The 54,386-nt window shown below is 66.7% G+C and carries 56 protein-coding genes, 2 tRNA genes and 1 riboswitch (2 of these 59 only partly in view); of the genes, 43 read left to right on the plus strand and 15 right to left on the minus strand.

Features of this window, described 5'->3' with window-relative positions; all coding sequences use genetic code 11:
- The 3 genes from AC1PPK_RS07060 to AC1PPK_RS07070 all read left to right on the plus strand — a co-directional run.
- Positions 1–3, plus strand: the 3' end of a protein-coding gene (locus AC1PPK_RS07060; protein WP_481117131.1) for a winged helix-turn-helix domain-containing protein. 354 nt of this gene lie to the left of the window's left edge; 3 of the gene's 357 nt are visible here — the last part of the coding sequence; its start codon lies off the left edge, out of view; it ends in the stop codon at positions 1–3.
- Positions 4–135: 132 nt separating this feature from the next.
- Positions 136–339 (plus strand): hypothetical protein, encoded by a 204-nt coding sequence (locus AC1PPK_RS07065; RefSeq protein WP_481117132.1) that lies wholly within the window; start codon positions 136–138, stop codon positions 337–339.
- Positions 336–1,139: a sulfite exporter TauE/SafE family protein gene (locus AC1PPK_RS07070; RefSeq protein WP_481117133.1), complete on the plus strand. Its 804-nt coding sequence runs from the start codon at positions 336–338 to the stop codon at positions 1,137–1,139. Before AC1PPK_RS07065 ends, AC1PPK_RS07070 begins: the two co-directional genes overlap by 4 nt.
- Positions 1,140–1,707: 568 nt before the next feature.
- Here AC1PPK_RS07070 and AC1PPK_RS07075 read toward each other — a convergent pair.
- Positions 1,708–2,448: a response regulator transcription factor gene (locus AC1PPK_RS07075; RefSeq protein ID WP_481117134.1), complete on the minus strand. Its 741-nt coding sequence runs from the start codon at positions 2,446–2,448 to the stop codon at positions 1,708–1,710.
- 11 nt (positions 2,449–2,459) lie between these two features.
- Complete coding sequence (locus AC1PPK_RS07080; protein ID WP_481117135.1) at positions 2,460–3,362, minus strand: DMT family transporter; 903 nt, start codon at positions 3,360–3,362, stop codon at positions 2,460–2,462.
- 303 nt (positions 3,363–3,665) lie between these two features.
- On the opposite strand from AC1PPK_RS07080, the gene AC1PPK_RS07085 reads away from it, so the two are divergent.
- The 12 genes from AC1PPK_RS07085 to AC1PPK_RS07140 all read left to right on the plus strand — a co-directional run bounded on the left by AC1PPK_RS07085 (position 3,666) and on the right by AC1PPK_RS07140 (position 16,117).
- Complete coding sequence (locus AC1PPK_RS07085) at positions 3,666–5,099, plus strand: nucleobase:cation symporter-2 family protein (protein ID WP_481117136.1); 1,434 nt, start codon at positions 3,666–3,668, stop codon at positions 5,097–5,099.
- A 36-nt stretch (positions 5,100–5,135) separates the two neighbouring features.
- Positions 5,136–6,008: a hypothetical protein gene (locus AC1PPK_RS07090; RefSeq protein ID WP_481117137.1), complete on the plus strand. Its 873-nt coding sequence runs from the start codon at positions 5,136–5,138 to the stop codon at positions 6,006–6,008.
- On the plus strand, positions 6,008–7,291 hold the full coding sequence (gene eno, locus AC1PPK_RS07095; protein ID WP_481117138.1) for a phosphopyruvate hydratase: 1,284 nt from the start codon (positions 6,008–6,010) through the stop codon (positions 7,289–7,291). The genes AC1PPK_RS07090 and eno overlap by 1 nt, the downstream gene beginning before the upstream one ends.
- A 10-nt stretch (positions 7,292–7,301) precedes the next feature.
- A complete protein-coding gene (locus tag AC1PPK_RS07100) occupies positions 7,302–7,817 on the plus strand; it encodes an AmiS/UreI family transporter (RefSeq protein ID WP_481117139.1) in 516 nt (171 codons plus the stop codon).
- A gap of 183 nt (positions 7,818–8,000) precedes the next feature.
- On the plus strand, positions 8,001–9,776 hold the full coding sequence (gcl, locus tag AC1PPK_RS07105) for a glyoxylate carboligase (protein WP_481117140.1): 1,776 nt from the start codon (positions 8,001–8,003) through the stop codon (positions 9,774–9,776).
- A gap of 79 nt (positions 9,777–9,855) precedes the next feature.
- Positions 9,856–10,629, plus strand: coding sequence for a hydroxypyruvate isomerase (hyi, locus tag AC1PPK_RS07110; RefSeq protein ID WP_481117141.1), 774 nt, complete (start codon positions 9,856–9,858; stop codon positions 10,627–10,629).
- A gap of 41 nt (positions 10,630–10,670) precedes the next feature.
- Complete coding sequence (locus tag AC1PPK_RS07115; RefSeq protein ID WP_481117142.1) at positions 10,671–11,567, plus strand: 2-hydroxy-3-oxopropionate reductase; 897 nt, start codon at positions 10,671–10,673, stop codon at positions 11,565–11,567.
- Positions 11,568–11,578: 11 nt separating this feature from the next.
- Entirely contained in the window at positions 11,579–12,001 is a 423-nt protein-coding gene (locus tag AC1PPK_RS07120) for a DUF3830 family protein (RefSeq protein WP_481117143.1), read from the plus strand.
- Positions 12,002–12,019: 18 nt separating this feature from the next.
- Positions 12,020–13,282, plus strand: a complete 1,263-nt coding sequence (locus AC1PPK_RS07125; protein WP_481117144.1) for a glycerate kinase type-2 family protein — start codon at positions 12,020–12,022, stop codon at positions 13,280–13,282.
- A gap of 63 nt (positions 13,283–13,345) precedes the next feature.
- Positions 13,346–13,753, plus strand: coding sequence for a GlcG/HbpS family heme-binding protein (locus AC1PPK_RS07130; RefSeq protein ID WP_481117145.1), 408 nt, complete (start codon positions 13,346–13,348; stop codon positions 13,751–13,753).
- Positions 13,753–15,174, plus strand: coding sequence for a pyruvate kinase (gene pyk, locus AC1PPK_RS07135; protein ID WP_481118192.1), 1,422 nt, complete (start codon positions 13,753–13,755; stop codon positions 15,172–15,174). The genes AC1PPK_RS07130 and pyk overlap by 1 nt, the downstream gene beginning before the upstream one ends.
- A 37-nt stretch (positions 15,175–15,211) precedes the next feature.
- Positions 15,212–16,117 (plus strand): LysR family transcriptional regulator, encoded by a 906-nt coding sequence (locus tag AC1PPK_RS07140; protein ID WP_481117146.1) that lies wholly within the window; start codon positions 15,212–15,214, stop codon positions 16,115–16,117.
- 24 nt (positions 16,118–16,141) lie between these two features.
- Here the strand turns inward: AC1PPK_RS07140 and AC1PPK_RS07145 are convergent, their stop codons facing one another.
- Positions 16,142–16,492 carry a cyclophilin-like fold protein gene (locus AC1PPK_RS07145; protein WP_481117147.1) on the minus strand — a complete coding sequence of 117 codons (351 nt, stop codon included), beginning with the start codon at positions 16,490–16,492 and terminating at the stop codon, positions 16,142–16,144.
- 249 nt (positions 16,493–16,741) lie between these two features.
- Here AC1PPK_RS07145 and AC1PPK_RS07150 point away from each other — a divergent pair, with 249 nt between their 5' ends.
- From AC1PPK_RS07150 to AC1PPK_RS07180, 7 genes are all read left to right on the plus strand, one after another.
- Positions 16,742–17,323, plus strand: a complete 582-nt coding sequence (locus AC1PPK_RS07150; RefSeq protein WP_481117148.1) for a peroxidase-related enzyme — start codon at positions 16,742–16,744, stop codon at positions 17,321–17,323.
- Positions 17,324–17,531: 208 nt separating this feature from the next.
- Positions 17,532–17,843, plus strand: coding sequence for an HvfA family oxazolone/thioamide-modified RiPP metallophore (locus AC1PPK_RS07155; protein ID WP_481117149.1), 312 nt, complete (start codon positions 17,532–17,534; stop codon positions 17,841–17,843).
- A 60-nt stretch (positions 17,844–17,903) separates the two neighbouring features.
- Positions 17,904–18,749 (plus strand): HvfB family MNIO-type RiPP peptide maturase, encoded by an 846-nt coding sequence (locus AC1PPK_RS07160; RefSeq protein ID WP_481117150.1) that lies wholly within the window; start codon positions 17,904–17,906, stop codon positions 18,747–18,749.
- Positions 18,746–19,507: an HvfC family RiPP maturation protein gene (locus AC1PPK_RS07165; RefSeq protein ID WP_481117151.1), complete on the plus strand. Its 762-nt coding sequence runs from the start codon at positions 18,746–18,748 to the stop codon at positions 19,505–19,507. The genes AC1PPK_RS07160 and AC1PPK_RS07165 overlap by 4 nt, the downstream gene beginning before the upstream one ends.
- Positions 19,504–20,058, plus strand: coding sequence for an HvfX family Cu-binding RiPP maturation protein (locus AC1PPK_RS07170; RefSeq protein WP_481117152.1), 555 nt, complete (start codon positions 19,504–19,506; stop codon positions 20,056–20,058). Before AC1PPK_RS07165 ends, AC1PPK_RS07170 begins: the two co-directional genes overlap by 4 nt.
- Complete coding sequence (locus tag AC1PPK_RS07175) at positions 20,055–20,642, plus strand: sigma-70 family RNA polymerase sigma factor (protein WP_481117153.1); 588 nt, start codon at positions 20,055–20,057, stop codon at positions 20,640–20,642. The genes AC1PPK_RS07170 and AC1PPK_RS07175 overlap by 4 nt, the downstream gene beginning before the upstream one ends.
- Positions 20,639–20,818, plus strand: a complete 180-nt coding sequence (locus AC1PPK_RS07180; RefSeq protein WP_481117154.1) for an anti-sigma factor family protein — start codon at positions 20,639–20,641, stop codon at positions 20,816–20,818. Before AC1PPK_RS07175 ends, AC1PPK_RS07180 begins: the two co-directional genes overlap by 4 nt.
- A 78-nt stretch (positions 20,819–20,896) precedes the next feature.
- Here AC1PPK_RS07180 and AC1PPK_RS07185 read toward each other — a convergent pair whose 3' ends face one another.
- The 3 genes from AC1PPK_RS07185 to AC1PPK_RS07195 all read right to left on the minus strand — a co-directional run bounded on the left by AC1PPK_RS07185 (position 20,897) and on the right by AC1PPK_RS07195 (position 23,683).
- The gene (locus tag AC1PPK_RS07185; RefSeq protein WP_481117155.1) at positions 20,897–23,206 is read right to left on the minus strand and encodes an acetate/propionate family kinase; all 2,310 of its coding nucleotides are present in this window, start codon (positions 23,204–23,206) and stop codon (positions 20,897–20,899) included.
- A gap of 253 nt (positions 23,207–23,459) precedes the next feature.
- Positions 23,460–23,534 (minus strand) — tRNA-Thr (locus tag AC1PPK_RS07190).
- A 73-nt stretch (positions 23,535–23,607) separates the two neighbouring features.
- Positions 23,608–23,683: transfer RNA gene (locus AC1PPK_RS07195), tRNA-Gly, on the minus strand.
- Between the two features lie 285 nt (positions 23,684–23,968).
- Here AC1PPK_RS07195 and AC1PPK_RS07200 point away from each other — a divergent pair.
- Complete coding sequence (locus AC1PPK_RS07200; RefSeq protein WP_481117156.1) at positions 23,969–25,996, plus strand: methyl-accepting chemotaxis protein; 2,028 nt, start codon at positions 23,969–23,971, stop codon at positions 25,994–25,996.
- Positions 25,997–26,013: 17 nt separating this feature from the next.
- On the opposite strand, the gene AC1PPK_RS07205 is transcribed toward AC1PPK_RS07200, so the two are convergent.
- Positions 26,014–27,234 carry an MFS transporter gene (locus tag AC1PPK_RS07205; RefSeq protein WP_481117157.1) on the minus strand — a complete coding sequence of 407 codons (1,221 nt, stop codon included), beginning with the start codon at positions 27,232–27,234 and terminating at the stop codon, positions 26,014–26,016.
- A gap of 101 nt (positions 27,235–27,335) precedes the next feature.
- Between AC1PPK_RS07205 and AC1PPK_RS07210 the strand changes: the two genes are divergently transcribed.
- Both AC1PPK_RS07210 and AC1PPK_RS07215 read left to right on the plus strand, forming a co-directional pair.
- Positions 27,336–28,262: a LysR family transcriptional regulator gene (locus tag AC1PPK_RS07210; protein WP_481117158.1), complete on the plus strand. Its 927-nt coding sequence runs from the start codon at positions 27,336–27,338 to the stop codon at positions 28,260–28,262.
- A gap of 165 nt (positions 28,263–28,427) precedes the next feature.
- The gene (locus AC1PPK_RS07215) at positions 28,428–28,925 is read left to right on the plus strand and encodes an SRPBCC family protein (protein WP_481117159.1); all 498 of its coding nucleotides are present in this window, start codon (positions 28,428–28,430) and stop codon (positions 28,923–28,925) included.
- A gap of 12 nt (positions 28,926–28,937) precedes the next feature.
- On the opposite strand, the gene AC1PPK_RS07220 is transcribed toward AC1PPK_RS07215, so the two are convergent.
- Complete coding sequence (locus AC1PPK_RS07220) at positions 28,938–29,660, minus strand: MgtC/SapB family protein (protein WP_481117160.1); 723 nt, start codon at positions 29,658–29,660, stop codon at positions 28,938–28,940.
- A gap of 81 nt (positions 29,661–29,741) precedes the next feature.
- Positions 29,742–30,317: a TMEM165/GDT1 family protein gene (locus tag AC1PPK_RS07225; RefSeq protein WP_481117161.1), complete on the minus strand. Its 576-nt coding sequence runs from the start codon at positions 30,315–30,317 to the stop codon at positions 29,742–29,744.
- A gap of 3 nt (positions 30,318–30,320) precedes the next feature.
- A riboswitch (yybP-ykoY riboswitch) is annotated at positions 30,321–30,492 on the minus strand.
- A 183-nt stretch (positions 30,493–30,675) separates the two neighbouring features.
- On the opposite strand from AC1PPK_RS07225, the gene AC1PPK_RS07230 reads away from it, so the two are divergent.
- The 8 genes from AC1PPK_RS07230 (at position 30,676) to AC1PPK_RS07265 (ending at position 39,706) form a co-directional block, all read left to right on the plus strand.
- Positions 30,676–31,083 carry a PilZ domain-containing protein gene (locus tag AC1PPK_RS07230; RefSeq protein ID WP_481117162.1) on the plus strand — a complete coding sequence of 136 codons (408 nt, stop codon included), beginning with the start codon at positions 30,676–30,678 and terminating at the stop codon, positions 31,081–31,083.
- Between the two features lie 137 nt (positions 31,084–31,220).
- On the plus strand, positions 31,221–32,852 hold the full coding sequence (locus AC1PPK_RS07235) for an ABC-F family ATPase (RefSeq protein ID WP_481117163.1): 1,632 nt from the start codon (positions 31,221–31,223) through the stop codon (positions 32,850–32,852).
- Between the two features lie 33 nt (positions 32,853–32,885).
- Positions 32,886–33,536: a hypothetical protein gene (locus AC1PPK_RS07240; RefSeq protein WP_481117164.1), complete on the plus strand. Its 651-nt coding sequence runs from the start codon at positions 32,886–32,888 to the stop codon at positions 33,534–33,536.
- A 29-nt stretch (positions 33,537–33,565) separates the two neighbouring features.
- The gene (locus AC1PPK_RS07245) at positions 33,566–36,556 is read left to right on the plus strand and encodes a hybrid sensor histidine kinase/response regulator (RefSeq protein ID WP_481117165.1); all 2,991 of its coding nucleotides are present in this window, start codon (positions 33,566–33,568) and stop codon (positions 36,554–36,556) included.
- Entirely contained in the window at positions 36,553–37,833 is a 1,281-nt protein-coding gene (locus AC1PPK_RS07250) for a hypothetical protein (protein WP_481117166.1), read from the plus strand. Before AC1PPK_RS07245 ends, AC1PPK_RS07250 begins: the two co-directional genes overlap by 4 nt.
- An 8-nt stretch (positions 37,834–37,841) precedes the next feature.
- Positions 37,842–38,270, plus strand: coding sequence for a type 2 periplasmic-binding domain-containing protein (locus tag AC1PPK_RS07255; RefSeq protein WP_481117167.1), 429 nt, complete (start codon positions 37,842–37,844; stop codon positions 38,268–38,270).
- 130 nt (positions 38,271–38,400) lie between these two features.
- Positions 38,401–38,979 (plus strand): flavin reductase family protein, encoded by a 579-nt coding sequence (locus AC1PPK_RS07260; protein WP_481117168.1) that lies wholly within the window; start codon positions 38,401–38,403, stop codon positions 38,977–38,979.
- A gap of 148 nt (positions 38,980–39,127) precedes the next feature.
- On the plus strand, positions 39,128–39,706 hold the full coding sequence (locus AC1PPK_RS07265) for a phasin family protein (RefSeq protein ID WP_481117169.1): 579 nt from the start codon (positions 39,128–39,130) through the stop codon (positions 39,704–39,706).
- Between the two features lie 67 nt (positions 39,707–39,773).
- Here AC1PPK_RS07265 and AC1PPK_RS07270 read toward each other — a convergent pair whose 3' ends face one another.
- Complete coding sequence (locus tag AC1PPK_RS07270; RefSeq protein ID WP_481117170.1) at positions 39,774–42,194, minus strand: Lon protease family protein; 2,421 nt, start codon at positions 42,192–42,194, stop codon at positions 39,774–39,776.
- Between the two features lie 129 nt (positions 42,195–42,323).
- On the opposite strand from AC1PPK_RS07270, the gene AC1PPK_RS07275 reads away from it, so the two are divergent.
- From AC1PPK_RS07275 to AC1PPK_RS07295, 5 genes are all read left to right on the plus strand, one after another.
- Positions 42,324–43,409, plus strand: coding sequence for an ADP-ribosylglycohydrolase family protein (locus tag AC1PPK_RS07275; protein ID WP_481117171.1), 1,086 nt, complete (start codon positions 42,324–42,326; stop codon positions 43,407–43,409).
- A gap of 152 nt (positions 43,410–43,561) precedes the next feature.
- Positions 43,562–44,071 (plus strand): hypothetical protein, encoded by a 510-nt coding sequence (locus AC1PPK_RS07280; RefSeq protein ID WP_481117172.1) that lies wholly within the window; start codon positions 43,562–43,564, stop codon positions 44,069–44,071.
- A 68-nt stretch (positions 44,072–44,139) separates the two neighbouring features.
- Positions 44,140–44,529 (plus strand): magnetosome magnetite crystal formation protein family, encoded by a 390-nt coding sequence (locus AC1PPK_RS07285; protein WP_481117173.1) that lies wholly within the window; start codon positions 44,140–44,142, stop codon positions 44,527–44,529.
- Entirely contained in the window at positions 44,529–45,521 is a 993-nt protein-coding gene (locus AC1PPK_RS07290; RefSeq protein ID WP_481117174.1) for a 4Fe-4S binding protein, read from the plus strand. Before AC1PPK_RS07285 ends, AC1PPK_RS07290 begins: the two co-directional genes overlap by 1 nt.
- Positions 45,518–46,012, plus strand: coding sequence for a hypothetical protein (locus AC1PPK_RS07295; protein WP_481117175.1), 495 nt, complete (start codon positions 45,518–45,520; stop codon positions 46,010–46,012). The genes AC1PPK_RS07290 and AC1PPK_RS07295 overlap by 4 nt, the downstream gene beginning before the upstream one ends.
- Before the next feature lie 6 nt (positions 46,013–46,018).
- On the opposite strand, the gene AC1PPK_RS07300 is transcribed toward AC1PPK_RS07295, so the two are convergent.
- Positions 46,019–47,515, minus strand: coding sequence for a protein adenylyltransferase SelO (locus AC1PPK_RS07300; protein WP_481117176.1), 1,497 nt, complete (start codon positions 47,513–47,515; stop codon positions 46,019–46,021).
- A 136-nt stretch (positions 47,516–47,651) separates the two neighbouring features.
- Between AC1PPK_RS07300 and AC1PPK_RS07305 the strand changes: the two genes are divergently transcribed.
- Entirely contained in the window at positions 47,652–49,052 is a 1,401-nt protein-coding gene (locus AC1PPK_RS07305) for an ATP-binding protein (RefSeq protein WP_481117177.1), read from the plus strand.
- Positions 49,045–49,680, plus strand: a complete 636-nt coding sequence (locus AC1PPK_RS07310; protein ID WP_481117178.1) for a response regulator — start codon at positions 49,045–49,047, stop codon at positions 49,678–49,680. The genes AC1PPK_RS07305 and AC1PPK_RS07310 overlap by 8 nt, the downstream gene beginning before the upstream one ends.
- Position 49,681: 1 nt before the next feature.
- On the opposite strand, the gene AC1PPK_RS07315 is transcribed toward AC1PPK_RS07310, so the two are convergent.
- Positions 49,682–50,137 (minus strand): cupin domain-containing protein, encoded by a 456-nt coding sequence (locus AC1PPK_RS07315; RefSeq protein WP_481117179.1) that lies wholly within the window; start codon positions 50,135–50,137, stop codon positions 49,682–49,684.
- Between the two features lie 243 nt (positions 50,138–50,380).
- Between AC1PPK_RS07315 and AC1PPK_RS07320 the strand changes: the two genes are divergently transcribed.
- From AC1PPK_RS07320 to AC1PPK_RS07330, 3 genes are read left to right on the plus strand one after another with little or no spacing between them, the layout of a single operon-like run.
- Positions 50,381–51,298, plus strand: coding sequence for a tetratricopeptide repeat protein (locus AC1PPK_RS07320; protein ID WP_481117180.1), 918 nt, complete (start codon positions 50,381–50,383; stop codon positions 51,296–51,298).
- A 4-nt stretch (positions 51,299–51,302) separates the two neighbouring features.
- Positions 51,303–51,815, plus strand: a complete 513-nt coding sequence (locus AC1PPK_RS07325; protein WP_481117181.1) for a MotA/TolQ/ExbB proton channel family protein — start codon at positions 51,303–51,305, stop codon at positions 51,813–51,815.
- A complete protein-coding gene (locus AC1PPK_RS07330; RefSeq protein WP_481117182.1) occupies positions 51,812–52,126 on the plus strand; it encodes a DUF2149 domain-containing protein in 315 nt (104 codons plus the stop codon). Before AC1PPK_RS07325 ends, AC1PPK_RS07330 begins: the two co-directional genes overlap by 4 nt.
- A 51-nt stretch (positions 52,127–52,177) precedes the next feature.
- On the opposite strand, the gene AC1PPK_RS07335 is transcribed toward AC1PPK_RS07330, so the two are convergent.
- From AC1PPK_RS07335 to AC1PPK_RS07345, 3 genes are all read right to left on the minus strand, one after another.
- Positions 52,178–52,546 (minus strand): DUF779 domain-containing protein, encoded by a 369-nt coding sequence (locus AC1PPK_RS07335; protein WP_481117183.1) that lies wholly within the window; start codon positions 52,544–52,546, stop codon positions 52,178–52,180.
- 81 nt (positions 52,547–52,627) lie between these two features.
- The gene (gene exaC, locus AC1PPK_RS07340) at positions 52,628–54,148 is read right to left on the minus strand and encodes an acetaldehyde dehydrogenase ExaC (protein WP_481117184.1); all 1,521 of its coding nucleotides are present in this window, start codon (positions 54,146–54,148) and stop codon (positions 52,628–52,630) included.
- Between the two features lie 232 nt (positions 54,149–54,380).
- Positions 54,381–54,386, minus strand: partial view of a methyl-accepting chemotaxis protein gene (locus AC1PPK_RS07345; protein ID WP_481117185.1) — the 3' end only. Its footprint extends 1,821 nt past the window's final position; only the last 6 of its 1,827 coding nucleotides appear in the window; its start codon lies beyond the right edge, outside the window; it ends in the stop codon at positions 54,381–54,383.

A 54,386-nucleotide genomic window follows, 5' to 3' on the forward strand; every position in this document is an offset into this window, starting at 1 on the left:
TGATTTCCCCTGTTTGATTCTTCGCTTGGCATGTCGCTTGCATCACGTAGTTCGTTATGTCGTTTTTGACCTAACGCTGTCAGAATATCGACAAGCTCATGTGATGTCTGCCTGTGGGGCGATGCAATGCGAACTATGTTTTCGAGCGGCCGGTGGGCCGCATTACTGATCGGGCCTGCTGTTCAATCTGCCGATGTGCTTGCGGCCGTGGTGGCGATTTTCAGGACGCCCGTGGAGAAGATGGTGCTGCCCTTCAAGAGGGGGATACGTGCCGTGATGGTGAAGGATGGCCTTGCCCTGCCTGGTGATATCGCCACCCATCGCCGGGAGCAAGCATGAGCACCAGAAAACGTGCAGGGCAGGGCTTTGTCGCGGGCTCCTTGATTGGCACCCTGGGCGGCCTGATCGGTCTGGGTGGCGCGGAATTCCGTTTGCCGGTGCTGGTCGGGCTGTTCCGGCTCTCCACGCTCGAGGCCGTCATTCTCAACAAGGCCATGAGCCTGGTTGTGGTGGCCGCAGCGCTGTTCTTCCGCTTGAGAACGATATCGTTCGACCAGTTGTTCCAGCATGCGGATGTCGCCCTCAATCTGCTGGCCGGTAGTCTCGTTGGCGCCTGGTGGGCTGCCGGTCATGCCCTGACGATGCACCGCAAACAACTCAATCTGATCATCATGGTCCTGCTCGTCGGGCTCGCCATCCTGATGTTGTCCGAGTCATGGCTGGGACTCCACGACAGCGGCACGCCATTGTTCGAGGCGGGGCCGGTGCGCATCGCCGCGGGGCTGGTGGCCGGGTTCGGTATCGGTACGGTGGCGGCCCTGCTGGGGGTGGCCGGCGGTGAGCTGCTGATCCCGACCATCGTGTTGCTCTACGGAATCGACATCAAATTGGCTGGCAGCCTGTCCTTGACGGTCAGCCTCCCGACCATGATCGTCGGGTTTGCCCGTTACAGCGGCTCGGAAGCCTTTGCCGTGCTGAAATCGGAACGCCCCCTGTTTCGCTGGATGGTGGCCGGTTCGATCATCGGTGCCGGCGTGGGGGGATTGCTGCTGGGCCTGGTGCCACCTGAAATCCTTGTGACTGGATTGGGCGTCATCCTGCTGATCTCTGCGCTCAAGACGTTCAAGCATGCCCACTAAAGGGCTTTCCTTTATCTGACCTTGAATTGGCCGGGCTCTCGTCTCAGCGGGTGAGCTTCTTCTTTGCGTCGCCAAGGAAGAAGGCAAGAAAGGTGACCCGTGCCTCACCGGTCATCCGCTGGGCGGGGGAACCCGTTACCCCCGAAGGACAACTTGTTCAGGTCCGAGGTGAACTCGCTCCCTCCGCCCCAGGGGCCGGAGGCGCCGGCCCGGAGGCAGTTCGCCGCGTCTTTCCAGAAACTTAGGGGCAGCCTGCCACAGCCGTTCTGGGTGGCACCGGCCGCCGAGCACCCGCCTTTCCTTTCCCCCTCTGACGCGCCGAGTGGAGGGTGGGACGGGCGGACAAGGGCTGCGCATGTTTGAGCCCGCAGGGCGAGTTTGCGCAGACCCCGCCCGGCACGCCCGGAGTTCGGGCACCCCCGCAGGGGGCGCGGCAGCGGGGCACGTTTCTTTGCGTCCTTTCTTGTCGTGTGACAAGAAAGGATGTCGCCCGCCGGGGCGAGACCCGGCCAACGTAAAGCAAAACAACGGAAAGCCGCCCAGCCAGGGCAAGCATGCAATCGCGCAGCTACACCCGCAGGTCGAACGAACTCACCCCAACCGCATGGGGCCGCGGCGCACCGGCCGAAGGCGCCGCATCCGCCAAGCGCCCGCCGGCCCGCACGGCGCCAACCGCGCCCGCCGCAACATCCCCCTCCACCAACTGCGCATAACACCTCACCATCTGCGCAAACGAATCCGTCCCGAGCTTGCGCCCCAGGCGCGAACGGTGGACTTCGACGGTACGCGGCGAGACCTCCAGCGCGCGGGCGACTTCCTTGTTGGTGAGGCCAGCGACGATCATCGCCAGGACTTCCCGCTCCCGCTCCGACAGCTGCGCGTAGCGCTGGCGGGCCTGGCGTTCGGCGGCGCGGCGGGCGTGCTGCAGCACGTGCTGGCCGATGGCGTGGCGCAGGGCCTGGCGCAGGTCGGCGCGCTGCAGCGGCTTTTCCAGGAAGTCGGCGGCGCCGGCGCGGAAGGCCTGCCGGCATTGTGCTGCGTCTGCGTCGGCGGCCAGCACGATCACCGGCAGGTCGATGCCGTCGGCAGCCAGGCTGGCGATGAAGTCGGCGCAGTCGCCGTCGGTGTGGCGGATGTCCACCAGGATCACGCCGCAGGCGTCGCCGTTGAGGGCGGTGCGCAATTCGTCCGGGGTGTCCCAGGTGTGCAGCGGGAGATCCAGACTGTGGGCGCAGGAAGCGAGGGCGCGGCGGGTGGCCGGGGCGTCGTCGATGCAGTGGATGCAGGGGTGGGGGCGGGGCGTGGTCATGGCAAACCTGTTCAGGAGCGGGGTGGGCCGCCGCGGCGGAGGACCGGGACGAGATTGACGATCAGCAGCGCGGCGCCGATCAGGAGCATGCCGCCGAGCTCGGCATTGCTGGGGCGTTCGCCCAGTTCCAGCCAGCCGGCGAGCACGCCGATGGCCGGGATGCCGAGGGCCGACAGGCCGGCGATGGCGGCGGGCAGGTGCTCCAGCACGTAGAGCCACAGCAGCCAGGCCAGGCCGGTGGCGAGCAGCGCGTTGAAGGCGAGGGCGCCGAAGAAGTAGGGCGTCGGCTCGATGGGGCGCGACGGATGCAGCGCGGCGATGACGCACAGGGCCAGTGCGCCGAACAGCATTTGCCAGGCGGTCAGCGTCAGCACGTCCACCTCGTGCTGCTGGCGCAGGCGCTTGGCGACGATGGTGGCCAGCGCCCAGGCAAGGCTGCCGGCGAGCGCCAGCAGGTTGCTGGCCAGGCTGCCGTGGGAGGCCCAGGGTTCGAGGATCAGCAGCAGGCCGCCCGCCGCCACCGCGGTGCCGGCCTGCTGAATCGGACTGATGCGCTCGCCGAGGCGCCAGGCCGCCAGCGGCACCAGCCAGAAGGGCATGGTGTAGACCAGCACCGCGGTCTTGCCGGCGCCGCCGGCCACCAGCGCCCACTGGATCAGTGCCGTGAAGGCGGCGGTCTGCAGCAGGCCGAGCAGCAGGGTCTGCCTGGCGGCCACCAGCTTCAGTGGGCGGCGGCGCAGGAGCAACAGCGCGAACAGGGACAGGGCGCCGAACAGGGTGCGGATCGCCGAGAAGTCGAAGGGATCGGCGTAACGGATCACCTGCTTCATCACCACCCAGTTGTAGCCCCAGATCAGGGACATCAGCAGCAGCGCGACGGCGGCGGGACGGGGGAAGGAGGAGGACGGCTTCATCGGCTTATCGGTTTTCGAATAATGGTGGGCATCGCTTGGTCCGCAGAATACCCATTAGGTGCCGCCAGTGATCCCGGCAGCCGCGCCGCCATGCCCAGGAAAACGTGGTGCACTGCAGGATGGAGGGGAGGGTGGGCCAGGATTGAAGGGGGATGAAGAATGCTGCATTGCGACAATATCGAAGTGCTTATTCCGCTTATCAAGACTGGGCTCTGCCGCGCTACGGGCTGCCGCCTAAACTGGGCCTGAGTCCGGTCGATTCCTCGTCCGGAGCATTCGCCACCAGCGCCCGCAGAGGCGCTCATGCTGATAACGAAGGAGACCTCCATGTCGGAGTATTCGCAGGAAAGAAGTGCCCAACCGGTCGATGCGGTCGACGAGCGCCTGCCCGCCGGCCGCCTCTTGGCCCTGGGCTTGCAGCACGTGCTGGTGATGTACGCTGGCGCCATCGCGGTGCCGCTGATCGTCGGCGGCGCCCTCCGTTTTCCGAAGGACCAGATCGCGCTGCTGATCAATTCCGATCTGCTGTGCTGTGGCCTTGTCACCATCATCCAGGCCTTTGGCATCGGCAAGTTCGGCATCCGCCTGCCGGTGATGATGGGCGTCACCTTCGCCGCCGTCGGCCCGATGGTGGCAATGGCCGGCAACCCCGAGCTGGGCATCAACGCCATTCTCGGGGCCGGTATCGCGGCGGGTATCTTCGGCATCTTCTTCGCGCCACTGGTATCCCGTTGCCTGCCGCTGTTTCCGCCTGTCGTCACCGGCACCATCATCTCGGTGATCGGCATCTCGCTGATGCGCGTGGCGGTCAACTGGGCGGCCGGCGGCAATCCCATGATCAAGGACGCGGCGACCGGCAAGATGATCGACAACCCGGCCTATGGGGCGCCGGAACACATCGCCATCGCCACCATCGTGCTGGTTTCCGTGTTGCTGATCACCAAGTACGGCCGCGGCTTCCTGTCCAACGTGTCGGTGCTGCTGGGCATGGTGGTCGGCTTCCTGATCTCGATGGCCCTCGGCAAGGTCAGCTTCGCCGGCATCGACGAAGCGCCGGTGATCGCCCTCGTCACGCCGCTGCAGTTCGGCATGCCGACCTTCGACCTGGTCTCGGTGGCGACCATGTGCCTGGTGATGGTGGTGGTGATGGTCGAATCCCTCGGCATGTTCCTGGCCCTCGGCGATCTCACCGGGCGCCGCCTGAGCCGTGACGACCTGACCCGTGGCTTGCGCACCGACGGCCTCGGCACGCTGATCGGCGGTCTGCTGAACACCTTCCCGCACACCTCCTTCTCCCAGAACGTCGGCCTGGTGGGCGTCACCGGCGTGAAGAGCCGCTGGGTGTGCATCGTCGGCGGGGTGATCCTGATGGCCTTCGGCCTGTTTCCCAAGATGGCGGTGGTGATCGCCTCCGTGCCCCAGTTCGTGCTCGGCGGCGCCGGCGTGGTGATGTTCGGCATGGTCGCCGCGACGGGCATCAAGATCCTGGTCGGCGCCGACCTGCGCAGCAACCGCAACAACCTCTACGTGGTGGCGGTCAGCATCGGCCTGGGCATGATCCCGCTGGTTGCCCCGACCTTCTTCCACAGCATGCCGAAGGCCCTCGGCCCGCTGCTGCACAGCGGCATCCTGCTCGCCGCGCTGTCTGCGGTGCTGCTCAACGTGTTCCTCAATGGCACCGGCCGCCGCAACGCCAGCGGCGAAGCCTGCGAGCACGTCGCCCACGAAGCCCACTGATTCCCAGCCCGGCCCACACCTCACCGAAAGACAATCATGCAGAAGATTTTTTGCCGGCCGCTGGCCGGCGTGGCCTCCCTTTGCCTGTCGATTGCCGCGCCCCTCGCTTCCGCCGCCACCTGGTCCGACACCTTCCTCGGCTACCGCTACGGCACTCAGTTCCGCGAGCCGAACAACACCCAGGACGTGCGCAAGAACGTGCTGCAATTCACCCACAGCAGCGGCTACGCGGTCGGCCAGAACTTCCTGAACCTGGACGTGCTGCAGTCCGACAAGAACGACCCGGTCAATGGCGGCGGCTCCGGCGCCACCGAGTTCTACCTGACCTACCGCCACCAGCTGCACCTGGGCAAGGCCCTCGACAAGGACCTGTCCTTCGGCCCGGTGAAGGAAGTGGCGCTGACTGGCGGCTTCGACCTCAACACCAAGGACACCCGCTTCGCACCGCGCAAACGCCTGCTGGTGGTTGGCCCGACCCTCAAGTTCGACGTGCCCGGCTTCCTGGACGTGAGCCTGCTCGCCGCTCGCGAATGGAACCACTGCGGCCTCGGCGCGCCGGCCTGTCCGCAGGCCGAGATCTCCTTCGACACCCAGTGGATGCTCAGCGCCGCGTGGGGCATCCCCTTCCAGGCCGGTCCGCTGCCCCTCAAGTTCCAGGGCTTCATCAACTACATCGGCGAGAAGGGCAGGGACTACGCCGGCGTGAAGACCGAGGCGGAAACGCTGATGCGCACCTCCCTGATGGCCGATCTGGGCCAGCTCGCCGGCAGCCGCAAGAACACCGTTTGGGCTGGTGTCGGCTACGAGCTGTGGCTCAACAAGTTCGGCAACCACGCCACCGCCGCCGGCGTCACCAAGCCCGGCATCGACACCCGCGCCCCGACGCTGCAGCTGGAGTGGCATTTCTGATGACGACCGAAATCACCCGCATCAATGGCCTCGAAATCCTCGATTCCCGTGGCAATCCGACCCTGCAGGCAACCGTCACGCTGAAGTCCGGTCACCGCGGGACCGCCGCGGTACCCTCCGGGGCGTCCACCGGCAAGCGCGAGGCCCTCGAACTGCGCGACGGCGACCCGGCGCGCTTCGGCGGCAAGGGCGTGCAAAAGGCCCTGGCCCACGTCGAAGGCCCCATCGCCGCCGCATTGAAGGGCCGCGACGCGGCCCGCCAGGCGGATGTCGACGGCATCCTGTGCGAACTCGACGGCACGCCCGACAAGTCGCGCCTCGGCGCCAACGCGCTGCTGGCGGTGTCGCTGGCCAGCGCCCATGCCGCCGCGGCGGCGGCCGGCCAGCCTCTGTACCGCCACCTGTCGGACGGCCGCGAGCCGGTGCTGCCGGTACCGCTGATGAACGTACTCAACGGCGGCGCCCACGCCAACAACAGCCTCGACATCCAGGAATGCATGATCGTGCCCCATGGCTTCGAGCGCTTCGGCGACGCGCTGCGCGCCGGGGTCGGGGTCTTCCACGCGCTGCGCGGCCTGCTCGACCGCTACGGCTTTCCGACCTCGGTGGGCGACGAGGGTGGCTTCGCGCCCAACGTGGAATGCACCCGCCAGGGCCTCGATCTGATCCTCGAGGCGATCCGCCTGGCCGGCTACGAGCCGGGCAGCCAGGTGGCGCTGGCCCTCGACTGCGCCTCGTCGGAGTTCGCCAAGGACGGCCGCTACGTGCTGGCCGGCGAATCCCTCGACCTGTCGCGGGCCGAGTTCTGCGACTACCTGGCCAAGCTGGTCGCCGACTACCCGATCGTCAGCATCGAGGACGGCATGGCCGAGGACGACTGGGCCGGCTGGGGCCAGCTCACCGACCGGCTTGGCCGGCGCACCCAGCTGGTCGGCGACGACCTCTTCGTGACGGACACCCGTCTGCTCGCCGAGGGCATCAACAAGGGCGTCGCCAACGCGATCCTGATCAAGCCCAACCAGATCGGCACCCTCAGCGAGACCCTCGCCGCCATCGCGCTGGCCCGCCAGCACGGCTACGCGGCAATCGTCTCCCACCGTTCCGGTGAGACCGGCGACACGACCATCGCCGACCTGGCGGTGGGCACCGCCTGCGGGCAGATCAAGACCGGCTCGGCGAGCCGTTCGGACCGCGTCGAGAAGTACAACCGGCTGCTCGCCATCGAGCGCGAGCTCGGTCCGGCGGCCCGCTTCGCCGGCAGCGCGGCGCTGCTCCGGCGCTGAGGACGCGGCGATGTTGCTCGGACTGGCGCTGCTCTACGTGGGCGCCGTGCTGATCCTCAACGGCCTGTGGATGCTCGGCCGCATCGGCGACCGGGAGATCCCGGTGATCAACCTGTTCGCCGGCGGGCTGAGTCTGCTGGTGGCCCTCAAGCTGGCCTTCGGCGACGGGGCCGACCTGGCCTCGGTGAAGGCGGCGGCGCTGTCGCTGCTGTTCTCCTTCACCTACCTGTGGGTGGCGATCAACCGCTACAGCGGCGCCGATGGCCGCGGGCTGGGCTGGTTCAGCCTGTTCGTGGCCCTCACCGCGGTGCCGGTGGCGGCGGACTGCCTGCGCCTGGCGAGTTCGCCGGGGGAGTGGTGGCTGGGGCTGTCGTGGGTGGCCTGGTCGATACTCTGGCTGCTCTTCTTCCTGCTGCTGGCGCTGAACAAGCCGCTGACCCGGCTGACCGCCTGCGTCGCCATCGGGCAGGGCGTGCTGACCGGCTGGGTGCCTGGTTATCTGCTGCTGAACGGCACTTTGCGCTGATCACGGGGCCGCCTTCGGTGCGCTGCTGCAATCCGCGCGGCGTCTCGAGGGCGGCCTTTTTTCATCGCGAATCGGTACAAAAAGTATCGAAAGAACCGATCCCCGCGGCAATTCAAGTCGCCGGCCTTTATCCCTAAGCTGTCCCCATCGATTCATCGGACAGACCCCATAGGAGGAGAAGAAATGGCCCGAATGAGAGCAGTGGATGCCGCCGCGGCGGTGATGCGCAAGGAAGGCGTGGAGACCGTCTTCGGCGTGCCCGGCGCAGCGATCAACCCCCTTTACTCGGCGATGAAGAAGGATGGCGGCTTCAAGCATGTGCTGGCCCGCCACGTGGAAGGCGCGTCCCACATGGCCGAAGGTTTCACCCGTGCCACCGCCGGCAACGTCGGGGTGTGCATCGGCACCTCCGGCCCGGCCGGCACCGACATGATCACCGGCCTCTACTCGGCCTCCGCCGACTCTATCCCCATCCTGTGCATCACCGGCCAGGCGCCGCGGGCGCGCCTCTACAAGGAAGACTTCCAGGCCGTGGACATCGAGTCCATCGCCAAGCCGGTCACCAAGTGGGCCGTCACCGTGCGCGAGCCGGCCCTGGTGCCGCGCGTCTTCCAGCAGGCCTTCCACGTCATGCGCTCCGGCCGTCCCGGCCCGGTGCTGATCGACCTGCCCTTCGACGTGCAGATGGCCGAGATCGAGTTCGACATCGACACCTACGAATCCCTGCCGCTGCACAAGCCGGCGGCGACCCGTGCCCAGGCCGAGAAGGCGCTGGTCATGCTCAACGCCGCCGAGCGTCCGCTGATCGTGGCCGGCGGCGGTGTCATCAACGCCGACGCGGCGGCCCGCCTGCAGGAATTCGCCGAACTCACCGGCGTGCCGGTGATCCCGACGCTGATGGGCTGGGGCACGATCCCCGACGACCATCCGCTGATGGCCGGCATGGTCGGCCTGCAGACCTCCCACCGCTACGGCAACGCGACGATGCTGGCCGCCGACTTCGTGATCGGCATCGGCAACCGCTGGGCCAACCGCCACACCGGCTCCGTCGAGGTCTATACGGAAGGGCGCAAGTTCGTCCATATCGACATCGAACCGACCCAGATCGGCCGCGTCTTCGGGCCCGACTACGGGATCGTCTCCGATGCCGGCGCGGCCCTCGACCAGCTGATCGCCGTGGCCCGCGACATGCAGGCCGCCGGCCAGCTCGCCGACCGCAGCGCGTGGGTGGCCGAGTGCCAGCAGCGCAAGCGCACACTGCAGCGCAAGACCCACTTCGAGGCCACGCCGATGAAGCCGCAGCGGGTCTATGAAGAAATGAACAAGGCCTTCGGCAAGGACACCACTTACGTCAGCACCATCGGCTTGTCGCAGATCGCTGCCGCCCAGTTCCTGCACGTGTACAAGCCGCGCCACTGGGTCAATTGCGGCCAGGCCGGCCCCCTCGGGTGGACCATCCCGGCGGCCCTCGGCGTGTGTGCGGCCGATCCGTCCCGCAAGGTGGTGGCGATCTCGGGCGACTACGACTTCCAGTTCATGCTCGAGGAGCTGGCCGTCGGCGCCCAGTTCAAGCTGCCCTACCTGCACGTGGTGGTGAACAACGCCTACCTGGGCCTGATCCGCCAGTCCCAGCGCGGTTTCGACATGGACTACTGCGTGCAGCTGGCCTTCGAGAACATCAACGCCCCCGAGACCGAGGGCTACGGCGTCGATCACGTCACCGTCGTCGAAGGCCTGGGTTGCAAGGCGATCCGCGTGCGCAAGGCCGAGGACGTGCAGGCGGCTTTCGCCCAGGCCTACGCGTGGATGGAGGAGTTCCGCGTGCCGGTGGTCGTCGAGATCATCCTGGAGCGGGTCACCAACATCTCGATGGGCACCGAGATCAACGCCATCAACGAGTTCGAGGACCTGGCCGCCAGCGGCGCCGACGCCCCGACTGCGGTGGCCCTGCTCGACTGACCGCAACACTGACTCCGTGCGGGCGAATCTGCTCGCCCCACGGCTTCACGCCCTCCGGGGCCAACGAAAGGACACGACCATGCCGCGTTTCGCCGCCAACCTTTCCATGCTGTTCACCGAGCTGCCTTTCCTGGAGCGCTTCGGCGCCGCCGCGGCAGCCGGCTTCAAGGGGGTCGAATACCTCTTCCCCTATGCCTTCGCCAAGGAAGACCTGGCCGCCGAGCTGGCCCGCCACGGCCTCGTCCAGGTGCTGCACAACCTGCCGGCCGGCAACTGGGAAGCCGGCGAGCGCGGCATCGCCTGCCACCCGCAGCGGGTCGCCGAGTTCCGTGACGGCGTCGCCACCGCCATCGACTACGCCCGCGCCCTCGGCTGCACGCAGATCAACTGCCTGGCCGGCATCGCCCCGGCTGGCGTGTCCGAGAGCGCGCTGCGCGAGACCTTCGTCGCCAACCTGCGCTTCGCCGCGGCCCAGCTGAAGGAGGCCGGCATCCGCCTGCTGGTCGAGCCGATCAATACCTTCGACATCCCCGGCTTCTACCTGAACCGCACCGCGCAGGCGCTGGAGATCCTCGACGAGGTCGGCTCCGACAACCTGTTCGTGCAGTACGACATCTACCACGCCCAGCGCATGGAAGGCGAACTGGCGGCGACCATCGCCAGGAACCTGCCGCGCATCGCCCACATCCAGCTGGCCGACAACCCCGGCCGCCACGAGCCGGGCAGCGGCGAGATCAACTACCCGTGGCTGCTGCGCCACATCGACGGGCTTGGCTACGCCGCCTGGATCGGCTGCGAATACAAGCCCGCCACCACCACCGCGGAAGGCCTCGGCTGGCTGAAGAAGGCCTGAGCGCCGGCCCCACGACGATCACCACCAGGAGACAAGACATCATGGCAAACATCGGCTTCATCGGTCTCGGCATCATGGGCGCCCCCATGGCCGGCCACCTCATCAAGGGCGGTCACACCGTCTTCACCTTCACCCACGGCGCCACGCCGGCGGAACTCGTCGAGGCCGGTGCGCGGAGCTGCGCCAGCGGCGCCGAAGTCGCCCGCCAGGCCGACATCATCATCACCATGGTGCCCGATACGCCCCACGTGGAGGACGCGCTGTTCAACCCCGAGGGCGTCGCCGCGGGCCTCTCCGCCGGCAAGACGGTGGTGGACATGAGCTCCATCTCCCCGGTGGCCACCAAGGATTTCGCCAAGCGCATCAACGCGCTGGGTTGCGAATACCTCGACGCGCCGGTGTCCGGCGGCGAGGTGGGCGCCAGGGCGGCCAGCCTGACCATCATGGTCGGCGGCAGCGAGGCGGCCTTCGACAAGGTCAAGCCGCTGTTCGAGCTGATGGGCAAGAACATCACCCTGGTCGGCGGCAACGGCGACGGCCAGATCACCAAGGTGGCCAACCAGATCATCGTCGCGCTGACCATCGAGGCGGTTGGCGAGGCCCTGCTGCTGGCCGCCAAGGCCGGTGCCGACCCGGCCAAGGTGCGCCAGGCGCTGATGGGCGGCTTCGCCAACTCGCGCATCCTCGAAGTGCACGGCGAGCGTATGGTCAAGCGGACCTTCGATCCGGGCTTCCGCATTGCGCTGCACCAGAAAGACCTCAACCTGGCCCTCACCACCGGCCGCCAGCTCGGCGTCGCGCTGCCCAGTACCGCCATCGCCCAGGAGCTGTTCAACACCTGCGCGGCCCACGGCGGCGCCGGCTGGGACCACTCGGCGCTGGTGCGGGCTCTCGAGAAGATGGCCAATTTCGAGATCGGCCAGCAGGCTGCCGAGTGAGGAGCGAGCCGGTGCGCCATCTCGCCATCGAAGTCGGTTCCTACCGCTTTGTCGCCCGGCTCGAAGAGGAGGCCGCGCCGAAGACCTGCGCGGCCTTCCTGAAGATGCTGCCTTTCTCCAACCAGGTAATCCATTCCCGCTGGAGCGGCGAGGCGGTGTGGGTGCCGCTGGCCGACTTCGACACCGGCCTGGACTTCGAGAACCACACCAGCCACCCGTCGCGGGGCGATGTGCTGCTCTACCCGGGCGGTTTCTCGGAGACCGAGATCCTGTTTGCCTATGGCAGCAGCCGCTTTGCCAGCAAAATGGGGCAGCTCGCCGGCAACCACTTCCTGACCATCGTGGAAGGTGCCGAGCAGTTGATGGACATGGGCCGCACGGTGTTGTGGAAGGGCTCCCAGTGGGTGCGCTTCCTCGACCTGGGCAGCCGCTGAACGACAAGGACAAGCCACATGCACAGCGCCCCCCGCGATCTCCTCACCGCAATGTTCACCGCCGCGGTCAATGCCGCCCAGCCCGAGCACTGCATTCCCCGCTTCCTGCCCGAGCCGCCCAAGGGGCGGACCCTCGTCATCGGCGCCGGCAAGGCCTCGGCGGCGATGGCCCAGGCGCTGGAACGCCACTGGCCGGGCGAGCTGTCCGGCCTGGTGGTGACCCGCTACGGCTACGCGGTGCCCTGCGAGCGCATCGAGATCGTCGAGGCGGCCCATCCGGTGCCCGACGCGGCGGGCCGCGAGGCGGCCGCGCGGATGCTCGAACTGGTGCGTGGCCTGACCGCCGACGACCTGGTGATCTGCCTGATCTCCGGTGGCGGTTCGGCGCTCTTGCCGCTGCCCGGCGTGGGCGTCACGCTGGAGGACAAGCAGGCCATCAACCGGGCCCTGCTCAAGTCCGGTGCCACCATCTCCGAGATGAACTGCGTGCGCCGCCACCTCTCGGCGATCAAGGGCGGCCGGCTGGCGGCGGCCTGTCACCCGGCGCGGGTGGTGAACCTGCTGATTTCCGACGTGCCCGGCGACAACCCGATGGACATTGCCTCCGGGCCCACGGTGGCCGACCCGACGAGTTGCGCCGGCGCGCTGGAGATCGTCCGCCGCTACGGCATCGAGCTGCCGGCCGGTGCCCGCGCGCTGCTGGAGAGCGGCTCCGGCGAGACCGTCAAGCCGGGCGATCCGCGCCTGGCGGGCGTGAGTACGCACCTGATCGCCACCCCGCAGATGGCCCTGGAGGCCGCCGCCGAGGTGGCCCGCGCCGCCGGCGTGACGCCGCTGCTGCTGGGCGACAGCATTGAGGGCGAGGCCCGCGACGTGGGCAAGGTGATGGCCGCCATTGCGCTGCAGGTGAAGCGTCACGGCCAGCCCATCGCGGCGCCCTGCGTGCTGCTGTCCGGCGGTGAGACCACCGTCAGCGTGCGCGGCGACGGGCGCGGCGGGCGCAACGTGGAGTTCCTGCTGTCCCTGGCGGTGGCCCTCGACGGGGCGTCCGGCATCCACGCGGTGGCCGGTGACACCGACGGCGTGGACGGGCTGGAGGAGATCGCCGGTGCGCTGGCCTTCCCCGACACGCTGGAACGGGCCTGGGCGAAGGGCATCCGCCCCCGCGACAGCCTCGACAACAACGACGGCCACGGCTTCTTCGAGGCCCTCGGCGATTCGCTGGTGACCGGGCCGACCCTCACCAACGTGAATGACTTTCGGGCGATCCTGGTCACCTGACCCGCCGGGGCGAATCCATTCGTCCCGGCCGCAGCGCACCAAACGAATAACGAGGAGACACACATGAAGAACATCAAGGCACTCACGCTCGACGACGTGAAGCGTATCGCCGCGGCCGCCGAGGCCGAGGCGCGGGCCCAGGGCTGGGCGGTCAGCATTGCCGTCTGCGATGGCGGCGGCCACGCCCTGTGGCTGCAGCGCATGGACGGCGCGCCGCTGATGAGCGCCGCCGTGGCGCCGGAAAAGGCCCGCACCAGCGTGCTCACCGGCAAGCCCAGCAAGGCCTTCGAGGAGATGGTGAACAACGGCCGCATCGCCGCGCTGGCGATGCCGGTGGTGCCGCTGGAAGGCGGCGAGCCGATCATCGTCGATGGGACGATCGTCGGCGCCGTCGGCGTGTCCGGCGTCAAGGCCGGCGAGGACGCCCAGGTGGCCCGTGCCGGGGTTGCCGCACTGGCGGAGGTGGCATGATGAAGCGCGCCCGCCGTTCCCGCATTCTCGCCACCCTCGGCCCGTCCAGCTCGACGCTGGCGCGCATCCGCGAACTCTTCGATGCCGGTGCCGACGTTTTCCGTCTCAACTTCAGCCACGGCAGCCATGCCGACCACGCCGAACGCCTCAAGCTGATCCGCCAGGTGGAGGCCGAGCGCGGCCGCCCGATCGGCGTGCTGATGGACCTGCAGGGCCCCAAGCTGCGGGTCGGCCGTATCGCCGGCGGCAAGGTGTTGCTCGAAGCCGGCCAGCGTTTCCGCCTCGACCTGGACCCGGCTGACGGCGATGCGACCCGCGCCGGCCTGCCGCATCCAGAGATATTCGCTGCGCTGGAAGCCGGTACCGAGCTGCTGCTCGACGACGGCAAGCTGCGCCTGCGCGTCGATAGTTTCGGGCCGGACCATGCCGAGACCACCGTGCTGGTCGGCGGCCCCCTGTCCGACCGCAAGGGCGTCAATGTGCCCGGCGTGGTGCTGCCGATCTCGCCGCTCACCGCCAAGGACCGGGCGGACCTGGCCTTCGGTCTGGAGATGGGCGTCGATTGGGTCGCGCTGTCCTTCGTGCAGCGCCCCGAAGACATCCTCGAAGCCCGCGAGCTGATCGGCGATCAGGCGTGGATCATGGCCAAGCTGGAAAAGCCGGCGGCCATCGAGCACCTGGACGAGATCGTTGCGCTGGCCGACGGGGTGATGGTGGCCCGCGGTGACCTGGGCGTCGAGCTGCCGCCCCAGCAGGTGCCGGTGCTCCAGCGCCGCATCGTGCGCGCTGCGCGGGCCGCCGGCCGGCCGGTGGTGGTGGCGACGCAGATGCTCGAATCGATGATCACCGCGCCGGTGCCGACCCGCGCCGAAGCGTCCGACGTGGCCACCGCGGTGTATGAGGGGGCCGATGCGGTGATGCTGTCCGCCGAATCGGCCTCCGGCCAGTACCCGGTGGAGGCGGTGGCCATCATGGACCGCATCATCGGCGAGGTGGAGCAGGACCCGGCTTGGCGTGGCGAGCTGGAGGCCAGCCACACGCCGGCCACGGCGACCACGCCGGACGCCATCTGCTGCGCGCTGCGCCGCGTCGCTGACCTGCTCGAACCGGCCGCCACGGTGGCCTTCACCAGCTCCGGCTTCAGCGCCCTGCGGGCCAGCCGGGAGCGCCCGGTGACGCCGATCCTGGCGCTGACCCCGCGGCAGGCCACGGCGCGCCGCCTGGCCATCGCCTGGGGCGTGCATCCGGTGCCCTTCGACGAGGTGCATGACGTGGTCGAGATGATCGAGCACGCCACCGCCGCGGCCCTGCGCGAGACGGTAGCCCAGCCCGGCGACACGGTGGTGGTCATCGCCGGCCTGCCCTTCGGCCAGCAGGGCAGCACCAACCTGCTGCACGTGGCCCGCGTGCCGGCGGCCTGATGGACGGCCGGCTGCTGTCCGCGCAGGAGGGGTCCGCATGGATCGTTACACCGAGCTGAGGAGCTTCGTGCTGGTGGCGGAAAAGGGCAGCTTCGCGGCGGCGGCGCTGGTCGAGCAGGTCACGCCGGTGGTCATGGGGCGGCGCCTCGACGGGCTGGAGGGGCGCCTCGGCGTGAAGCTGATGCACCGCTCGACCCGCGGTCTGCACCTTACCGAGCTGGGGGAGCGTTTCCTCGAACAGGCGCGCCAGCTGCTCAAGGACTTCGACGACGTGGAGTCGGCGATCACTGCCGGCCGCAACACGGTGCGCGGCCACCTGGTGGTGTCGGCGCCAGCGGCCTTCGGGCGGCGCCACGTGGCGCCCCACGGGCCGGCCTTCCAGGCCCTGTACCCGGACCTGAAGCTGTCCTTCAACTTGACCGACAGCGTGGTGGACCTGGTGCGCGAGGGCTACGACATGTCGATCCGCATCGGCGAGGTGATCGACCCCAACTACGTGGCGGTCAGGCTGGCCGGCAACCGGCGGGTGGTGTGCGGCACGCCAGCCTATTTCGAGCGTCACGGCGTGCCGCGCACGCTGGACGACCTGGCCCACCACAACTGTCTGGCCTTCAACCTGCAGGGCGGCCAGCAGCGCGGCTGGTCCTTCCTGCAGGACGGCAAGATGGTGGCGGTGAAGGTCAGCGGCAACCTCGACTGCAACGACGGCGAGCTCCTCTACAGCTGGGTCAAGCAGGGCCTCGGCATCGGCTGGCGGTCGACGTGGGAGATCGAAGGCGAGCTGAAGCGCGGCGAGCTGGTCACCGTGCTCGACGATTTCGCCGCGCCGGCCTACGCGATCCAGGCGGTCTATCCGCAGCAGCGCTACCTGCCGGCCAAGGTGCGCGTCTTCATGGACTACCTCAAGCGCATCTATGCCGAGCCGGGCTACTGGGAACGCTGAGGGCGCCCAGGTGCTGCATGTCCATCAGGCCAGCGTTACCGTCAGCAGGTGGCCGTTGCGCACCTGGCGCAGCAGGCGCGGGTCGTCCTCCAGGCGGCCGAGCACCTGGCAGCCGCTATTGTGGTGGACCGCCGACGAGCCGAAGGGCAGGGCGATGGACGCGCCGGCTGGCCAGTAGCACACCGTGCCCGGCTCCAGGTTGTTACGGGTCTTGCTGCCAGCGCGGACGCGCAGCGGAACGCTGAGGACGAGCTCATCGCCGCGGCTCGCTGCGGTGGATTGCAGCGGCAGCACAGCCAGCATCGCGCGGCTGCCCGGCGTGTCGTCCAGGCGGGCAAAGACTTCCCCGTGGTCCCAGGTAATCCGGATGCGCATGGCCGTGTTCCTCGTTTCGATGATGTCGGGCTGATCTTAGGGGAGCGGGGCGGTGGCGATAAGTGCTGCAGGCAGCAGTTCTGTGCATACCGCCGGTATTGGCCCGGTGGCCGCCGTCATGCGCTTTCCGCCAATTCGTTTGTACTTTCCGACGATCTGAGCCGGCACGCGCCGTGGGCCGCGGCGGGCCGGCTACACTGCCTCCGCGCACCCCGCGCTAAGCCATAACAAGATTCCAGGAGACAAGCCATGTCCGATCAGTCGATCAGCCGCTACCCCGTTCCCGAACTCGCCGACCTGCCCGAGGATGTGCGTTCCCGCATCCTCGCCGTGCAGGAGAAGGCCGGCTTCGTGCCCAATGTGTTCCTCGCGCTGGCCCACCGCCCGGAGGAATTCCGCGCCTTCTTCGCCTACCACGACGCGCTGATGGAGAAGGATGTCGGCCTCAGCAAGGCCGAGCGGGAGATGATCGTCGTCGCCACCTCCGGCGCCAACCAGTGCCTGTACTGTGTGGTCGCCCACGGGGCGATCCTGCGCATCCGGGCCAAGAACCCGCGCGTTGGCGACCAGCTGGCAATCAATCACCGCAAGGCCGAGATCAGCCCGCGCCAGCAGGCCATGCTCGACTTCGCACTGAAGCTGTCCCTCGACTCGGCCAGCGTCGGCGATGCCGACATCGCGGCGCTCAAGGATCACGGTTTCGACGACGAGGCGATCTGGGACATCGGTGCGATCACCGCCTTCTTCGCGATGAGCAACCGGCTCGCCAACCTGATCTCCCTGCGTCCCAACGACGAGTTCTACCTGATGGGCCGCCTGCCGAAGAGCTGAGCGCCCGACACCGTTTTTCCTTTCCCTCTCGGCCGCTAGTCCGGCCCTTTACCCGCCGGCGCATGCCGGCGTTTTTTTGCGCCAAATTATTTTCTCCGGGCGTGTAAGAACGCGGGGGGCATCTCCGTCCAATCGCCAGTACCTGATAATTCGGGGCGCCACGTTGGCGTCCGGCAGGTCTGCTTTCAACCCCTCTAGGAGATTCGCAATGAACAAGGCTACCGCTCTCACCGCTGCTCTCGCCGCTTCCGTCGCCCTCGGCGCCGCCCATGCCGCCGACAACCCCTTTGCCGCCAAGCCGCTGGCCGGGGGCTATCAGCTGGCCCAGGCCGACACCAAGATGCAGGACGGCAAGTGCGGTGAAGGCAAATGCGGCGCCGACAAGAAGGCCGCGAGGAAGTCCGCGCACAAGGCCGAAGCGAAAATGAACGACAAGATGGCGATGGACAAGAAAGCCGATGGCAGCTGTGGCGCCGACAAGAAGGCTGACGGCAGCTGCGGTGCCGACAAGAAGAAGTAATCGGGCGGAATGGCCGGGGCGGGCGGACGCCCTTCCCTGGCCCTCAAGGGAGAGTTCGACATGTCAGGATGCATTCCCCACGGGGCCGGGCTCGGCTTTCGCCGCGAACTGCTGGCCGAGCTGGAGGCCGGCGTGCCCACCGCGGTGAATTTCTTCGAGCTGGCGCCTGAAAACTGGGCCTCCATGGGCGGCCGTTCGGCCCGCCAGTTGCGCGCCTTCACCGAGCGTTATCCCTTCGTCTGCCATGGACTGTCGCTGAATCTTGGCGGCCCCCAGCCCCTCGACATGGAGCTGCTGGCGCGCATCCGTGCTTTCATGCTTGAGCACGGCATCGGCCTGTACACCGAGCATCTGTCCTGGTGTGGCGATGCCGGCCAGCTCTATGACCTGTTCCCGCTGCCCTGTACCAGTGACGCGGTGCGCTGGGTTGCCGCGCGCATCCGTCGGGCCCAGGACATGCTGGGCATGCGCATCGGCATAGAGAATGCCTCCTACTACGTCGCCCCTCCGGGCGCCGAAATGAGTGAGGCGGAATTCATCCGCGCCGTGGTGGAGGAGGCCGACTGCTGCCTGCATCTGGACGTGAACAACATTCTCGTCAATGCGGCCAACTTTGGTTTCGATCCTTACGACTTTCTGCACGGGCTGCCGCTGGAGCGCTGTTGCTACATTCATGTGGCGGGGCATGACGTGGAGCCGGACGGGCTGCGCATCGACACCCACGGCGCGGATGTGATCGACCCGGTGTGGGCGCTGCTCGATGCCGCCTATGCGCGTACCGGGCCCTTGCCGACCTGCCTGGAGCGGGATTTCAACTTTCCGCCGCTGGCCGCGCTGGGGACTGAGGTTGCGCAGATCGCCGCCCGCCAGGCTTGCGCGCAGCGCGCAGCCGAGGTGGTGACATGAGCTGGCCGGCTGACCTGGCTGTGCCCGAGACGTTAAAGGCCTGGCAGGAGGCCTTCGGCCGGCGTCTGCGTCATGGCCGGCGCGCTGCCTGTCCGGCAGGCGTGCCCGCCGCGCGCATGGCGTTGTATGAGGGGCTCGTGTTCCAGCGTCTGAGAGGTTTCCTGGACCGCTGCTTTCCGGTGGCGCGGGCCACCCTGGGCGAAGCGCAGTGGACTCGCCTTTGCCGTGCCTTCCTGCGCGACTGGGACTGCGTGACGCCATGGTTCCGCGAGATTCCGCAAGAGTTGCTGGCTTACCTTGACAGCGGTGCCTGCCGTCAGCGGTTGCCGCGCTGGTTCGGTGAACTGTTGCGCTATGAATGGGCCGAGCTGGCGGTGGATGTGATGGAGGTGGCGGTGCCGCCGCACAGACCGGATGGTGACCTGGTCGACGGCGTGCCGCTGGTCAACCCGGCCCTGCTGTCCCTGGCCTTCGCATGGCCGGTGCAGCGCATCGGCCCGGATTTCCGGCCGCGCCAGGCCGAACCGGTTCACCTGGTGGTGTATCGGAATGCGCTGGACGCGGTGTGCTTCATGGCATTGAGCCCGGCCACTGCGCGCCTGTTGAGCTTGCTCGATGGCGAGTGCAGCGGGCGGATCGCCTTCGAAACCCTGGCGGCGGAGCTGGGACGACCGGCCGACACCGCTTTCATCGATTTTGGCCGGCATAACCTGGCCGAGTTGCGCCACCACGGCGTTTTATTGGGAGAACGCACATGAATACGATCCGCAGCCAGGTATCGGCCTGTCTCGATGGTGGCCTCGGCCACCTGGATAGCTTTGGCCAGTGGGTTGCCCTGCTCGGCCTGCGGGCCCTGCTGGCCTGGGAGTTCTTCGATTCGGGACGGGAAAAATTCTTCGGTCACAACTGGTTCGCCGACATCCAGGACCAATTTCCGTTTCCCTTTGACGTGGTTCCGCCGGAGATCAGCTGGCAGCTTGCCACGTGGATCGAGTTGATTGGCGGCGTGGCCTTGCTGCTGGGGTTGGCGACACGCTTCTTCAGCGTGGCCCTGGCAGTGCTGACGGTGGTGGCGATCGCTGCCGTGCATTGGCCGGCGGAGTGGGCCGGGTTCGGCGAGCTGTGGTTGGGTTATGCGATCACCGACGATGGCCACGGCAATTTCAAGTTGCCGGTGCTCTTCCTTGCTATGCTCATGCCACTGATCCTGCTTGGGCCGGGGCGGCTGAGCATGGATGCGTGGATCCGTCGGTGGCTGCATGGCGGACCGTACGGGAGCGCCGTCCTGCAACCCATTCGCCAGACATGATCGACTCCGGGAATGCCGACCTCATTTCGGGCTTTCGCCCGCAGATGCTGAAATTCGCACGCCTGCAACTACACGATGAGGCAGCCGCCGACGACGCGGTGCAGGAAGCCATCGAGTCGGCATTGCTCGGCATTGACCGTTTCGCCGGGCGCTCGGCGCTGAAGACCTGGATCTTCACGATCCTGCGCCACAAGATCATCGACACGCTGCGCGAACGTGGCCGCACGGTGCAGATCTCCAGCTTCGAGCGCGACGAGGAGGAACTCGACGAGGCCTTCGACCGGCTCTTCAAGGATAACGAGCACTGGAGTCCGCAGGGGAGGCCAAAGGCCTGGGGCGATCCCGAAGAAGCGCTGGCCCAGCGCCAGTTCTGGCAGGTCTTCGAGACCTGCCTGGAGGTGCTGCCAGCGCGCACGGCGCGGGTCTTCATGATGCGCGAGTTCCTCGGTTTCGAGACCGACGAGATCTGCGCGACGCTGGTGCTGACCGCCAATAACTGCAACGTGATCCTGCACCGGGCCCGCGCGGCGCTGCGGCAGTGTCTCAGCCACGGCTGGTTCGGCGAGGAGGGCCGGGCATCATGATGAATTGCAAGGACGCCACCCATTTGATGTCCGAGGAGCTGGACCGCCCGCTCAGTCATGGCGAGCGGCTGCGCCTGAGGCTGCACCTGCTGTTCTGCCGTGGTTGCCGGGCCTTCCGCCAGCAGATGGATTTTCTGCGCCTGGCGACCCGGCGCTTTCTCGAACGGAACGATTAGCGCGCCGACGTTCGATGCGTCTGCCGCGGCGTGCCAGGAAACGCCGGGCCATGCCGGGCTTCCTGGCTCCCACGGGGCTCAATGGCGGCTCTGGATTTCCTCGATGTAGCCGAGCATGCCGGTGCGGATGTTGGCGGCGTTGCCCTCGTCGGTGTCGATGTGCATCGCCAGCCTGTAGCTCGGGCTGACCCGCACGATCACGTCGCCGAAGATCAGCTCGCGCTCGCCCTCGACTCGCACGCGGACCACGTACTTGTCGCGCACCCGCAGGCGGCGCGCGTCTTCCGGCGTCATGTGGATGTGGCGCTGGGCACAGATCACGCCGCGTTCGATGGTGGTGCTGCCGGCCGGGCCCTCGAGGGTGATGCCCGGTGTGTTGGCGAGGTCGCCGGATTCGCGGATCGGCGGCTGCAGGCCGACCTTGAACTGTTCGGTCATGGCGATCTCGACCTGGGTTTCCTTGCGGGTCGGGCCGAGCACGCGCACGTTGGCGATGCGCCCCTTGGGGCCGACCAGGTGCACCTTCTCGGCGCAGGCGAACTGGCCGGGCTGGGACAGTTCGTGTTCCGGTGTGAGCTGGTGGCCGGGGCCGAACAGTTTTTCGACGTCGGCCTGCGAAAGGTGCACGTGGTGAGCCGAGATCTCGACGGGGATCGGCATCGGCGCCTTTTCCTCGGCCTTGGCTTCGCGGATCAGTTCATCCCTTTCGATGGCGCGCAGGGTTTCCCAGGCCACAAGGCGCTCGTCGTCGTTGTTGATGACAAGGATGGTCACCGGCGAGTCGTCGGTGGAGACGATCGCGAAGTCGTCCACCTTGCCGAGGTTGCGGTTCTTCTCCTCGTCGAGCCTGATACCCATGTAGGCAAGGCCCTGGCAGGCCAGGCTGCGCACCGCGGCGCTGGTCTCGCCGATGTCGCCGGTGAAGGCCAGCACGTCGATGCCGCCCATCGCCGCGATATAGGCGCCGATGTTCTTGCGGATCTGGTAGCAGAAGGCCTTGTGGGCCAGCAGTGCGCGGTGGTGGCCGTTGCCGGCGGCGGTTTCGATGTCGTGGATGTTGCTGGAGATGCCGGAGATGCCCTTCAGGCCGCTCTCGGTGTTGATCAGCGTGGACAGGGCCTCCGGCGACATCTGTTGGCGTTCCATCAGGTGCACCATGACCGCCGGGTCGATGCTGCCGGAACGGCTGGGCATGATCAGCCCATCGGTGGGCGTCATCCCCATCGAGGTGTCCACCGAGCGGCCGTGGTCGATGGCGCACACGGAGGCGCCGATGCCCAGGTGGCAGGAGACGATCTCCAGTTCGCCCAGAGGACGCTTCAGCACCTCGGCCGACTTCAGCGACACGTAGCGGTGGGAAGTGCCGTGGAAGCCGTAGCGGCGGATGCCATCCTGCTTGTAGAGGTCGTAGGGCAGACCGTACAGGTAGGCATAGGGCGGCAGGGTCTGGTGGAAGGCGGTGTCGAAGACCGCCACGTGGGGCACGTCGGGCAACTGTTTGAGGGCTTCGCGGATGCCCGCCACGTTCACCGGGTTGTGCAGCGGGGCAAAGACCGACAGCGCCTCGATGTCGGCGATGACCGTCGGCGTGATGACGGCCGCAGCGGCGAAGCGGTTGCCGCCATGGACGACCCGGTGGCCGACGGCGCAGATTTCATCGAGTTCGAAGGCGAAGGCGTCGCCGAGCTGGCGGGCGGCGTCCTGCATGACCGGGAACAGCTCGGACAGGGGGAAGGGGTCGCGGGTGATGGTCTTGACCTGCGGGCCGACCATCACGCTGATGCGCGACACGTACTCGTCGGTGTTGTCGATGATGCCGTGGACGTCGGAGCCGAGGTCGCGGGTGTCGTAAATGCCGAAGTGGATCTGGCTGAGGCCCACGTTGAGGGCGATTACCTTGCCCGGGCGTGCGGAGTGCAGTGACAGCACCGACGCGGCGGAGGACTTGGCCGACACGATGTCCAGCGACATGCTGCGCATGCGTTCGAGGAGCATCCGCGACAGGTAGCCGATGGCCTTTGGGTTGGTGAGGATGTGGGTGTTGAAGGTCTCCAGCGGGATCAGCAGCACGTAGCAGCGGTTGCCGGCGATCACGTCGGCGGTGACGCGGTCACCGGTCAGGGTGGACATCACACCGAACACCTCACCCGGCCCGAGTTGGGTCAGCACTGTGCGGGTGCCGGTGTTGTCGGTGACCGAGATCTCCGCGTGGCCGGTGATCAGCACGCCGAGGTACTGGCCCTCGTCGCCGGTTTCCAGGATGGCCTCGTTGCCTTCGTAGGTGGCCAGCCGCCCGCTGGCAACGATCTCCTCGACCTTGTCGGCCGGGAAATGCTCGAACAGGCGCACCTGTTCCAGGAAGAAGCGTTTCAGATCGATGTCGCTCACGCTGTGTCTCGCTTGAAAGAGTGGAGCCGAATGAAAGGATAGAGACAGGATAGCGTCCCTGTTGCGATGCATCAAAGGCCAATTGCCGTTGTGGTGTGTCGCTGTTCAGGTCACAGGATAGTTCGCGGAGGCGTCAGCCGGATGAACGGGCGAAAGATGGTCGTCCGGCCGCGGAAGCGGTTGGCGGGAGCCGCGTGGGAGAGGAGCGGAAAGCACAAAGGCCGACCCGGAGGTCGGCCTTTGTGGCAAGTGCTGGTGCTCATGGGCAGGATTGAACTGCCGACCTCTCCCTTACCAAGGGAGTGCTCTGCCACTGAGCTACATGAGCCGGAACCGGCATGTCGCAGGCCAGAAGGCCTGGTGACAACGAAACGCCATGTGACGGGCGCCGCGCTTTTGACTGGAGCGGCAGAAGAGTCTCGAACTCTCGACCTCAACCTTGGCAAGGTTGCGCTCTACCAACTGAGCTACTGCCGCGTACTACCTGAAAACAAAGAGCCCAACCGGACGATTGGACTCTTTGCGAAATCGGGTGGGTTGCGAATGTTTCGGCAACTGCAAAAAGCGGGCGCATAGTATCAACCAGTTTCGTGGTTGGCAAGTTTTTTATGTTTTTCGCTGCATTTCGTTGCACATGGCCGCCGTGGGGCAGCATGCGGAGGGCTTGACAATCGTTCGCGTTTCTTGTTGTCCATCAATGATAGGGAGTCCCCAGCCAGTAATGATGGGCAGGAAGTCAACGCATTGAATGCAGGTGTCACCATGAACGTCTTTCTCGCCCCGGCCGTGGCCTTCCTTAATCGTCTGGGTTTTCGCGGCAAGTTCGCGGTGATCAGCGCCTGCGTGGTGTGTGCGCTGGCGGGCCTCGGGAGCCTGCTGGGCTTCAATCTGTGGGGCGAGGTGCAGGCGACCCGTGCCGAGCAGGCCGGCGTGCGGCTTCTGGCTCCGGTCCTGCATGCCTTGCAGGACGCGCAGAAGCACAGGGCCGCGATGATCAGCGTGCTGTCCGGCCAGGCTGACGCAAAAGGGCGGGCCGACGAGACCGCCGTCCAGGTTAGGCGCTGGATGGATCAGGTGGACGAAGTGCTGAAGGCTGCGCCGGTGCTGCAGCCGACCCGCTCGAAGTGGCAGGCTGTACGGGAGGAGTGGTCGCGGCTGGTCGCCACTGGCGGCAGTATGGACGCCACTGCCAATCGCATGGCCCACCGCGAGCTGATCGAACACCTGCTGGATTACCTCGACGATGTGGTGACGGTGTCGGGCCTGCTGCTCGACCGGGAGGCGGATGGCTTCTATCTCGTCGATGCCGTGCTGGTCCGCCTTCCTGACGTGATGGAGCGGATCGGCAAGATGCGCGCGATGGGCAATCAATTGCTCACCCAGAAGAGCGCCACCGACAAGGATCGGGAAGACCTGGCTACACTGCTGGCGGTCAGCGATGCGCGTTATCAAAGCGTCGTCAAGGAGCTGAAGAAGGCCAGTGCGGAGCGGCCGGCGCTGGCCGCCGCGGTGGCGCGTCTTGAGGGCGAGGCCGGTCCGCAGTTGAAGGCGCTAACCGATGTGGTCCGGCGCGACATCCTGGCCGGCCGCTACGAGACGCCGGCGGCCGATTGGGTGCAGCGCACGACGGCCACCATCGACGCCCTGTACGGGAATGTCTTTACGCAATTCCTGCCGGAACTGGAAGGTCTGCTGGCTGCCCGCGAGGGCCGTCTGCTGCAGACCTTCGCCGGGACCGTAGCGGTTGCTGTCGGTGTGTCGCTGCTGATCGTCTACCTGCTGGCCGCGGTGTCATCGGCGATCGGTGGGGCGGTGGCGAGCCTGGCGGCCAGTGCCGAGCGGGTCGCCGATGGCGACCTCACGGTGAAGGTCGATCTGGTCTGCCGGGACGAGTTGCAGCGGGTGGCCCAGGCCTTCAATCGGATGAGCGGGTCGATCGCCACCCTGCTGCGCGGGGCGCGCCAGACCGCGGACGATCTGTCGACGGCGGCGGATCGCCTGGTGGTGGCCTCCGGCGAGGTGGCGCAGAGTTCGTGCGGCCAGAGCGACGCAGCGTCGGCGATGGCGGCGGCGGTCGAGCAGATGACGGTGGGCATCAACCACATCTCATCCAATGCCCAGGATGCCCAGGGTGAAGCGACCCACGCCGGCCAGCTGGCGGTGGAGGGGGGCGACGTGGTGCGGCGGACCATCGACGACATCAACCGGATTTCCGAGGTCGTGCAGCGCACCGCCGGCATCGTCGGCGGCCTCGGCGAGCGCTCGACGCAGATCTCGGCCATCGTCGGTACGATCAAGGAGATCGCCGACCAGACCAACCTGCTGGCCCTCAACGCAGCTATCGAAGCAGCCCGGGCCGGCGAGCAGGGGCGCGGTTTTGCGGTGGTGGCCGACGAGGTGCGCAAGCTGGCCGAGCGTACCGGTCAGTTGACCCAGGAGATCGCTGCGATGGTCAAGGCAATTCAGGACAGCACGCGGGATGCAGTTCAGGCCATGGAGGAGGGCGTCGGCCGGGTCGGAGAGGGAGTCGAGCGGGCCGGCCAGGCTGGCGGTGCGATTGCCGAGATCCGCGATGGCTCGGGGCGGACCGTGCAGGCCATCAACGAGATCAGTGACGCCCTGCGCGAGCAGAGCGCGGCCAGTACCGAGATCGCCCGCCGCGTCGAGGGTATTGCGCAGATGGCCGAGCGCAACAGCCTCAATTCCAGCGAGACGGAACAGACCGCCCACCAGCTGAAGGCGCTGGCTGGTCATCTGGAGCAGGACATCGCCCGTTTCCGCCTGCCCTGAGCGCGGGCTTGCTGCGCTCAGGCAGTGGCCAGCTTGCGGGCCACCGGCGCTTCGCGGATCGGAAGGTTGACCAGCGCGGCGAACACCGCCAGCGCCATGTCGGCGTACCACATCCAGCCGTAGTCACCGAAGCGGGCCAGGGCCAGGCCGCCGAGCCAGGCGCCGAGGAAGCCGCCGATCTGGTGGGACAGCAGGGTCAGCCCGAACAGCGTGGCCAGGTAGCGGATGCCGAACAGTTTGCCGACGATGCTGGCTGTGGGTGGTACGGTGGCCAGCCAGGTGAGGCCGAGGCCGGCGGCGAACAGGTAGAAGGTCATCGTCGTGTGCGGCGCCAGCAGGTACCAGCCGATAAGTGCCGCACGCGATGCGTACATCACCGCCAGAACGTGCTTGCTGCGATAGCGCGAGATGCAGGAGCCGGCGTACAGGCTGCCGACCACGTTGGAGAGGCCGATGATCGCCAGCGACCAACTCGCCACAGATGCGGGCAGGCCGCACAGGTTCACCTCGCCGGGCAGGTGGGTGACCAGGAAGGCGATGTGGAAGCCGCAGGTGAAGAAGCCGGCGTGCAGTAGCAGGTAGTCCCGGTTGCGCAGTGCCGTGACGATGGCCTGACGCAGGCCGCCGCCGGCGGTCGCATTGGCGTGGTGGGGCTGGGTGACGGGCCGGTCGGTGAGCTTGTTTACCAGGGGCAGCGCGCTGAGGGTCATGACCGCCAACGACCACATGGCGCCCATCCACCCGAGGGCCTGGATCAAGGCCTGCAGCACCGGCGCGAAGACGAACTGGCCGAAGGAGCCGCCGGCGTTGATGACGCCGGACGCCGCGCCGCGGGCTTCCGTCGGCATGCGCTGGGCGGCGGCGCCGATCAGTACGGAGAAACTGCCGGCGCCGGAGCCCATTGCCGACAGCAGGCCCAGGGTCAGCACCAGGCCAAAGGCGGAGTCCACGAAGGGCGTCAGCGCGCTTCCGACGGCCAGCAGCAGTACTCCGCCGATCAGCACCGGGCGCGGCCCGTGGTGGTCGGCGATGGCGCCGGCGATGGGCTGGATGGCGCCCCAGCTGAACTGGCCGATCGCCAGTGCCAGGCTGATGGTGGCGATACCCAGGCCTGTGGAGGTGTTCAGGGGGCTGACGAACAGCCCGATGGATTGGCGGGCGCCCATGGTGACCAGCAGGATGCCGGCGGCGGCCAGCGTGGTGAGCAGGACGTCGGGTTTGCGCAAGGTATGGAACATGATGCCGATCCGGGTGAGCAGGGGATGGATCGACTATAGGTTTCGTATTCGCTTCGAAAAAGACGATAATCGTCACCAATATGTCAACGGATCATTGACAAATGCGCTGGCTGGCCAGTTGGGAAAGTTTCGTCCGCGTCGTCGAGGAAGGCAGCATGGCCGCCGCCGCCCGGCGCCTGGACTGCACGCGGGCCCAGGTCAGCAAACAGGTCGGCGAACTGGAGCAGGCCTTCGGTGTGCGCCTGTTCGAGCGCTCCACCCGCAAGCTGGTGCTGACGCCGTCCGGCGAGATCTTCCACCGCCACGCGCTGCAGGCCCTCGATGCGGTGGATGGCGCCGAACTGGCGGTACGCAACGTGGACGAGGTACCGCGCGGCGTGCTGCGCATCGGCGCCTCGGCGGTGTTCGGGCGTCAATGTGTGGCGCCCTTCGTACCGCGCCTGCTGGCACGCTATCCGGAGCTGGAGTGCGAGTTGATCCTCAGCGACGAGCGGGTGGACTTCGCCGATGCGAGCATCGATCTGGCCCTGCGTATGACCAAGTCCCCGCCGGAGGACGTGGTATCGCGCCTGCTGCTGGTGTTGCGGCGCGTGATCTGCGCGTCACCGGCCTATCTGGCGGCCCAAGGCCGGCCGCGGTTGCCGGCCGACCTGACGGCGCATCAGTGCTTCAGCCACCTGCTCAGCGACGGCGGCGTGTGGCGACTGCGGGATGCCCAGGGCGACGAAATCGGCGTACCGATCCACAGCCGCCTGCGCTTCAACGACATCGGCAGTACGCTGGACGCGGTGCGCGCCGGGCAGGGCATCGCGATCCTGCCCACCTACCTGTGCGGCGATGGGCTGGCGCGTGGCGAACTGGAAACATTGCTCGACGCCTACGAGCCGCAAGTAGATTTCGGTCGCAATCTGTACGCTTGCTATCTGCCCAGCCGTGGGCGCCTGCCGGCGGTGCGGGCTTTCCTGAGCGAGTTCCAGGCCTGGCTGAGCCCCGAGCCGCCGTGGGAGCGTTACGGACGGGGGCGCTGACAGCAGTCACAATGCGTATGCGTTCGGGAAGCCAGTTGTCAGCTTGAAGTGGCAGACTGGTAGCAGTTGTTCCAAACTGCCCATGCTATGTCGCGGATTGCGCTTCGTTCATTTCCCGTGGTGCTCGCTACGGCTCTGCTGGCCTCGCCTCCGGGGTGTCTGGCCATGGGGCCGCTGCTGCTCGAGCAGGATGTGCATGTGGAGCGCGCCAACGGCGGTTTCGTGGTGGATGTGGTGATGCACACGTCGGCGCGGCCCGCTCTGGCCTGGGCGGTGCTGACCGACTTTGAGCACATGGCGTCTTTTGTGCCCAACCTGAAGAGCAGCCGCGTCCTTGAGCGTGGTGAGGGCGTGTTGAAGGTGCTTCAGCAGGGTGTAGCCCGCTACGGCTTGTTTTCCGCGAACTTCGAGTCCCTGCGGGAAATCCGTTTGACGCCCTGCAGCGAGATCCGTGCCCATGGCCTGAGCGGCAACGTCCAGCGCATGGAGAGCCTGATGCGTCTGGAGCCGGAGGGGAGCGGCACCCGCCTCAGTTACCACGCCGAAGCCCAGCCGGGTTTCTGGTTTCCGCCGATGATCGGCCCGTCGCTGGTCCGCCACGAGACCGCCGAGCAGTTCTCCGCGATGCTCGACGAGATGTTGCGCCGAACGGAGCGGGAGTGAAGGGGGCTGCACCTATTCGGTGGTGCTGGGGCTCCAGAAGGCCTGGCTGATGCCGGCTTGCTCGGCGAGCTGACAGGTCAGTCGGTCCAGTTCGTCGCCGTCCACGGCGGTGGCCATCAGCACTGCCTCGATTTCCACCGCATCGTCGCCGAAGGCATGTACGACGAGGTCGCGGGCCGTGTGGTCGGCGGCTTCCAGTGCGGCTTCGAGCAGGTGCAGGGCTTCCTTCTGGCGTTCGCGTGGGGCGATCACGTAGACGGTGTTGGTGACTTCCACCGCCAGGGTGTCGATAGGTTCGCGATTGATGCGGTCCACCACCGGCCTCAGCAGCGTGTTGGCCGCCAGCACGAACAGCGCGCCGAGGGCGGCTTCGGGCAGCAGGTCGGCGCCGGCACAGGCACCGACCGCAGCCGAGCCCCACAGCGTTGCGGCGGTGTTGAGGCCGCGCACATTGCCCTCCTCGCGCATGATCACGCCGGCGCCGAGGAAACCGATGCCCGACACCACATAGGCCACCACGTGCTCGGCGCCCTCGTGGCCGCCCAGGTGGTTGGCCATGTCCACGAAGATTGCCGCCCCCACCGCCACCAGAACGTTGGTGCGCAGCCCGGCGGTACGCTGCCGGTACTGGCGCTCGTAACCGATCAGCCCGCCAAGCACGAAGGCCGTCACCAGGCTCAGCAGGGTGTCGAGGAGGGATACGAGGTTGATGTTCTCGATCGCTTGCAGGGTCATGCGGTCATCTCCAAAGGGCCGGCGGGTTGCTGCCCGCCGGGGGAGAAGAATAGGGGCGTCGTGTTACGCAGGCAGCCGGATTCAGAAACCGAGGCTCTCGCCGGCACCGAGCAGCGTGGCGGCGCCGAGCACGGCGAAGATCGCGGCGGCGATGCCATGCACCAGGCGCACCGGGATCGCGTGCGCGATGCGGTCGCCGAGCAGCACTGCAGGCACGTTGGCGATCATCATGCCGAGGGTGGTGCCGGCCACGACGACCGCCAGATTCTGGTACTGGGCGGCCAGCGCGATGGTCGCCACTTGCGTCTTGTCGCCCATTTCGGCGAGGAAGAAGGCCACCAGCGTGGTGCCGAAGACACCGAAATGGGCGAGTTTGGCGTCATCCTCGTCGAATTTGTCGGGGATCAGGGTCCAGATCGCCATCGCGATGAAGGACACGCCGAGCACCCAGCGTAGCGTGGTCGGGCCGAGCAGGGTCGTGACCCAGGTGCCGACGGCACCGGCGAAGCCGTGATTGACCAGCGTGGCGATGAGGATGCCGATGATGATCGGCACCGGTTTGCGGAATTTGGCGGCCAGGATGAAGGCCAGCAATTGGGTCTTGTCGCCGATTTCGGCGAGGGCGACGATGCCCGTGGAGACGAGGAAAGCTTCCATGTGAAATCCCTTGGCCGGATATAGACGAATGACCACGCGCCTCTCCGGCCAAATCCGGAGGCGGGTGGTCAAAGGTCTTGCCAAGTTTGGGACCGCCTGCGCCATGGCCGCGAAGCCAAGTATGTTGACGCAGGCCCTTTCGAGCGAAAGGAGGCTACTCCCCAATGACGGCCGCGATGCTACGCGAGGCAACGGTGCCTGTCCATCCGCAATGCAGGGACACATTCGTCCGGCTTCGGCCATGGTTGGCCGTGGCTATGCCGCTTTCAAACGGCAATGGGATGAAGCTATGGGAAGAGGATAGAATCGAGATCTGGATGGCAAGAGTGGAAAGGTTGAGGCGATGGCGGAGGATGGATTGGACGCAGGGCAACATGCGGAGCGCCGAAAGCGTCAGCGTTTCGTGGCGCGGCGCTGGGGTAGCACCTGTTTCTGGGTGTCGATCGATGGGCTCCGGTTGCCGCTGAACGACCTGTCCCTCGAGGGCTTCGGCGTGCCGGCAAGTGCGCCGCCGGCGGAGCCGCGCAGCTTCCCCTTCGTGCTGCATCTGGATGGCATTCCCGATCAGATCCGCGGTGAGGCGACGACGGTGAATTTCCTCGCCACGCTGGAGGGGGGGCAACTCGGTTGCCGCTTCACTTCCTTCGAAGAGGATGGCGCTCTGCGGCTGCACGACTGGCTGACTGTGCACGTGATCGCCTCCGCTTCTGTGCGCATTTCCGAGCAGGAGGCGGCGGCTATCGTCGCTGGCCCTTCGCTGGTCTGAGCGCCAGGGCGAGATATTTGCCCAGGTGCTTGAAACATCGGTAAAATTTGCAACAGCTTCGCCGGCCGCTGGCCGGCGTTTTCCTTTTCCGTTTTGCTGTCGCGCCGCTCCCTCGGCGGACTCAAGGAATACCTGCCGTGCTCATCGCCAATAACATCACGATGCAATTCGGGGCCAAGCCCCTGTTCGAGAACGTCTCCGTCAAGTTCGGTGACGGCAACCGCTACGGCCTGATCGGTGCCAACGGGGCCGGCAAGTCCACCTTCATGAAGATCCTGGCCGGCGTGCTTGAGCCGACCGCGGGCAACGTCGCCATCGACAGCGGCGAACGCATGGCCTTCCTGAAGCAGGATCAGTTCGCCTATGAAGACGTGCGCGTGATCGACGTGGTGATGATGGGCCATGCCGAGATGTGGGCCTGCATGCAGGAGAAGGACGCCATCTACGCCAATCCGGAAGCCACCGAAGAGGACTACATGAAGGCGGCCGAGCTGGAGGGCCACTTCGCCGAGTACGACGGCTACACTGCCGAAGCCCGTGCCGGCGAGCTGTTGCACGGCGTCGGCATCCCCACCGAGCAGCACAACGGCCCGATGCGCGAGGTCGCCCCTGGCTGGAAGCTGCGGGTGCTGCTGGCCCAGGCCCTGTTCGCCAACCCGGACATCCTGCTGCTCGACGAACCGACCAACAACCTCGATATCAACACCATCCGCTGGCTGGAGAACGTGCTCAACGAGCGCAACTCCACGATGATCATCATCTCCCACGACCGGCACTTTCTGAACCAGGTGTGCACCCACATGGCCGACCTCGACTACGGCCGCATCCAGGTCTGGCCCGGCACTTGGGACGACTACATCGAGGCGTCCACGCAGGCCCGCGAGCGCCAGTCGGCGGCCAACCAGAAGGCCAAGGAAAAGGTTCAGGAGTTGCAGGAGTTCGTGCGCCGCTTCTCGGCCAACAAGTCCAAGGCCCGCCAGGCGACCAGCCGCGCCAAGCAGATCGAGAAGATCAAGATCGAGGAGTTCAAGCCGTCCAGCCGCCAGTACCCGTGGATCCGCTTCGACTACGACGAGAAGGAGAAGCTGCACCGCCAGGCCGTCGAGATCGAGAACCTCACCTTCGGATACGATCCGGCCAACCCGATCATCAAGAACTTCACCTTCACCGCCGACGCCAACGACCGCATCGCGATCATCGGTGAGAACGGTATCGGCAAGACGACGCTGCTGAAGCTGCTGGTCGGTTCCGAGCTGCACGGCCTGACGCCCCAGTTCGGCACCATCAAGTGGGCCGAGAAGGCCAAGCTCGGCTATTACGCTCAGGACCACGCCGAGGATTTTGCCGGTGGCGAGAACCTCACCGACTGGATCAGCGGCTATGTGCGTGAAGGTGGCTACGAGGGCGACGACGCCGAGACCCTGATCCGCGGTACGCTGGGTCGTCTGCTGTTCAAGGGCGACGACGTGAAGAAGTCGGTCAAGGTGATCTCCGGCGGCGAGCAGGGCCGGATGCTGTTCGGCAAGCTGATGCTGCAGCGCAAGAACGTGCTGCTCCTCGACGAGCCGACCAACCACATGGACATGGAGTCCATCGAGTCTCTCAACTCGGGCATCGCGGACTTCACCGGCACGCTGTTCTTCGTGTCCCATGACCGGGCCTTCGTGTCCTCCATCGCCACCCGCATCCTCGAGATCCGTGGGCCGGGCGAAATCATCGATTACCGCGGCACCTACGAGGAATACCTGGCCAGCCAGGGCATCGAGTAAGCCACAGCCATCGGTCAGGCGAGGGGTTCCGGTATGTCGTCCGCCCCGCGCCTGGCCTTCCTGATCGTCGTCACCATCGCCAGCGGCCTGCTGGCCGACAGCCGGGCCGGTAGCTGGGGACAGCCGCTGGTCAGCCTGTGGGTGTGGGGGCTGTTCGGCTGGCTGCTGTGGCGGGAGCGGGAGCTGAGGCCTCGCCTGCTCGCCTGCCTCGTGATTGCAACGGCTGGGGAAATGGTGTTGTCGCTGTGGTGGGAGCTGTATGACTACCGCCTCGGCAACCTGCCGCTGTTCGTACCTCCTGGCCATGTGCTCCTGTACTGGCTGGGCCTATTCCTGGCTGTGCGACTACCGGTCTGGCTGCTGGTGTGGGGCCCACGGCTGGCAGTCGTTGCGGTGTCGGTGCTGGCGCTGGCCGGCCTGGATTGGCTGGGGCCACCGCTGGTGCTGTTGTTCCTGCTCTGTGTACGACGTGGGCCGGCGCCGGCCTTGTACGTGACGATGTTCCTGCTGTCCCTGCTGATGGAACTGTGGGGAACCTGGCTGGGCTGCTGGAGCTGGCGGGCCTTTGCTCCAGGCCTGGGCTGGCCGGTGACCAATCCGCCCCTGGCCGCTGGCGCCTTCTATTGCGTTCTCGATCTTCTCAGTGATGCCGCGCACCCCCGCCGGCGATTGCGTACGGCATAATCCGGGTCGTCGCCCGTTCTTGCCCATGCATGAAGCTCAGCAAGCTTTCCCTCCTGTTCTCGGCTGCGTTGTTGTTGATCGTCGGTATCAATGGCTCGATCTCGATGCTCGTGCTGCGCGCCTTCGACCAGGCCCAGGCGGTCCAGGATCATCGCGTTGACGCTCTGCGGGTGGTCGAGGAACTGCGCCGCGAGACCGATACCCTATCGCGCCTCGTACGGGCCTATGCAGCGACTGGTGAAACCCGCTACCTCACTTATTACTACGCGATCCTGGCTATCCGCGAGGGTGAAGCGCCGGCGATCGTGGACGGTGATGACGCGACGTTCTGGGAGCGGGTGATCGCCGGGCAGGCCCGCTATGTGCCCGGCGGAGCCGGGCCGCGCGTATCGATGCGCTCCCGCATGGTGGCGCTGGGTTTCGAGGGCCCGGAGCTGGCGACGCTGGAAAAGGTGCTGGTGGAGACGGAAGGGCTGAAGGCCATCGAGCAAGTGGCCTTCGCGGCCACCCAGGGACTGTACGATCCCCATACCCGCATGATCGTCTCAGAAGGGGTGCCGCGGCCCGACGTGGCCGTGAAACTGGTTTTCGGGTCGGACTACGACCGCCAGCGGTTCCGCGTGGCCACCGCGGTCACCGAGCTGATGCAGAGGGTGGACCAGCGCACCGGCGCCGAGGTCACCGAGGCCCGCGAGCGGCTGGGGGCATGGATCATCGCGTCGGTGGTCAGCATGGGCATGACGGCCCTGCTGGTCCTGCTGGCCTTCCGCACTACCCACAGGAAGGTGCTGCAGCCGCTCGCCGACATGTGCGCAGTGACCGGTCAGCTGGCCCGGGGCCAGTACGACGTGCGCTTGGGCTGCGCGAACGGGGTGGAGGAAGTGCAGGCGCTGAGCACGACCCTCAATTCGATGGCCCGGGCCATCGAGACCGACATCCGTGAGCGCGAGGCGATCGGCCGGGAACTGCAGCAGGCCCGCGCCAGGGCGGAACAGGCCACGCAAGCGAAGTCGATGTTCCTGGCCAACATGAGCCATGAGATCCGTACTCCCCTCAATGCAGTGATCGGCATGGCGGAGTTGATTCTGCACAGCCGCCTGCTGCCACGCCAGCGCGAGTATGCGGAGAAGATCCGTAGCGCTGGCCGGTCGCTGCTCGACACATTGAACGACATACTCGATTTTTCCAAGATCGAAGCGGGCCGCCTGGAGCTCGAGGACATTCCGTTCCGTCTGGAGCAGGTCGTTGCCAATGTGCTCCAGATGGTCGAGGGGGCGGCTCGCGAAAAGGGGATCGAACTGATCTTCGAGGTTGGGCCGAACTGCTCTCGGGCGCTCGAAGCTCCGCTCCTCGGCGACCCGCTGCGCATCGGTCAGGTGCTTGGCAATCTGCTCTCCAACGCCGTGAAGTTCACCCCCGCTGGACATGTTGCCCTGCGCGTCGGGGCCGGGCCGGCCGCCGCTGGGGTCCTGCCGGTCAGCTTCAGTGTAGAGGACACCGGCATCGGCATGCGTGCAGCGCAGATCGAACACATCTTCGAGGACTTTGTGCAGGCCGACGGCGCCACCACCCGCCAGTACGGCGGCACTGGCCTGGGACTGGCCATCGTGCGGCGCCTGGTGGAGGCGATGGAGGGCGAGGTGCGGGTCAGCAGCGAGCCCCGGCGCGGTAGTGTGTTCCAGGTACGTCTGCCGCTGGTCCTTGGTGATGACCACGACGCGCTGCTCGCTGCGCCGCTTCCCTGGGAGGGGCTGCGGGTGCTGGTGGCCGACGATTATCCGGAAGCGCGGCTGTCCTTGATCGACCTGCTCAATCAGCAGGGCATTGAGGCGGTGGATGCGGCGACCAGCGCGGCCGAGGTGCTTGAGTGCCTGCAGGCGGCCCAGCGGGATTGCGTGCCCTACGATCTGCTGTTCCTCGACTGGACGCTCCCGGATCGGGACGGCGGTGCGCTGCTGGAGTGTCTGCGCAGCCGGACGGAGCTGGTGCCACGGCACATCGCGCTGATGACCACGCCGCGCGCGCTGGATGCGCGTATCCACGAGATTCTTCCCGGTGGCCTGCACGTCTGCGAGAAGCCCCTGCTGCCCGCCGCATTGAAGCGTCTCGGTGACGTGATCTTCGGTCGCCGGGAGGTGGAGGGCGGAGGGCGGAGCCCTGAGGGGGCGCTGGACGGTATGCGCGTGCTGCTGGTCGAGGACAACTCCACTAGCCGCGACGTGGCTGTAGCCCTGATGGGGCGCTGGGGGGTGGAGACGGACAGCGCCGCAGACGGCCGGGATGCCTTGGCCCAGCTCGCCGCCCAGCCTCCCGACTGCTACGACCTGGTATTCATGGATCTGCAGATGCCGATGATGGATGGCTACGAGGCTGTGCGTCGCATCCGTGCGCAATCCGCCTTCGACAGCCTGCCGATCTATGCCTTGTCGGCTCATGGTGGGCGCACTGCGCTGACGCGTTGTCTGGCAGTTGGCATGAACGGCTGCCTCGCCAAGCCCTATGAGCCCGGAGAGCTCTATGCAGTGTTGCGCAAGCACTATCGCGGGCCTGTGCAGCCCGAGCCGACGCCGCTGCTCCACTCCGGTCTGGAGGCAGTGACGGGGCTGGCCGGTATTCCGGGTATCGACCCCCGCTGTGCGATCAACGACACCGGCGTCAGCCCGACCCTGTATCCCCGCCTGCTGGCCAAGTTCCGCGATCAGTTCGCCGATGGTCCGCAACGCCTGCGCATCGATGTGGAAAACCGGGCCTGGGAGCGGGTGGTGCCTTTCGCCCATACCCTCCGGGGCCGGGCCGGGCTGCTGGGCATGATCGAAATTTCTGCCATCGCCGGACGTCTGGAAGCCGCTGCACGGGCCCGTGACAGCGGACGCGCGCGGGCGGCACTCCGGGCGCTGGAAGAGCAGTTGCGCCCGATCGTCACGGGGTTGGGGCAGATCCTGCCCATGCTGGAAACGAGTAACGAAACTCCGCCCGCGTCGTCAGCCGCCGGCGCAAATCCTCCGGAGCTGGTTCAATGAAACACCTGTTGCCGATTCTCGCCGGATGTGCAGCTCTCCTGGTGCCGTCGCTGACCACGGCTCAGGAGATCAGCCTGTCGGGCTTCGGTACGCTGGGGTATGCCCAGTCCAACCGCTCCTATCGCTATCAGCGGTTCATCGACAGTGGCGGGACCTTGCAGCGGGACTCGCGTCTCGGCGTACAACTCGACGCCAGCCTGACGCCGGAGTGGAGCGCCACCGTGCAGGCAGCGCTAGCGCCTGCGCCGGACTGCGACCGGCAATGGGATCTGACCCTGCCCTGGGCCTTCGTCTCCTGGAGGCCGGACAACGACTGGTTGCTGCGGGCCGGCAAGCTGCGTCTGCCGCTGCTGCGTTTCTCGGAAACCCTGGACGTGGGGACGACCTTCAATTTCGCCCGTCTGCCGGTCGAGGTCTATTCGCTGGCCCCCACCGCCGACGTGACCGGCTTGGCGGTGGCGCGGAACTGGCTGGACGAGGACAGGGAGGTGAGCCTGGAGGGCTACGTGGGCTCTGCCGACTCCTACTGGCGCTTCTTCCGCCGTGATGCGGTGCCCGGATCCCGCCCCCGGGGGGCATGGTTCGAACATATCGACATGTGGCTGACCGGCGCGCTGCTGACGGTGCGGGAGGGGGATAACCGGCTGCGCCTGAGCGTTCATCGCGGCGATGTCAAGCGCGCCGATGGCCCGATTCCGGTGACCTATCCCTTCGTGCCGGTGGCGAGCGGCGGCTACTATCAGGTCACCGATGCCCTGCCGGGCCCGGGCGTGCCAACCGTCGATCGGGTACTCAACTATACGTTCACGGCCAGTGTCGAGTTTGCGCTGTCCCACGACTTCATCTTCACCGGCGAGGCGGTGCGTCGGCGGGTCACGCGTGCCACGCTCGGTACCGACTCGTGGGCGGCCTATGCGGCACTGCAACGGCGGATCGGGTCCTGGACGCCCTATGTGTATATTGCAAGAATCCTGTCATCGTCGGGCGCACGGCGGCTCTACGCCGATGTCAACGGAAACCTGCTGCCTGCGTCGGTCGCCGGAGTGGAGATCATCAACCCCACCCAGCGGGCAGGCGTCGATTCCCTCAATGTCGTTGACCAGCGCTCCATCGCAGTGGGGACGTCCTACACACTGACTCCCCAGCAGAAACTGAAGGTCGAGTGGTTGCACACCCGTACCGGCAGCGCATCGGACTTCCTGGATGCGCCGGCCGGGGAGAACAGCGGGCATCGCGCGGTGGATGTCCTGTCCATGTCGTACAACTTCACCTTTTGAGGCGCGTCATGGGAATCCGTCGCGCCGGCCTGATCCTGTTCCTGTGCGGGAACATGGTGAGCGGCCATGCGTTTGCCGGCGACGTGGTGGTGATCGCCCATCCTTCCGTGCCCCGTCTGGACAGCGTGATGGTCGAGCGTATCTACACCGGAAAGATCGTCGAAGTCGGGGGCGTGCGTGTCACGCCGCTCGATCTCGTTGCGGGTCATCCTTTGCGGGGGCGCTTCCTGGCTCGTTGGCTGGACCGGGACGAGGAGCGCTATTCGGCCTACTGGACCGTACGCCGTTATGTGGGCAAGGGGGTGCCGCCATCCCAGGTGCCGACGACGGCGGAGATGATCCGGCGGGTTGGGGCCACGCCCGGTGCCGTCGGATACGTGGATGAGGCCGACATGAAGGGCGATGTGAAAGCGGGCCTGAATGTGCTCGTGCGCTGACCGCTCCCGTCGCTGGTGCGGATTGGGGGGCAGTCGTTGTCATCTGATGTCGAATCGCTATTCGGTCACGGGCGCGCTGTGCGTCAGCGGCTAAACTCGGGGCATGTCGAGTGTGTCACCGTCCCGCATCATGAATGCCCTGTCCGTTCCCCAGCCCGTTCCCCTGGCCCAGGCCTATCGACTGCTCAACCATGGTCCCACGGTCCTGGTGTCTTCCGCCCATGGGACGCACCGTAATATCATGGCCGCGTCCTGGAGCATGCCGCTCGATTTCGATCCGCCAAAGGTCGCCGTAGTGCTCGACCGGGCAACGCTGACCCGTGAGCTGGTCGATGCGTCCGGTGAGTTCGTGCTCGCGGTGCCATGCCGCGCCATCGCCGAGCAGACCCTGGCGGCAGGGCGGTCGAGCGGCCGTGACGGCGACAAATTCGCCGCACTCGAATTCGAGACTTTTCCGGCCAGCCACGTGGCGGCACCGCTTCCGGTGGGCTGTATTGCCTGGCTCGAGTGCCGGGTCATCGACGAGCCGGGGATCCAGCACACCTACGATCTGTTCCTCGGCGAGGTGCTGGCCGCGTGGGCCGATCCGGCCGAGTTCTCCGACGGGCGTTGGCATTTTTCGGCGGACGAGCGGCGCTCCCTCCATTACGTTTCCGGTGGGCAGTTCTTCGCCACGGGCGAAGCCCTGGAGGTTTCCACGACGGGATGACATGGGCCGTTCTCCTGGGGGCCCTGAGCGCGAAAGAGAAATTTTTGTTGCAATGCACAAAACCACTTGCATTCTCTCTTTGTGCGGTGCAACATAGCGCCATACCGAAATCCATTCGGTGACCGCAACCCAATTCGAGGAGAACACCATGTCCGTCAGCCCCGAACAGTTCGTGGCCACTTCCAAGGCCAACGTCGAAGCCGGTCTGAAGACCGCCACCAGCTTCGCCACCACCCTCTTCACCGCTGTCGAGCGCATTGCCAGCCTGAACCTGGCCACCGCCCGTGGTGCTTTTGACGACAGCCTGGCTTTCTCCAAGGCTGTGCTCGCCGCCAAGGATCCGCAAGCCTTTGCCGCCCTGCAACTGGGCGCCATCACCCCGGCCGTCGAGAAGTCCGTGGCCTACGGCCGCAGCCTGTCCGACATCGGCGGCGACACCCAGGAAGAGCTGACCAAGCTGGTCGAAGCCGAAGCCGCTGTTCTGTCCAAGAACATCGACGTCGCGCTGGACGGCTTCTTCAAGAACGCCCCGGCCGGTTCCGAGCCCGCCATCAAGGCCGTGAAGACCGCCCTGGCCAACGCCAGCAGCGCTTACGAAGGCGCTACCAAGGCTGCCAAGCAAGTTGCCGCAGCTGCCCAGGCCAGCGTCGAGAAGGCCACCCTGGTTGCCGTCGAGAGCGTCGACAAGGGCACCAAGGCTGCCGCTTCCGCTCTGAAGGTCGCCTGATCGTCCGCGGCTCGCGCCGCGCGTTCATAGCGTCCTGCGAAAGGGCCCTTCGGGGCCCTTTCGTCGTTTACGCGTCGTGGGTCTTGTCGTCCTTCTTCGGATGGATGAAGGCCTGGCGCAGGCGGGCCAGCTCCTGCAGGCCCGCTGCGATGCGGCCATTGACCGAACCATCCGGCCAATTGCCATCGGTGTCGGCCTGGCCGGCTGGCAGCCCGGTGAGCAGTGCCAGCGCCTCGTCCACACTATTGACCGCCCAGATGTGGAAGCGCCCGCTACGAACGGCATCGACCACCTCGCTGGCGAGCATCAGGTGGCACACGTTGGCGCTGGGGATCAGCACCCCCTGTTCGCCGGTCAGGCCGCGGGCCGCGCAGAGCTCGAAGAAGCCTTCGATCTTTTCGTTGATGCCGCCGACAGGCTGCACGATGCCGAATTGGTTCACCGATCCGCTGACGGCCAGCGACTGGTTCAGCGGCAGTTTGGCTACGGCCGACAGCAGCGCGCACAACTCCGCCAGAGACGCGCTGTCGCCCTCCACGCCGCCGTAAGACTGTTCGAAGACCAGGCTGGCCTTCAGGCACAGTGGCGTGCCGAGGCCGAAGCGGGCGCCGACGAAGGACGACAGGATCAGTACGCCCTTGGAGTGGATCGGCCCGCCGAGTTTCACTTCCCGTTCGATGTCGATGACCTCCCCGTCGCCGACCCGCACCGTGGCGGTGATACGGGCCGGGTGCGCAAACGTGCTTTCCCCCAGCTGGATCACCGCCAGGCCGTTGACCTGGCCGACGTGCTGGCCTGCACTGGCGATCAGCAGCTGGTTGCGCAGCATTTCGTCCCGGTAGCGCAGGCGCAGGCGCTCGTTGCGGTGCCGCTGGGCGGTAAGGGCGGCTTCCACGTGCTCGCGGCCGATGGTGTCGGCTTCCGCGCTGGCTGCGAAATGGTTGGCCTGGCGCAGAAGATCGTCAATGGGTTGGGTGTGGGTGCTCAGGTGTTCTGCATCGCAGGCCAGCCGTGCCGCATGCTCGATGATCCGTGCCACAGCTGGGGCCGACAGCGGGCGCAATTTGGCCTGGCGGGCCAGCGTGGCGATCAGGTGGGCATAGGTCGCGGTGTTCTCCGGTGTGCGGACGATCTCGCTTTCCATGTCGGCGTTGATCTTGAACAGGGACGGAAACTCCGGGTCGTACTGCGACAACAGGTAATACACCAGCCGTTCGCCGACGAGCACTACCTTCAGGTTCAGTGGCATCGGCTCCGGCTCCAACTGGACGGTGCTGCCCAAGCCGATCAGATCGGACAGGGACTCGATGCGCACCACTCCAGCCTTCAGGCAGCGCTTGAGGCCTTCCCAGGCGTAGGGCTGGTTCAGTACGCGCAGCGCGTCGAGGACCAGGAAGCCGCCATTGGCCCTCTGCAGTGCGCCGGCGCGGATCAGTGTGAAATTGCTCATCAGTGTGCCCATGTGAACCATGTGCTCGATGCGCCCGACGAGGTTCTGCAGGGTCGGATGGTCCTCGTACACCACAGGCCGCTGGCCACCGGATGGGTTCTCCACCAACAGGTTCACCAGGTAGCGCTGCACGGCGATCATGCCGGAGTAGGTGGTGGTTTCGCTCTCCTCGTCGCCGCGCGTGGATTCGCGCAGGGATTCGCCACTCTCCGTGACGTCGCGCAGAAGCTCGTCCAAATAGGCGATGACATCCGGCAGGTCGGCGTAGTCCGGTTTGAGATCGTCCACCAGATGGGTCACGGTGACCTGTAGGGCTTCGCTACCGGCCTGCCTGATCCGGTTCTGAAGTTCCCGGCGCCAGCGCGGGAAGTCGTTCGTCAGCTTGTGCAGGCGCTCACGCAAGCCCTTGATGTGCTCCTCCAACTCGTGCTGGCGGGCTTCCGGCAGTTCGGCGAATTCTTCCGGCGTCAGCGTGGCCTCGCCATTCTTCAGTGGCACGAAGGCAAAGCCATGGGGCGTGCGCAAAAGGGCCACGCCCAGTTCCCCCGCATCGCGGCCGAGGGTCTGTAACGCGGTTTCCTCGCGCAGCTTCTCTTCTTCCTGCATGGCTTCCAGGCGGCCCCGGTAGTCGTCGCTCTGAAAGGCGGCATTGATGGCTGGAATCAGTTCCTCGACAAAGTGCTGCATGTCGTCCCGCAGGCGGGCGCCGCGGCCGCAGGGCAGACGCAGCAGACGTGGCCTGTCCGCGTCACCGAAGTTGAAGACGTAACACCAATCGGCCGGTGCATCGCCGCTGTGGCTCTCGGCTTCCAGAAGCTGGCGGATGATGGCGTGGCGGCCACTACCGGTCTCGCCGAGAAGGAACAGGTTGTAGCCGTCGTGACGGATTTCCAGCCCGAGATGGATCGCTTCGATGGCCCGGCCGTGGATCTGCGCGGCATCCAGGTCGGGCAACTCGGCACTGGTTTCGAAGGGGAGATCGGCCGGAATGCAGGCGGTGTAGAGAACATCCGGTGGCAGGGGATGCAGCGAAGTCATCGGGCGGGCCTTGTGTCATGCGCTGCCGCTAGCATAATCACTCCACTGAGCGCCGGCCATCATCGAATTGCACGCGGTTCGCTTTTCCCGGCGCCCGAATGATCTGCGTCAATTCTTCCGGAGGTTCGCATGTCCGCTCAATCCCTGCAGGATCGTGCCGTCGGAGCCCTGATGGGGGCCTTCATCGGCGATGCACTGGCTCTCGGCCCTCACTGGTACTACGACCTGGATGCCCTGCGTGCCGACTACGGCAACTGGATCGATACCTACACGACGCCGCGCCCCGGCCGCTATCACGCCGGGCTGGCGGCCGGCCAGCCATCCCAGGCCGGGGTGTTGCTGGCGCTGACGCTGGATTCGCTGGTGGAGAGGGGTGGGTATGACGAAGCCGACTTCTGCCGGCGCATGGATGAGGATTTCTTCCCGCTGATCGATGGTACGCCGATGCACGGCCCTGGCGGCTATACCAGCCAGTCGATACGCGAGGCCTGGCGCCGGCGCGTCGGGCAGGGGCTGGCGTGGGGCCATTGCGGTGGCAATGCGGATACCACCGAGGCGGCTGAGCGGACGCTGGCGATCGCCGTGCGCTATGCGCTGCGCCCCGCCGAACTGGCGTCGGCGGTGACGCGCAACACCGTGCTGACGCAGACCGACGGCACCGTGGTAGCGATGACCGTGGCTTTCGGGGCGGTGCTTGGCATGCTCGTCGAAGGCTATGCGCTGGACGAACAGCTATCGGGCCGACTGATGGCGCGCGTGAAGAGCGGACTGCTGCCGTTCCATTCGGTGACCCGCGGCGCGCTGCAGGCACCCCATCCGGACGCCGAGGAGGCGCCGGTGGCCGGACGCTTTCCATCCCCGGACGCCCTGCTCGGGCCGTCCGACACCGCGCGGGCCGCACGTGATCCGTCCATCCGCATCGAGCCTGCGTGGAAGGTGTCGCTGGTCTATGGAATGCCTTGCGCGGTGTATCACCAGTTCCCCGCCGCCTATTACCTCGCCGCCCGCTTTCCGGACGATTTCGAATCGGCGGTGCTGCATGCGGTGAACGGCGGTGGCCAGAACCAGGCCCGAGCCATCCTCACCGGTGCTCTGGCCGGCGCCCAGAGCGGCTTGTCGGGCATTCCCCAGCGCTTCATCGACGGCCTGGAGAACGGGGCCGAGCTGCTCGAGCAGGCCCGCCGCCTGGCCGTTCAGGTCATCGTGGGGACTTAGCCGCGTATGTCCGGCGTATGTCCCGCTTATTCCGGCTCTCGGCGGACGTCACCGGTGAGGGCCGGCTGCCCGGCTCATTCCAATGTCGTTACAATGCTGCGCGGATCGGACATGAAGGCCCGGGATACGCGGGCCATGTGGAGGAGATAGGGATGAGCGTCATTTTTGCCAAGACCCTGAAGGGGTACGAGGAGATCGAGCGCCGGGCTGCCGGCTTCAGCCCACGGGTACGCCGCGTGCTGATCTTTGTGGACGGCAAGCGTACGGTCGAGGACCTGCGCGGCCTGCTGCAGTCGGACGATCTGGAGCACACCCTCGGCATGCTCGAGGAAGAGGGCTACATCGGGATGGTGGAGGCCATCGGGCCGGACGGCGTGCGCCAAGCCCCGCCACCACAGCAACCTCCACTGACGGCCTTTCGCCTGCATCCCCCGGGGGATGACCCACAGCGTTTCAGAAAAGCCCGAAATTTCATGGTCAACACCCTCAACACCTTCATTGGCGCGGTGGGGACCAGTTCGTTGCAGAACCGTATCGACGCGGCCGCCAGTCCGGCCGCACTGCGCGAGCTGTTCGATGAGTGGTATTACGCCATCGTCAGCTCCCGCGATGGCCGGCGGGAGGCCGAACAGCTGCGCCGCCTGCTGCTCGAGGTGATCTGAGGCGGGCGCAACCGCACTTGCGCCGCATCAAGTACGCGGCGGCAGGGGATGGCTAAGCTGAGGATGCCATGGCCAGTTCCGAGCTCGACTTCAACATCCCAGGCCGCGAGATCGCCGTCGCGGCGGAGGCTCTGTACCTGGCCAATCTGATGATCGTGCCAGGCATTGCTTTCATCGCGCTGCTGGCGCTGTGGTTCCGTGAGCGCCGGCGGGCGCCCGAGCTGGCCCGTGGGCACCTGAGCCAGACCGTGGCCGCCAGCCTGTGGGCTGGCGTGCTGCTGGTGGTCGCCAACGGGGCGATCATCCTCGCCGGCGGCTACGGTTCGCCGGCCACCTGGGTGATCGTGATCCTCTATTTCACGACCTGCCATTCCACGCTGATCTTCTGTGGGGCCATTGGCCTCGCCAAGGCGCTGGCGGGCAAACCCTTCCGTTTTCCCCTGATCGGACCCCGTTGATGGCAACACCTCGTGTGATCCCGATCCACCCGGTCAACACGGCGCGGCCAGACGGAGGCCGCCAGCGTCTGCGGCGCTGGGCCCAGGGCGGCTTCTTCGTGCTGTTCGTGCTGGCTCCGGTGTTCAATCTGCTGCGTTACGACCTGGTGGCGGGGCACGCCTGGCTCTTTGGCTTTGAGTGGCACGCCGGCCTGGAAGATTTCTCGGCTGGCCACGTCGATGCGCTGGGAGCGGTGCTGCGGGTCATCGGGCGGGTGTTGCTGCCGATCCTCGCTGTCGGCGCTGTTCTGATCGGCGTGGCCTGGCGCTGGGGGCGGCTGTACTGCGGCTGGTTGTGTCCGCATTTCTCGGTGGTGGAAACCATCAATGGCTTTATGCGCCGCGCCATCGGTCGCCCCAGCGTGTGGGAGGCTCGTGAGCTGCCCCCGTGGGAACCAGACGGCACGCCGGTCCGCTACGACCGCCTGTGGTGGCTGGTGACCGTGCCGCTGGCGGTGGGCTTCGCCTTCGTGTGGGCGGTGGTGCTGCTCACCTACCTGCTGCCGCCCTTCCAGGTGTACGGACACTTGCTGGCACTGGCGCCGAGCCGCAACGAATTCATCTTCATCACCGCCGGCACGTTGGTACTGTCGATGGAGTTCCTGTTCGCGCGGCATCTGTTCTGCCGCTATGCCTGCGCGGTCGGCCTGTTCCAGAGCCTGGCCTGGATGGGCAACAAGGCGGCGATGGTGGTCGGCTTCGAGCGTGAGCGGGCCGCCGACTGCGCGAGCTGCTACAGCGCCTGCGACCATGTCTGCCCGATGCGCCTGAAGCCGCGCAACATCAAGCGCGCGATGTTCACCTGCACCCAGTGCGCCCAGTGCGTCAGCGCTTGTGAGACGACCCAGCGCGACAACCCCCGCGGCCCCTTGCTGCAATGGGTCAGCGGAGATGCGGCGCGGCATAACGAGGCGGCCTTCAGCGCGCCGAAACCGGAAAGGAAGAACCTGTGAGTGGCTTCAACGATTTCGCCATCGCCCGTGCGCTGCACGTGCTGGCGGTACTACTGTGGATCGGCGGTGTGGCCTTCGTGACGCTGGTGCTGCTGCCAGCCTGCCGGGCGCTGGCCGAGCCGCAGGCCCAGCTCGAACTGTTCGAGCGGCTGGAGCACCGTTTCGCCGGGATCGCTCGCTGGAGCGTGCTGCTGGCCGGTGCGTCGGGGACGTGGCTGGTGTGGCGGCTGGGCGTCGGTTCGCGCTTCGCCGATCCGGCCAATTGGTGGTGGATGCACGGCATGGTGATCGTGTGGACCCTGTTCGCGGTGATGCTCTTCATCCTCGAACCCTTCGTGCTGCACAAGGCTTTCCAGGCCAGTGCCCGGCGCGATCCGCTGGGTACGATGGCACGCATCCAGCGCGTGCACGTGGTGCTCCTGAGCGTGAGCTTGATCGTGGTGCTCGGCGCCGTGGCGGGTAGCCACGGCGGCTGGGTCTTCCCGGTCTGATCGGAGTCAGCTCGAACAGCTCACGGCCAGACCTTCCGCCCAGTCCGGCGGCGGCGCAGCGAAGCGTTCGTATTCCGGCTGAGCGTCGAAGGGGCGCGACAGGCAGGCCAGTACGCTGCGCACTTCGCTGAAATCGCCAGTCTGCGCGGCACGGATCGCCCCTTCGGCGATCCAGTTGCGCAGCACGTACTTGGGATTGACGGCGTCCATGGCGGCCTGGCGTTCGGCGTCGGGGCGTCCGTCGGCGGCGATGCGCGCCCGCCATTGGGCTATCCACGCGTCGCCGGCGTCCCTATCGATCAGCAGATCGCGCAGCGGCGCGTCGGAGGTGGCTCGTCCGGCTTCGTCCACCTGGGCCGGCAGGCGGCCCAGATTGCGGAAGAACAGCGTGAAATCCGGGTGCTGCTGCTGGAGCAGCTGGAAGGTGTCGCCGATGAAGTCTTCGTCGCCCGGGCGGACTTCGGCAAAGCCCAGCTTGGCGCCGAACAGCGCGAAGAACTGTTGCTCGAAGACTGGCGCGTAGCTCTCCTCGATGGCCGCCTGCACCGCGGCGGCCTCGCCGATCAGCGGCGCCAGCGCGCGGCCGAGTGCATACAGGTTCCAGTGGCCGATCTGCGGCTGGGCCTTGTAGCTGTAGCGGCCGTGGTCGTCGGAATGGTTGCAGATGTGGCCGGCGTCGAAGGCGTCCATGAAGCCGAAGGGGCCGTAGTCAAGGGTCAGGCCGAGGATGGACATGTTGTCGGTGTTCATCACCCCGTGCATGAAGCCCACCGCCTGCCAGCGGGCGATCAGCTCGCCGGTGCGCCGGCCGACGTCGCGCAGCAGGGCTTCGTAGGGGTTGGCGGTGTTCCGGCATTCGGGGCGGAAGCGGTCGATCACGTAGTCGGCGAGCTGGCGCAGCTCGTCCAGCTTGCGATTGGCGGCCCAGTGCTCGAAGGAGCCGAAGCGGATGAAGCTCGGCGCCAGCCGCGTCACCACGGCGGCGGTTTCGATGCTTTCCCGGCGCACCGGCGCGTTCGAGCCGACCACCGCCAGCGCGCGGGTGGTCGGGATATCGAGGCCGGCCATGGCCTCCGAGCACAGGAATTCGCGGATGCTCGAACGCAGTACCGCGCGTCCGTCGGCGAAGCGGGAGTAGGGTGTCTGGCCGGCGCCCTTGAGCTGGATCTCCCAGCCACTGGCAGCGTCTGTCAGGCCAATGGCCACTTCGCCGAGCAGGTGGGCGCGGCCGTCGCCGAGCTGGCCGGCCCATACGCCGAACTGGTGGCCGGAATACACCGCGGCGAGGGGCTCGCTGCCAGGCAGCAGGCGGTTGCCGGCGAAAAACTCGGCGAACTCGGGGCGTGCCAGTTCGCCCTCCGAGAGGCCGATCAGTGTGGCCGCGGACGGGCTTGCGGCGACCAGGTAGGGATCGGGCAGCGGCTGCGGCGGCAGGCGTGTGTAGAAGGCGGCGGGCAGCCGCGCGAAGGCGTTGTCGAAGGGCAGGGTTTCGAGGGTGTGCATGGTCTCTGTTCGGGCAATTTGCCCACGGGGGTTCGGGTAATCTGCGGGACCGCGGCTCGGGCCGCGTGTTTTATAAAATCCGACTGTTTCACTATGGTATGGCTGTGCAGGCCTGAGGGGAAGGATGGAGACGTATATGAGCCGTCCGGCCGTGGCGATGGACGAGGGGCATGAGCACAGCGTGGACCTGAAGCGCACGCTGTTGCTGCGGGTCAGTCTGTTCGCAGTGGTGATCGGGCTGCTGGCCAGCGCGGTGGTGCTGCAGCGGGCCGAGGCGCGCATGCGGGCCCATATCGAGAGGGCGGGTGGTGCAGTGGAGCGCCTGCTGGCCAGCGAGGCGGCGCAGCCGCGGGATGTATTCCGGCGTAGCCTGGACGGACTGGACCTGTCGTCCCTCGACGGCATCGGGCCGCTGCTGGGTATCTGCGTGGCGGTGGAGGACATCTACAAGCGGCCGGTGGTGCGCCGCTGCTTCGGCGACGGGGCGGAGGCGCCGATCCTGCTGCGTGGCTTGCTGGCGGCCTTGACCGGGCCGGACATCGCGTTCCGCGGGGTGATCGGCCAGTATCCGGGCGTGAAGGTAGGCGAGTTCGTCGTCACCCCCAACCTGGATAGCGAGGCAAACGCGGTGTGGGACCAGATCCGCACCGTGCTGGGCATGACCATCGGTATCCTGGTGCTGAACCTGCTGGTCTACCTGCCGGTACGCCGTGCGCTGGGGCCGGCGCAGGAGATCCTGGCAGTGCTCGGGCGTCTGCAGGCCGGTGACCTGGCGGCGCGCATGCCGCGCCCGCGGCTGGTGGAGCTCCGCCTTATCGCCAGCGGCTTCGACCACTTGGTGGCGCGCCTGCAGCAGACCCTGGCCGGCCAGCGTCAGCTGGCCTTGCGCCTGCTGACGGTGCGGGAAGAGGAGCGTCGCCACCTGGCGCGGGAGCTCCATGACGAGTTCGGTCAGTGCCTGGCCTCCATCGGTGCCGAGGCCGCCTACGTCAGCGCCGCGGTGGAGAACTCCCGCCCGGATCTGCTGCCGGCCGCCCAGGCCATCGCATCGGTCACCGGCCACATGATGGAGAGCCTGCAGGGCATCCTGCATCAACTGCGGCCGGTGGGGCTGGAGGAGTTCGGTCTGCAGGCGGCGCTTGAGCAGTTGCTGGCAGGCCGGCGCCGTCGGCGGCCTGACTGCGCTTTCACGCTGGACATCGACGGGGTAGTGGACGATCTGCCCGACGGCCTCACGGTCAGCCTATATCGTATCGTGCAGGAGAGCCTCACCAATGCATTGCGCCACGGTGATCCGGAAAAGGTGACGGTGCGCCTGCAACTGGACGCGGCTGGCTGCCGCCTGCGGGTGGAGGATGACGGCGAGCCGCGCGAGGGCGATACGGCCGGCAGTGGCCTCGGGGTGCTGGGCATGCACGAGCGGGTTGAAGCCCTCGGCGGGCGCTTCGCGTTGGAGCCGGTCACGCCGCGGGGCATGCGGGTGAGTGCGATCTTTCCGCCCGATGCCTGCCACGAGGAAGGGGCGGCCCATGTCTGACATCACTCGCCTGCTGCTGGTGGATGACCATGCCATCGTGCGCGAAGGCTATCGCCGTCTGCTCGAGATGCGGCCGGACCTGCGCATCGTCGGCGAGGCGGGCACGGCCCGCGACGCGCTGGAACAGTTCCGGGCGCTTGAACCCGACGTGCTGGTCCTCGATCTGGGTTTGCCCGACATGGGCGGCGTGGAGCTGATCCGACGCCTCGTGCAGCGTGACGACCGCGTGCGCATCCTGGTCTTCACCATGCACCGGGAGCCCTTGTTCGCGACCCAGGCGCTGCGTGCCGGCGCCCTTGGCTACGTAACCAAGAGCAGCCCGCCGACGGTGCTGGTGGAGGCGGTTTACACGGTGGCCGCACGGCGTCAGGTAATCAGCCCCGACATCGCCCCGGAGCTGGCCCTGGCGCTCGTCGACCGCCCGCGGGAGCCGCTCGCCGAGCTGGCACCGCGGGAGTTCGAGATCCTGCGACTGCTCCTCGACGGCTGCAGTGCCGAGGAGATCGGCGAGCGTTTGTCGATCTCCTCGAAGACGGTGCAGAACTGTCACTACCAGATCAAGAGCAAGCTCGGCGTGCGCAGCGATATCGAGCTGACCCGGCTGGCGCTGCGCCTCGGGCTGATCTGATTCAGGCCGCTTCCGCCTCTGCTTCGGCGGCAGCGGCCTCGAACAGGGCCTGCAGGGTTTCCAGGCTCAGTTCGGCGATCGTCTCGCCGGCATCGTCAAGGATCTCGTACAGCAACTCGCCGGGCTGCGGGCGCATGCTGAACAGCACGATGCAGTCTTCGGCGCCGCCGCCTTCGCGGTGCGGTGTTTTGCTGGGCGGCGACACCGTGTAGCTGCCGGTCGGGCGTACTTCCCGCAGGCGGCCGTCCAGTTCGTAAAGGCGATGCTCTCCCTGCACGACGAAGGTGTGGTTGAGGGCCTTGTGGCGGTGCAGGACGATCTGCTGACCGGCGGCGAACTTGAACAGCACATCGGCGATGCGCTGCTGCATGTCCACCTGCAGGATCGCATAGACGAAATGGGGAAAGTCGCCGAAGGGCTGCCAGCGGATGAGGCGTTCGTCGAAGTGGTGGGGCATGGGTTTGTCTCCTGGTTGTCGAGGCCGGATGGCCGCTGCCAGTAGACCCTGGCGGGCTGCGCCGCCGTGAGGTCAGCCTGCCCGGAAAAGGGTGGGCAATCTTCCCGATGCAGATGAGGTCTGACGGTCGGGCAATTTGCCCACCGGCATCCGGGCAGGATGCCGATGCTCCGGTTCGTCCCCAGGCCTAGAGTCGGAGTGAGGCGGGGCACGGGTTCCCGCCATGACTCGACGGGGATGCCGATGCGCAGATCGACCGGGGCCGCCATGCTGGCCCTGTTTTTCACCACCGCCGCAGTGGCTGCGGACAACCGCTTCTGCGGCGGGCCGGTGCCGCAGACCGGGGAGCCCACCGACCTGGCCCACGTGGTCGGCGACCAGACCCTTGAATACATCGTGGATCAGCCGGCCAGCCTGATGGTGTGCAGCAAGGGCTATCTGCTGGAAAAGTGCGGCGACCACGACAACGCCCGCAAGGTCTTCGACAAGTGCATCGCCGCCGGCTATATCGGCGCGATGATCTGGAAGGCCTTGATGCTGCAGGATGGGGCGGGCGGCGTGCCACCGGATCTGCCGGCCGCCGCCGAGCTGATGCACCTGGCGGCGCTGGCCGGCGATTCCCCGTATGCGACCTTGGGGAAGCTCCACTACGCGAGCGCCTTGCAGGAGGGACGCGGCGTGCCGAAGGACGAGGTGGAGGCGCGCAAGTGGTTTGAGGCGGCGGCGCGCGACGGTAATCCGGATGCCATCGAGTTCCTGCGCACTGGCTACCACGTGGGTGACCGGGACGGGCAGGCGCGGGGCACCGGCACGCCGCCGCCCCCGATGCCGGTGGGCCCGACGCCGCCTTTGCCGGGGGAGCTGTTCGAGGCCGCACAACCAAAAGCACCCCCACGGCCTGCCCAGGAGGTGCGTGGGGCCAGCGCACGGCGTCTGCTGGATGCGCCGCCTGTCAGCCCGCCACCGCCCGCCACTGCGCCCGTATCCGCTCCTGTCGCCGGGCAGCATCTGGCGAAGCTGGCCGAACCCGTGGTGCAGCCCGTGGGTTCCGCGTCGGGCGGGCTGGCCGCGCTGTTCGCCGTGCTGCTCCTGTCGGGCGCCCTGCGCCAGTCCCTGCGCGCGCCGACGGCGCGCCGCTCATTTTTCCTTTCCAGAGCCTGAAACGATGAATGCCAATCTTGAAATCCTGATGTACGACGCCAGCCAGCTCTTCCTGGCGCCGGTACTGCTCGCCATCGCGGCGTTGTTCCTGTACGCCTTCCACGCCTGCGGGGCCTTCTTGTGGCAGGCCTGGCAACGGCGGCTGGGCGTGGATGCCGGCTTCGAGCTGGTCGAATTGCACCGCGCCAATCCTGCGCTCGACATCGCCGAGCTGGAGGCGGCAGCCAGCCAGCGCCTGGAAGTCTCCCGCATCGCCACACGGGTGGCGCCGATGCTCGGCCTGGTGGCGACGATGATCCCGATGGGGCCGGCCCTCAAGGCGCTCGGCGACGGGCAGCTGGCCGATGTGTCGCACAGCCTGATGGTGGCCTTCTCGGCGGTGATTCTGGCCCTCATCGCGGCGGCGCTGACCTTCTGGGCGCACAGCGTGCGGCGGCGCTGGTATGCGACAGATCTGCTGGCGGTCGAGAAGGGCCTGCCCGCGGCCGGGTCGGCGGCGATGGAGGCGGCGCGATGAAATGGCGTCTGCATGATGCCGGCGAGGACGACGATCCGCTGCTGTCGGTGATCAACCTGGTGGATGTCTTCCTGGTGCTGATCGCCGCGCTGCTGCTGGCGGTGGCCCGCAGCCCGGTGAACGTCTTCGATGCCGGGCAGGTGACGGTGATCCGCGATGCCGGTACGCCGGACATGGAGATCGTCGTCAAGAACGGGAAGAAGATCGAGCGTTTCCGCGGCGATGGCGCCGCGGCGTCGCCCGGCCAGGGCGTCAAGGCCGGCATCGCCTACCGGATGCCGGACGGTTCGCTGGTCTACGTTCCGGAATGATCTGCTGATCTGCGCGCTCCCGCTGGCGGGGGCGCTTTTTTTGTCCTGCCTTCAGCCCGCGCTGACGGGACACACGCTCGGCAGCTCGTCGTCGGTGAACGGGCGGGAGTGGGTGAAGAAGGCCTTGCCGCGGCCGCAGTCGAGGGAGAAGTCGCCGCCGTTGCCCGGTTTTACGTCGAGGGTCAGCTGGCTATTCTCGTAGTACTGGAACTCCTGATGCCCCAAGTAGAAATCCGCGCCATTGATTGTGCCCAGCTTGAGCATGGTCTGGCCGGGAAGCACCTCGCCGAGCTTGTAACAGTTGGGCACGCTGCCGTCGCAGCAGCCGCCGGACAGCAGGAACATCAGCGGGCCATGCTCGGCGCGCAGTTCGTCGATGTACTGATTGGCCGCTTCGGTGGCCACGATGCGTTCGGTCATGTTCGCGCTTTCTTGAGGGCGAAAAAAACGGGGCGAGAAACCCGCCCCGTAACACCTTGCCTTACTCGTGAAATGCCTGGATCAGAAGAAGCCCAGCGCGTTCGGGCTGTAGCTGACCAGCAGGTTCTTGGTCTGCTGATAGTGGTCGAGCATCATCTTGTGGGTTTCGCGGCCGATGCCGGATTCCTTGTAGCCGCCGAAGGTGGCGTGGGCCGGGTAAGCATGGTAGCAGTTGGTCCATACGCGACCGGCCTTGATGTTGCGGCCCATGCGGTAGGCACGGCTGCCGTCGCGGCTCCACACACCGGCGCCGAGACCGTAGGGGGTGTCGTTGGCGATTTCCAGGGCTTCGGCTTCGTCCTTGAAGGTGGTCACAGCCAGCACCGGTCCGAAGATCTCTTCCTGGAACACGCGCATCTTGTTGTGGCCCTTGAAGAGGGTCGGCTGGATGTAGTAGCCGCCGGCCAGATCACCGTTCATATGGGTGCGATCGCCACCGATCAGGCACTCGGCGCCTTCCTGGCGACCGATTTCCATGTAGGACATGATCTTGTTCAGCTGGTCTTGGGAGGCCTGGGCACCCATCATGCTGTCGGTGTCGAGCGGGCTGAGTTGCTTGATGGCCTTGACGCGGGCCAGCACCTTTTCCATGAAGCGGTCGTAGATCGACTCCTGGATCAGGGCGCGGGACGGGCAAGTGCACACTTCGCCCTGGTTGAAGGCGAACAGCACCATGCCTTCGACAGCCTTGTCGAGGAAGGCGTCGTCGGCCGCCATGATGTCTTCGAAGAAGATGTTGGGGGACTTGCCGCCCAGTTCCAGGGTGGCGGGAATCAGGCTGGTGGCAGCGGCCTGGGCGATCACGCGGCCGGTGGCGGTGGAGCCGGTGAAGGCAATCTTGGCGATGCGGCGGCTGGTGGCCAGCGGCATGCCGGCTTCGCGGCCGTAGCCATTGACGATGTTCAGCACGCCCGGCGGCAGCAGGTCGGCGATCAGCTCGGTCAGGATCAGGATGGAGATCGGGGTCGACTCGGCCGGCTTCAGGACCACGCAGTTGCCGGCGCCGATGGCGGGAGCCAGCTTCCAGGCGGCCATCAGGATCGGGAAGTTCCAGGGGATGATCTGGCCGACGACGCCCAGGGGCTCATGGAAGTGGTAGGCGACGGTGTTTTCGTCGATCTCGGAGATGCCGCCTTCCTGGGCGCGCAGGCAACCGGCGAAGTAGCGGAAATGGTCGACAGCCAGCGGGATGTCGGCGTTCAGGGTTTCGCGGATGGCCTTGCCGTTATCAACGGTTTCGGCGTAAGCCAGCTTCTCGATGTTGGCTTCGAGGCGGTCGGCGATCTTCAGCAGCAGGTTGGCACGCTCGGCAGCCGGGGTGCGGCCGAACTTGTCGGCGGCGGCGTGGGCGGCGTCGAGGGCCAGCTCGACGTCTTCGGCGCCGGAGCGGGCAGCCTGGGTGTAAGGCTTGCCGGTGATCGGGGTGACGACGTCGAAGTACTCGCCCTTGACCGGAGCGACCCACTTGCCGCCGATGAAGTTGTCGTACTTGGACTTGTATTGGACCTTGGCGTCGGCAGAGCCGGGCAATGCGTACAGCATGGGTATCTCCTCCAGGTGTCGGTTCGAAAACGCTTCGTGCAGCGCTGAACCTTATTCAGCAGGGGGCATGCCAGTATCGGATCAGGTCTGGTTATGGATTCAAACGTCTTGTTTATCAGTGGCTTGGCGGAGTTGTCCAAATTTTGTGCAGCGCAATGACCAGGCTGTTGAAGTGTTTAATTTCGATACATATGCTCCATGCGAAGTGCACGATGGAGCACCTGGCGTTGCATCAGGC

This window comes from Zoogloea sp. JDB1, from assembly GCF_056724025.1.

What these genes read in the sequence shown, in the direction of transcription:
- pyk (WP_481118192.1), top strand. Translation starts at nt 13,753, where the DNA reads ATGAAGCGCGCCCGCCGTTCCCGCATTCTCGCCACCCTCGGCCCGTCC.
- AC1PPK_RS07200 (WP_481117156.1), top strand. Translation starts at nt 23,969, where the DNA reads ATGAACGTCTTTCTCGCCCCGGCCGTGGCCTTCCTTAATCGTCTGGGT.
- AC1PPK_RS07090 (WP_481117137.1), top strand. Translation starts at nt 5,136, where the DNA reads ATGCAGAAGATTTTTTGCCGGCCGCTGGCCGGCGTGGCCTCCCTTTGC.
- eno (WP_481117138.1), top strand. Translation starts at nt 6,008, where the DNA reads ATGACGACCGAAATCACCCGCATCAATGGCCTCGAAATCCTCGATTCC.
- AC1PPK_RS07280 (WP_481117172.1), top strand. Translation starts at nt 43,562, where the DNA reads ATGAGCGTCATTTTTGCCAAGACCCTGAAGGGGTACGAGGAGATCGAG.
- AC1PPK_RS07265 (WP_481117169.1), top strand. Translation starts at nt 39,128, where the DNA reads ATGTCCGTCAGCCCCGAACAGTTCGTGGCCACTTCCAAGGCCAACGTC.
- AC1PPK_RS07260 (WP_481117168.1), top strand. Translation starts at nt 38,401, where the DNA reads ATGAATGCCCTGTCCGTTCCCCAGCCCGTTCCCCTGGCCCAGGCCTAT.
- AC1PPK_RS07335 (WP_481117183.1), bottom strand. Translation starts at nt 52,546, where the DNA reads ATGACCGAACGCATCGTGGCCACCGAAGCGGCCAATCAGTACATCGAC.
- AC1PPK_RS07320 (WP_481117180.1), top strand. Translation starts at nt 50,381, where the DNA reads ATGCGCAGATCGACCGGGGCCGCCATGCTGGCCCTGTTTTTCACCACC.
- AC1PPK_RS07100 (WP_481117139.1), top strand. Translation starts at nt 7,302, where the DNA reads ATGTTGCTCGGACTGGCGCTGCTCTACGTGGGCGCCGTGCTGATCCTC.
- AC1PPK_RS07165 (WP_481117151.1), top strand. Translation starts at nt 18,746, where the DNA reads ATGAGCTGGCCGGCTGACCTGGCTGTGCCCGAGACGTTAAAGGCCTGG.
- AC1PPK_RS07075 (WP_481117134.1), bottom strand. Translation starts at nt 2,448, where the DNA reads ATGACCACGCCCCGCCCCCACCCCTGCATCCACTGCATCGACGACGCC.
- AC1PPK_RS07255 (WP_481117167.1), top strand. Translation starts at nt 37,842, where the DNA reads ATGGGAATCCGTCGCGCCGGCCTGATCCTGTTCCTGTGCGGGAACATG.
- AC1PPK_RS07065 (WP_481117132.1), top strand. Translation starts at nt 136, where the DNA reads ATGTTTTCGAGCGGCCGGTGGGCCGCATTACTGATCGGGCCTGCTGTT.
- gcl (WP_481117140.1), top strand. Translation starts at nt 8,001, where the DNA reads ATGGCCCGAATGAGAGCAGTGGATGCCGCCGCGGCGGTGATGCGCAAG.
- AC1PPK_RS07160 (WP_481117150.1), top strand. Translation starts at nt 17,904, where the DNA reads ATGTCAGGATGCATTCCCCACGGGGCCGGGCTCGGCTTTCGCCGCGAA.
- AC1PPK_RS07205 (WP_481117157.1), bottom strand. Translation starts at nt 27,234, where the DNA reads ATGTTCCATACCTTGCGCAAACCCGACGTCCTGCTCACCACGCTGGCC.
- AC1PPK_RS07070 (WP_481117133.1), top strand. Translation starts at nt 336, where the DNA reads ATGAGCACCAGAAAACGTGCAGGGCAGGGCTTTGTCGCGGGCTCCTTG.
- AC1PPK_RS07305 (WP_481117177.1), top strand. Translation starts at nt 47,652, where the DNA reads ATGAGCCGTCCGGCCGTGGCGATGGACGAGGGGCATGAGCACAGCGTG.
- AC1PPK_RS07140 (WP_481117146.1), top strand. Translation starts at nt 15,212, where the DNA reads ATGGATCGTTACACCGAGCTGAGGAGCTTCGTGCTGGTGGCGGAAAAG.
- AC1PPK_RS07240 (WP_481117164.1), top strand. Translation starts at nt 32,886, where the DNA reads ATGTCGTCCGCCCCGCGCCTGGCCTTCCTGATCGTCGTCACCATCGCC.
- AC1PPK_RS07150 (WP_481117148.1), top strand. Translation starts at nt 16,742, where the DNA reads ATGTCCGATCAGTCGATCAGCCGCTACCCCGTTCCCGAACTCGCCGAC.
- AC1PPK_RS07245 (WP_481117165.1), top strand. Translation starts at nt 33,566, where the DNA reads ATGAAGCTCAGCAAGCTTTCCCTCCTGTTCTCGGCTGCGTTGTTGTTG.
- AC1PPK_RS07225 (WP_481117161.1), bottom strand. Translation starts at nt 30,317, where the DNA reads ATGGAAGCTTTCCTCGTCTCCACGGGCATCGTCGCCCTCGCCGAAATC.
- AC1PPK_RS07085 (WP_481117136.1), top strand. Translation starts at nt 3,666, where the DNA reads ATGCTGATAACGAAGGAGACCTCCATGTCGGAGTATTCGCAGGAAAGA.
- AC1PPK_RS07210 (WP_481117158.1), top strand. Translation starts at nt 27,336, where the DNA reads ATGCGCTGGCTGGCCAGTTGGGAAAGTTTCGTCCGCGTCGTCGAGGAA.
- AC1PPK_RS07175 (WP_481117153.1), top strand. Translation starts at nt 20,055, where the DNA reads ATGATCGACTCCGGGAATGCCGACCTCATTTCGGGCTTTCGCCCGCAG.
- AC1PPK_RS07310 (WP_481117178.1), top strand. Translation starts at nt 49,045, where the DNA reads ATGTCTGACATCACTCGCCTGCTGCTGGTGGATGACCATGCCATCGTG.
- AC1PPK_RS07130 (WP_481117145.1), top strand. Translation starts at nt 13,346, where the DNA reads ATGAAGAACATCAAGGCACTCACGCTCGACGACGTGAAGCGTATCGCC.
- AC1PPK_RS07080 (WP_481117135.1), bottom strand. Translation starts at nt 3,362, where the DNA reads ATGAAGCCGTCCTCCTCCTTCCCCCGTCCCGCCGCCGTCGCGCTGCTG.
- AC1PPK_RS07170 (WP_481117152.1), top strand. Translation starts at nt 19,504, where the DNA reads ATGAATACGATCCGCAGCCAGGTATCGGCCTGTCTCGATGGTGGCCTC.
- AC1PPK_RS07250 (WP_481117166.1), top strand. Translation starts at nt 36,553, where the DNA reads ATGAAACACCTGTTGCCGATTCTCGCCGGATGTGCAGCTCTCCTGGTG.
- AC1PPK_RS07125 (WP_481117144.1), top strand. Translation starts at nt 12,020, where the DNA reads ATGCACAGCGCCCCCCGCGATCTCCTCACCGCAATGTTCACCGCCGCG.
- AC1PPK_RS07300 (WP_481117176.1), bottom strand. Translation starts at nt 47,515, where the DNA reads ATGCACACCCTCGAAACCCTGCCCTTCGACAACGCCTTCGCGCGGCTG.
- AC1PPK_RS07145 (WP_481117147.1), bottom strand. Translation starts at nt 16,492, where the DNA reads ATGCGCATCCGGATTACCTGGGACCACGGGGAAGTCTTTGCCCGCCTG.
- AC1PPK_RS07315 (WP_481117179.1), bottom strand. Translation starts at nt 50,137, where the DNA reads ATGCCCCACCACTTCGACGAACGCCTCATCCGCTGGCAGCCCTTCGGC.
- AC1PPK_RS07270 (WP_481117170.1), bottom strand. Translation starts at nt 42,194, where the DNA reads ATGACTTCGCTGCATCCCCTGCCACCGGATGTTCTCTACACCGCCTGC.
- AC1PPK_RS07275 (WP_481117171.1), top strand. Translation starts at nt 42,324, where the DNA reads ATGTCCGCTCAATCCCTGCAGGATCGTGCCGTCGGAGCCCTGATGGGG.
- AC1PPK_RS07180 (WP_481117154.1), top strand. Translation starts at nt 20,639, where the DNA reads ATGATGAATTGCAAGGACGCCACCCATTTGATGTCCGAGGAGCTGGAC.
- exaC (WP_481117184.1), bottom strand. Translation starts at nt 54,148, where the DNA reads ATGCTGTACGCATTGCCCGGCTCTGCCGACGCCAAGGTCCAATACAAG.
- AC1PPK_RS07155 (WP_481117149.1), top strand. Translation starts at nt 17,532, where the DNA reads ATGAACAAGGCTACCGCTCTCACCGCTGCTCTCGCCGCTTCCGTCGCC.
- AC1PPK_RS07220 (WP_481117160.1), bottom strand. Translation starts at nt 29,660, where the DNA reads ATGACCCTGCAAGCGATCGAGAACATCAACCTCGTATCCCTCCTCGAC.
- AC1PPK_RS07215 (WP_481117159.1), top strand. Translation starts at nt 28,428, where the DNA reads ATGGGGCCGCTGCTGCTCGAGCAGGATGTGCATGTGGAGCGCGCCAAC.
- AC1PPK_RS07115 (WP_481117142.1), top strand. Translation starts at nt 10,671, where the DNA reads ATGGCAAACATCGGCTTCATCGGTCTCGGCATCATGGGCGCCCCCATG.
- AC1PPK_RS07330 (WP_481117182.1), top strand. Translation starts at nt 51,812, where the DNA reads ATGAAATGGCGTCTGCATGATGCCGGCGAGGACGACGATCCGCTGCTG.
- hyi (WP_481117141.1), top strand. Translation starts at nt 9,856, where the DNA reads ATGCCGCGTTTCGCCGCCAACCTTTCCATGCTGTTCACCGAGCTGCCT.
- AC1PPK_RS07290 (WP_481117174.1), top strand. Translation starts at nt 44,529, where the DNA reads ATGGCAACACCTCGTGTGATCCCGATCCACCCGGTCAACACGGCGCGG.
- AC1PPK_RS07285 (WP_481117173.1), top strand. Translation starts at nt 44,140, where the DNA reads ATGGCCAGTTCCGAGCTCGACTTCAACATCCCAGGCCGCGAGATCGCC.
- AC1PPK_RS07325 (WP_481117181.1), top strand. Translation starts at nt 51,303, where the DNA reads ATGAATGCCAATCTTGAAATCCTGATGTACGACGCCAGCCAGCTCTTC.